We start from the raw sequence: 57,671 nt of genomic DNA, 5'->3' as shown, positions 1-57,671 counted from the left end.
CTTTCAGGGAAGGGAAGAACAGTGCATTTTTGTTGTTGAAAGAAACTTTAGGCATTATTTAGATATTTCGTATTACGGCCGGTGTGAATAGAAAATGATGAATTTAGTTCGTCACTTGATAAACACAGTTGGCATTTAATGTAATACTAGACAAAATATCCCAGTAAATAAAATATATTACCCTTTGAGAGCCCTATAGTATTGTTAAATATTTGTACCTCCGTCCACCAAAAAACCGGCGCCGGTCACATAGCTGCTTTCAGGACCCGCCAGGTAAGCCACCATAGCGGCCACATCGTCGCCTGTTCCGAATTCGGGCAGGGCCATAATGGAGCGCTCATAATCCGCGAAAGGGCCGTTGGCCGGGTTCATATCCGTATCGATGGGGCCGGGGTGCACTACGTTCACCGTGATGCCTTTTGGTCCGAGGTCCCGGGCCATTCCTTTGGTGAGCCCTACAAGCGCGCTTTTGCTCATGCCATACAGTGAACCGCCGGGGGTGGGCATCCTTTCCGCCTGGCAGCTGCCGATGTTGATGATGCGGCCACCTTTGCCCATATAAGCCAGTGCTGCCCGGGAGCCGGCAAATACGGCCCTGATGTTTACGGCTGTTATCAGATCGAAGTCCTCCAGGCTGAATTCCGTCACATCTTTATACATCCCGATGCCGGCGTTGTTCACGATAATATCCAGGCCGCCCAGCTCCTTCGCCGTACGGTCTACCGCCGCTATAACCGAATGAGGGTCAGCGCTGTCCGCCTTAATAGCCAGCGCTTTCACGCCCAGCGCTTCGATTTCTTTTGCCACGGTGGTTGCCTTTTCGGGGGAAGCGTTATAGGTGATGGCCACGTTTGCGCCTTCCCTGGCGAGCCTTTTTGCTATAGCCGCCCCAATGCCCCGGCTTCCGCCGGTTACGAGGGCTGTTTTATTTTGTAATGTTTTCATGGCTCAAAAGTAGATTAAAACTCCTAACTTTGCAGGTACAGCTAAAATTGTTAAGTACTAACAAAAAAGTAAGTATGCGTAAACAGGACTCTACAAACGCCCGCAACGAGACCGTGATCCTCCGGAACTGCGGGATGGCTTATGCCCTGGGGGTGATCGGCGGCCGCTGGAAGCCCGCGATCCTGTTCAACCTCCTGGAGGGCAGGATGCGGTACAACGAGCTGCGGAAGGCGATACCGGCGGTTTCCGAGCGGATGCTGGTAGCGCAATTGCGTGAGCTGGAGGAGCATGGGCTGGTGAAGCGTACCGTGTTCCCGGAGGTGCCGCCAAGGGTGGAATATGAGCTGACGGAGATGGGGCAGTCTACCGCCCCGATGCTGCAGTGTATTTCAGACTGGGGCAACATGCACCGGCAGAAGGATCAGGCAGTTATGGCGCAATAAAATCAGATATTTTTTTGGATTTGTGGTTGAATTATTTACCTTTGCCATCCCAAAAATGACCAATGCCGCGTTGGTCAAGCGGTTAAGACGCCTCCCTTTCACGGAGGAATGACGGGTTCGATTCCCGTACGCGGTACGAAGAAGCGAATAAATAAGCCCTAACAATCAGATTGTTAGGGCTTTGTCGTTTAATCTGCTAGGCGGTAATGCCGCGGGCTCCCTTCTTAATTTTCTTCTAGCCACCATCTCCATTATCCACTATGCAGTGTTGCAACTATTTTGAAACCAGCCTTTTCCTGATCCGGCTTAATGCTTCGGGCGTAACCCCAAGATAAGATGCCACGTAATACTGCGGTACTCTTTGAATCAACTCTTCCCTTTCTTTTATAAGATTCAAATACCGCTCTTCGGGCTTTTCTCCCATCAACTTGGCGTTTTTTTGGGTAACACGCAAAAACTGGGCTTCTGCAATGAGCCTGCCAATGCGTTCATACTCAGGAAACCTTTCATACAGCTTTTGCAGGCTGTTGAAATGAAGATGATACAATTCACAATCTTCCAAGGCTTCTATTCCATAATTAGCAGGACGGGACGTTAAAAAACTTTCATAATCTCCTGTAAATTGATGTTCAAAAAAGAACTCATAGACGGTCTTCTTCCCGTCAGACAAATCAAATACGATCACCGCCCCCTTCTCAATAAAGGAAACCCATTTGTTTACAGCACCCAAATCACTGATAATTTCCCCTTTCTTGTAAGACTTCACTACCAAAAGCTCGGTAAGAGGCTCCCACGCCCCGGCAGAAAGGTTGGGTAAAAACTGCAAAAAATACTGATGAATATTTTCAAACATAAACTTAGCCGGCTTCAATAGACTGTTTTTCCCAGGGCACTTTCTTTATTGATCCAAATCAATGAACAGGAAGATCCTGTCGTGGAAATTTGTCCAAAATAATTTCCTGAGATAAATATAGCGAATTATGGCAGCAAAATCAATCTATTATAAGGCCACTTTATTGACTGTGTTCCTCATTGCCTTTTTCAGCAATGTACAAGCCCAAACCCAAACTATAAACGGGAAATTAGTTGACGATGCCTCGTTCGCTCCTATCGGTGGTGCGACAATACAAATGGCAAATTACCCCGGGATAAATACGTTTTCGGATTCGCTTGGAAATTTCCGGCTTATGGGAGTTCCTTTAGGCAGGCAATCTATTATCATTACGTTTGCAGGATACGAACCCTTGTTCCTTTCTGATTTATTGATCACCGCAGGGAAAGAACTTCAACTTAATAATGTGGCTATGCGTGAAAAAATTAAGATGTTGGATGAAGTGGTCATTAGCGCTCCCAACAGGAAATCACCCAACAATGAAATGGCTGCTGTAAGCGCCCGCACGTTCAATATGGAAGAAACCAAAAGATATGCCGGTTCTTTTGGCGACCCTGCGCGGATGGCTATAAACTTTGCCGGAGTGGTATCTACCAATGACACAAGAAACGACATCATTATACGAGGCAATTCCCCAAATGCCATGCTATGGCAGCTTGAAGGTCTTAACATTCCCAATCCTAACCACTTCGGCGCGCTGAACAGTATGGGAGGTTCTGTAAGCATGCTGAACAACAATCTGATAGCCAAGTCTGATTTTATATCAGGTGCTTTCCCCGCCCAATACGGTAACGCTGTTGCGGGCGTCTTTGATTTACGGTTGCGGAATGGAAATAAAGACAAGCACGAATTTGTAGGACAAGTAGGTTTCAACGGATTTGAAGCCGGAGCAGAGGGGCCGATCGGGAAAGGTAAAAAAGCATCCTACCTCGTAAATGCCAGATATTCCACCCTTTCTGTATTCCGGCAGTTGGGGCTCAACTTTGGTACTGGCGGAGGGCAACCCGACTACTACGATGTAAATTATAAAGTAAACTCACCGGTCGGCGCAAAAGGAAACCTGAGTTTGTTCGGTATATGGGGCAGAAGTTCATTTGTGAGCCTGGGCAAAGATTATGATCCCGACGGACAGGCTTATGGAAATAGTTACTCCAATCGTTTTGCCGATTACGAAACCAACATTACAGGACTTAGTTACAAGCATCTGCTAAGCAATAAGACTACTGCGAAATTAACGGTCGGTTATAGCAGTACGAACGAATGGTTTGACAGGGATTCTATCAGTACGTTAAAACCCGATATCGCTACTCCTGACTGGCACTGGAAATTCTCCACGCAAAAATATTCCGCTGTCTTTCAGTTGAATCATAAGTTAAATGCAAGGCATAGCCTTATTGCAGGGGTTTCCAATGACTATACCGGCTTTTCCATACTCAACAAACGTATCTATGCCGGCGTACACGACCTGGTAATTGCTGACCGCCAACGCGGTTTGAACCTGCTGCAGAGCTACGCTCAATGGAAATACAGGATGAACGAGGTGTGGACATTTATCGCAGGGATGCACTACCAATATCTGGATATTTCCCAGAGCCAGAGCATAGAGCCAAGAATCGGGCTAAACGCTAAAATAAACAACAGGCATACTTTAGGCTTCGGTTTCGGAATGCACAGCCAAATGGACAATCTGCTAAATTACACGGTTGTAACATCCACTCCGTCCGGCAACCTGTATACAAATGAATCTTTAGGGTTTATAAGAAGCAACCATGCTGTGTTGTCGCACAACTGGAAATTAAACAATAATACAAGCCTGAAGACCGAACTTTACTACCAGTCGTTGTATGACCTGCCTGTGGAAAGTCATCCGTCTTCTTTTTCGACCGTCAATCTTGGAGCAGATGCTACTCCTACATTGCGGGACAGTCTTATCAATCAGGGCAAGGGAAGAAATTTCGGTGTAGAGCTTACGCTTGAAAGGAATTTTTCAAAAGGGCTTTATTACCTGCTTACCACGTCCCTGTTTGATTCCAAATACCAGGGAAGCGATGGGGCGTTACGAAATACGGCGTTTAATATGGGTTATGTAATCAATGCCCTTGCAGGCAAGGAATGGAAGTTCAGCAGGGAAAGATATTTCAGCATTTCAATGAAGATCTCTGCCGTCGGAGGTCGCTATCTTTCACCTGTGGACATTACAGCATCTATTGCAGACGGCGAAATACAGTTTATCGAAGAAGAGGCTTTTTCATTAAGGCAATCGGCTTATTTCCGCTCGGATGTAAAGCTATCCTACCGGAAGGAATACAGAAAATCGTCTTTAGAAATTTCGCTGGACCTGCAAAACGTTACCAATAACAATAATATTTTCAGACAGGATTGGAACGCCCGTACCGGACAAGTCGTAAACAATTACCAGCAGGGATTTTTCCCTGTACCGTTTGTAAGGTTTACTTTTTAATGAAATAGACCAGGATCGAAAAAGGTGTTCAAAGAATTTCCCGTACCCGGTACAGAAAAAGGTTGCTGAAAGGCAGCCTTTTTTTAAGTCAGCCTGTTGCAATGATAGTTTTACGTTCGCGCAAATTTCCCGTCACTGTTTCAAATAATGAAGGGCTATACATCCGGATTTGAAATGTATGGTATTGACCAGCTTTAAATCAAGTTTTTCCTGGAGACTTCCCGCGTCCAGCAATAATCTTCCCTTCCCCACGATCACCGGATGGACAACCAGGTTAAATTCATCGATAAGGCCTGCTGCAATCAGCTCCGGGAGCATGCTTACACTGTCCACCGAAATTTTTTTGCCGGGCTGCTGTTTCAGTTTCAAAAGTTCTGCCGCAGGGTTGCTACGGATAATCTGCGTATTTGTATGGTCTACATCACCGCTGTCCAATGATCGTGAAACAACAACGCGGTCAATAGCGCTAAACCTTTGGGCAAACCTGTTTTCAGCTGCTGTGCCGGATTGATTTTCCGCAACATCGCTCCAATAGGGAAACATGAGCTGGTACATGACACGGCCGAAAAAGAGCAGGTCGACGTCGTCCATCGTTCCTGTAAAATAATCCATAAGCTCTTCACTCGGATTACCGATAGTGTGATCGCAATAGCCGTCTATGCTAATGTTCAAGCCGAATGATACCGTTCTCATTTATTTGGTTTTGGGTTTTTTAAGCCTGTAAGCCAAAAATAAGCGAAGCGTCAAATATTCTGGGGGGTATTCCGTGACAAAAAAGGGGGCTTTAAGGCCAATGTTATTTCCTTTCCTTTCGGGAACCAGGCATGTGATTCTGAGGTTTTAAAACTAAAAGTGCTTTTATCAGCTTCAAAAACAACAAGGCGACCTCATCCACAACAGCAACTTTCCAGATTTAAACAGATTCATACTATTAATTGTTACTTAAACAACACCTGAAAGGGCTTGCACTGATGAATATAACAGCCTCAGGGACACAGGAGTCTGTAAAAAATGAAAATGATATGATAATAAAAACAGCTTTAGCGCCGGATCAGGCCGGCGCCATTGGCGTATTAACGCTGGCATTCGGCGTTGATCCGATGGCCCGCTGGTCCCTGCCGGACCCGGCAAAATATCTGGCGGCTTTCTCTTCGATAGCGAAGGCTTTCGGCGGAAGCGCGTTTGAGAAAGGAACGGCTTACATCGCCAATGGCTCCACCGGCGCTGCCCTGTGGTTGCCGCCCGGCGCCAAATCCGATGAAGAATCCTTAAAAAGGCTGTTCGACGAGAATACCGACGACGATATAAAAGCCGATATGCAGGTGATCTTTGAGCAAATGGAAAAATTTCATCCAACCGAACAGCACTGGTACTTGCCGATGATAGGCGTCGACCCCGCGCATCAGGGAGCGGGAATAGGTTCCGCACTGCTGGCTGAAGGGCTCAAGGCCGTTGACCGTGATGGATTGGTCGCATATCTCGAATCTTCCAATCCGAGAAATATTTCGCTATATCAGCGCCACGGTTTCGAGGTTATCGGCGAAATTCAATCCGGCAGCTCGCCCGTTTTACGGCCCATGTTGCGAAAAGCCCGGTGAACGCCGCAGTATTGATCATACTCCCCGGCTGCTTTTTGTCCTTATCACAATGGCCACTAAAGCAGAGAATAAGGCACCGGTGATCAAACCGCCAACCAGGCTCTGCATGATGAACGCCCCGATATTCAGCCGGGACTGCGCTTCTCCTGGAGGCATACCCTGATGTGTGACAGCAAAATCACGCATATTTTCAAAATAGTCCGGGGAAATAAGCCTGGTGGTGATGAGCTGGCTGATGGGGCTGAGCAAGACAATAAATAAGGTCAACAGCATCCCGCTTTTAAAGGCTTGTTTAAACGTAATCGTTCCCTGAAAGACTTTCAGTTTTTTTTCAAGTAATGCAAGCGCGTAGATCAATAATGACGGTACAAGGATAAACACCGAGACGAGCTGCTGATACTGGATGTGGCGCCCATGCAGTCCGCATAAGCGCTCCGAAAACATCCATAACAGGTACACCAGGAAGTGTATCCCCGTCCATTTGATCTCAATTTGATACTTTTTCATGCTTTATGATTTGTCCCGGAGTTTGATCCATTGCCTGATGATCGCCTGAAGGTCTTTCGCCTTAGCTTTCACTTCAACCATGTTTTTGAATCTGGCGTAGGCTTTGCCTTTGGGAGCGGGTTCGAGAACGGCGCCGGGCGTTAACCCTTCTGCCTGGTGAAAGATCAGTGTAGCCGCATCCTTCACACGCGGGCCGAATGTGGCAATGTCTCCCTTATAATAGAAGCTGGGACCGCCCCATTTCACCTCTTCTGTAATGTCAGGGTGTACTTTCATGATCGTATCCCGCAGTACCGCCATTTCATTTTTTAAAGGATGGTCCAATTTTGCCAGGAACTCATCCACTTTTTTTGAACTCATTTGTTTCTGGTTTTATAGTCTTCGCAATGGCCGGGCATTGCAATTCCCTTATGCCGTGCAAAGCCTCTTGCATGGCATCCTGCCGGCTTTGATGAAGCTAAATTCGCAACTTGCCGCCGGAAAAAAATTTACAAATGTCGAGAAACCGGAATTATTTTCCGCTGATGACACGGCTCAATTGGGTGGGAGTAATTCCAAGGTAGGAGGCTATGTGGTATTTTTTCAGCCGGGGCAGGATGTGTTCATGTGTCTTCAGGAAGTGCTGGTAACGGGTGGCTGCCGTGTCAGAACGAAATGCAATCTCCAGCGGTTCTTTTTCAACGACCCAATGCTTTTCCAGGTAATTGATATAAAATAAAGCCACATCCTGGCAGGTGTCCACCAGTTTGCGGAAAGCGCTGAAATCATACTCCAACACAATGGTGTCCTCAATAGCAGTAATAGCAAACATACTCGGCGTACCGGTCATAGTGGCGGTTACAGAGGCCGCAAGGCGGTTTTCCGGAAAGAAATATTTGATGATCATTTCACCTTCCGGCGGGAAATAGGACTGATAGGCCAGTCCTTTGCAGATAAAGGCAAATTTCCGCGGCACCTGGCCTTCCGCTACCAGCAGCTCGCCCTTCCCGTACATTTTTTCTCTCAGCAGTGCTGCCCAGGCCCGCTCGGAATCTGCCGAGATCGGGTAGTAGCTGCGGATCCGCTGGAAAAACTGTGCTTTGCTCATCGGGGAATAATTTACAGGCTAAGCTAATAATTGTTGTTTTCACTTACAGAAATAGTTCCGGCTAAGATAGCTTTTCAAAGCTATAATTCAGCCGGTCAGATCCGGTAGTTGATGCGATCACTATTCCGAAGCAGGCACCATTTCCCCCATTACTGAAGGGATTTGCCCCGTGAAATTGTCAGCGTTCCCCTTTTGTTGGTGGCAGGCAAAGTGACCTGAAGCACTCCACCCTCTAACCGCTCAAGCGCAACCGGTTTTCCATTGAACTGCGCCTGGTAGTCAAACGCCGGATCCATGACCGCCAGCAAGGCGCGCTTATGCGGAAGGGTCGCTTCATCAAAAGAAATATCCGCTTCATAAGAAGTATAGTCATCATTAAACGACTGCCCGTTGATCCATATCTCAAATCCCGGCGTTATGGTGCCGGTTTTATAATACGCCGCAAACCAGGCCAGCACGGGTGTGGACAAGCCCGAGAACTGGTGCCAGCCCGCGCCTCTGCCGGAGGCCGCCAGGAAGTGCTCAAATGTGTAATAAGAAGCATCCGTTTCCCTTTTATAAACGTCCAGGCCGGTGGACGCCACTTTATAGGCAAGGTCGCTCCTGTCCATGTCCAGCATGCTTTTCCAGATAAACCACTGGTGCGGCATCCATACGGCCCCGTTCCAGTAGCCGTCTGTGCGGTAGTAAGGAGCGGACTGGTCCACCACGGTAATTCCTGAAGGGCTCCACATATGTTTGGGGGAAAATACCCTGTCTGTCAGGATTTCCTGCTGGCTCGCCGTACACATCCCGGAAATAAGCGGGTAAGCGCCATCAAGGCCCATATTAAAGTTGACGCCGGATGCAGGGTCCTTATAAAAGCCCGTGGCGCGGCCGGCGCTGTCGTGCATCACATAGGAATAATACCCGCTCTTTTCATCCCAGGAATTTTTTTGCAGGGCGGCGGTAAACCGGCTGATATCCCTGTCGTACTCCCTGAGATCGGATGGCCTGTTGAGCGCACGGGCCGCCATTCTCAATATCTTGGCCACGCGGATAACATGCGCCGTGGTGACCACCGGCGTCACCTGCTTCCTCAAACCCTGGCTATGAACGCCTACCTGCGGCGGATAATCGTCCCACCCGCCGGAATTGTAAAAATAATCCCAGGTTTTCAGCAGGCCAGACGAGAGGACATTGGTGGAAGAGCTCCCGTAGCGGCCTGCCAGGAACTCATAATATTGTTTAAGCCTGGGGTAAAAATAACCGAGCAATTCCCTGGACTGCGTTTTATTCCACAGTTCAAGGAACGCATAAACCTGTACGGGCAACGGCGATCCGTGGTGAACGAAGGCAGACTGGCTGCCCGGCGGCGTTACGTAGGTATTGATACATTCCGCCGCCAGCGTTGGATTGATGGTGGTAAGGCCCAGTGCTATAAAGCCAAGGTCCCAGGTATATAAGCTGTTCCACCATTTGCCGGGCGTAAAATGCCTGATGAACTGGTTCTGTGTATAAACAGGATATACCACGTTTGAAAGCAATGTACTTTTCAGCATCTTATGGCTGAACAGGTATTTTTGCCCGGCCGCCAGTATGCCCTTTTCGCCCGGTACGGTATCTGCCAGCTGCGAAGCGAAATGTGTTTTTAACGGCGCGTTTTTTTTCAATGCGGCCAGCACGCCATCCCGTGTTCCGCAGGTAAGCAGCGCTGTACACGTTTGCGAGGAAAATGGCGCCAGTTCCACCGGTCTGATGAAAACATTCGCGTAGTCGCCTTTCATATTCCCGTTCAGCACCTTGGCCACATGGTTATGTGTTTGATCCCGGAAAAAAATATCCAGCTCATCATTTTTAATGCTGCGGATCTTGAAAGGTTCCCCATCCCATGTGATCCCGTAATACAACGGCGCATCCTGGTACTTCAGCAGCAGGGTGCGGGCCGGAAGATCCTCTTCAGTCACAGGCGTTTTATGCAAAGGCGCAGGAACGATCGTAAAAGGCTCGCCGGACAAGGTCGTGGTGATAATGAACCCGTTCAGCAGCACCTCTCCTCCTCCAAGCGAAGTAAAGGTCAGATCCCGGATGGTATTGCCTGCGGCTTCAAACGGAACATCCAGCACGGAAAGCGTGTCGCCCGGTTTGAAAATGATCTTTTGGTTGACCAGCCCGGAGAGCTGCACGGCAGACTCTTTTCCATCTTTCATTGTATAGATAAAACAAAGCCTGCCCTTTTTGACGGCCGGCGGCAATTTCACATCGTACACAATTTTATCGCCCGGCTGCCGGCCAAATTCCTTTCCAATGCCACGGCCGTTTATAAGCCGCGGGTCCCGCACTTCCCCTCTCATCCATCCGTCATACACAAGGTCTGTAGCGGGCTTTGAGACGGCAAACGAAATGGAACGGTAGTCCACCGCATTATACCATTGCGTGCCTTCGCCATATTGTAACCTCCGCGTCCCGTAGTTCTCGGGGTACTCAATAGATCCCACCAGGTTGAGGGAAAGGTTCTGCGGAAGGGCGGTATTGTTCACACAGTGCATGGATACCAATACGGACGACGTGTCCATCACTGTATACGTTACTTCCGCATACACCTGGTCTTTCCATTCCAGCTCATACCGGTAAGTAATGGAGCTGAGGTCATTTTTCACATTCCAGGGAAAATATAGAGATTCAAACCGTACGTTCGGCACCAGGAGCTTATTGCGGTAATAACCCGGCAGCACGGAAAAATCGAACCGCATACCGGATGTAACATCCGGGATGTGGGATATGCCCGCGTAACGTTTGGAATAAGGCCCCCAGGCCGGCAACCGAAGATCGTGGCTGCCATTCAGGCTTGAAGTATCAATGGGAAGTTTTACTTGTGCGGAACTGTAGGCAGCGGATAAGAATACGAGGCAGAAAGTAACCCCTGCTATTATTTTCATTACGGAAGCTTTATATGAAATGCCTGCCAACCCCGGTATTTCCCGGGAATTGACAGGCATTCTCTTTTTTAGTTGGAACCCTCGTTCTGGGTGATCTTCGACTTATTAATATCTATCTGGCTCTGCGGGATCGGGAACACCTGGTTCTGCGGGGTAACAGGATTTACCAGGTTGATCTGTGCGGATTTTCCATTGATCACGGTCATGGCGCGGTCGGTTCTTACAAGATCGTACCAGCGCAGGTTCTCAAAGGCAAACTCTACTCTCCTTTCATGTTCCATGGCCAGCCGGAATGCCGCCTGGGTGGGCACCTGTACAGCGGTGAGATCACCGAGCCCGGCGCGGTTCCGCACCTCGTTCAGGTAATTAAAGGCATCTCCATTGGCAACGTATCCTGCTTCGTTCAAACATTCGGCATACATCAGTATCACATCCGCATAACGGATAATGGGGATATTGTTCCCATTGTCATTGTTAATGGTCGGAACATCAAAATACTTTTTAACAAAGTTGCCAGGAATGGTAGCACCATTGGCATTCACATAGGAAGTAGCGATGGTTGCCGCTTTCCGCTGATCGTCCGGTTCGTAATCATTCACCAGGTCGTCCGTAGGCACATTATTGCCGCCGCCGCCAAACTGGATAACGGCATTCCCGGAGTTTTGCGGTGCAAATGAATTGGGCCAGGGATTGCCCTGTCCTATCCCGCCGGATTTGTACTGCACATCAAAGATGGCTTCTTTGTTGTTCTTGCTGTTGACCTTGAAGAAATCTGCGTATACAGGCACCAGCGCATACTGGTTCAGGTCGATCACTGCCTTCAGCTGAACGGCCGCCGGGGCAAATTTTTTCTGCATCATCAATACGCGGCCAAGCATGGCTTTTGCCGCGCCCTGTGTGGCACGCCCAACATCTGCGCCGGTATAGGAAACAGGCAGCGCCGCCGCGGCTTCTGTAAGGTCAGCTTCTATTTGCGCATACACTTCCGTTTTGGCATTCCTGCCGTATTCATACCCTTCATCCGGGTTGATGATCTCCTTTAATACCAGCGGAACGTCTCCAAATGTGCGCACAAGGTTAAAATAGAAGAGCGCGCGCAGGAACTTGGCTTCCCCGATGTACCGGGCCTTCGTCGCATCGCTCATCGCAATAGGGTCTATGCGGCCGAGGATGGCGTTGCACCGGGAAATAGCCGAGTAGCTGTTGCTCCAGCGGCTATTGATGAACGGGTTGGTGGTACGGATATAGAAGCGGTCAAATTCATCCTGGTCCGTTACGGAACCGGAAGCTACCGGCATGGAGTTATCAGACCTGATCTCTCCAAAAATGTAGCTGTCAACGCCATAAGTCCCCCCTGATCTGAGCGAATTATAAGCGCCGTTCACGGCGTTCCTGAAATCTTCCTCCGTCTGGTAGAAATTATCGGTAGTGATGTTGGATATGGGCTTCAGGTCTATAAAACCTTTGCCGCAGGAAGACAGCAAAAGCGTCACTAGAGCTGCTTTGTATATAAAGTGATGATTGAATTTCATGAGATGTCGATTTTGTAGTTTAACCTGAGCATTAGAAACCGATGTTGATGCCAAAAGTGACTGTTCTTGCCAGCGGGTAGCTGCCGTAATCAACACCACCTGTAAGCGCCCCTTCGTAATTACTTACTTCAGGGTTGAAATTCAGGTAATCGCTCCAGGTATACAGGTTCTGTGCGGAAGCGTATATCCGTACCTGTTGCAGTTTAAGACGGTTGATAACAGACTTCGGCAGTTTATAGCCCAGGCTGACGTTCTGGATGCGCAGGTAGGAGCCGTCTTCCACCCAGCGGGAAGAAACGGCATTGTTGTTACCGGTTGTGCGCGCATTGGCTCTCGGCACTTTGCCATTACCGGGATTTTCCGGGGAACGCCAGCGGTCCAGCGCGACGCTCAGGTTGTTACCTCCGCCTTCCAGGTTATCAAAAAAGCGGCGGCTCAGGTTCAGTATCTGCCCCCCCTGCGTGCCTTGTATGGCAATGCTGAGATCGATGTTTTTATAAGTGAAAGTATTGTTCAGGCCGTAGATGAAATCAGGCTGGTTATTACCAATGATCGTCCTGTCATTTGCATCAATTTTTCCATCCTTGTTCACATCCTCATATTTTATGTCGCCCGGCCGGGTAGTGTTATCATGCGGATTGGTATGCAGGTCCGCTTCATCTTTGAATATGCCCAGTTGTTTGTACCCGAAAAAGCTGCCGATAGGATGGCCTATCATCGTAATATTTGTTTCACCAACACCGCTGCCGTTCCGGAGGGGATCGCCGGTAGGCCCCAGCGCCAGCACCTTGTTCCTGTTGAAAGACAGGTTGGCGCTTGTATTCCAGGTGAAAGCGCCGGTAAGGTTATAACTGTTCACACCAAACTCGAAGCCTTTGTTGCTCATCCTGCCGATATTCTTGAAGGCGGAGCCAAACCCGGTGAGCGTGGGCACATTTACAGAAAGCAACAGGTCTTTGGTGATACGGTCGTAATAGTCGACAGTAAGGGATATCCTGTTTTTCAACAGCCCGATATCCACACCAAGATCCAGCTGCTGGTTGCGTTCCCAGCTCAGGCCGGGATTGCCGAGCGAGCTGGAGGCAAGCCCGGTAACCACGTTGTTGTAAAAGCTATAGTTACTGGTGCCTACGCCTGCCGCGTAGGGGTAAAAGTTACTGCTGGGGAACGAATTATTGCCGGAAAGGCCGTAGCTCACGCGCAGCTTCAATTCCGACAGCACGGGGAGCTTTTGCATGAAGGGTTCTTCCGTTACCCTCCATCCTGCGGAAGCAGCCGGGAAATTGCCGAACCTGTTATCCGGTCCGAACGCAGAAGAACCATCACGGCGAACCGATACTTTTAACAGGTATTTGCCTTTATAGTTATAATCTATCCTGGCAAAATAGGAGACCGTAGCATTCTCTGATTCAAAAGAAGTCGCGAGCGTTGGCTGCCCGGCGGCATTGAGCGTTTGCACAATGTCGTTGGCAAAGGTGCCGCCGGCGCCTTCGGATGACTGGTATTGAAGTTTATTGGATTCCGTACCGACCAGCACTTCAAGATTGTGCGCATCATTGAAGGATACATTATAGGTCAGCACCTGGTTCACCAGCCAGCTGACCCCCTGCTCTGAAAAAGTGTTCCCTGTTGCGGCAGTAGGCGGCAATTGCTGGTTAAGCGGCATCTTGGAGGTAGTATAAATATTCCTCCTGTTCTGGTAAATATTGGCATTACCGGAAACCCTGTATTTCAGGTTCGGAAGGAATGCGTATTGCGCGTATACGTTAGACAGCAGGTTGGTTTCATTAAGCTCCCTGTTGTACTCCGTGATATTGGCAACAGGGTTGGTAATGCCCGGCAGGTTGTAGGGAGCCGCCAGCTCCGCCATCGAAGAATAGCTGCCGTTTGCCCTGTAAATAGGGGCCATCGGCATGGTATTGAGCGCGGCATTGATAATGCCGTTATCTGCCCAGTGCCCATCCGACCTTACTTCCTGTGTTACTTTGTAAGATGGGTTGATGTTAACCCCGATACTCAGCTTTGGTGTAGGTTTAAAATCCACGTTGGCCCGCAGGGTATAACGGTCCAAAGCTGATTTTTCGATGATGCCATCCTGCGTAAGGTAGCCTGCGCTCACGGAATATTGCACATTGTCTGTACCGCCTCCGACAGAGAACTGGTAGTTTTGGATAGGGGCTGTACGGAAAATAAGGTCCTGGTAATTGTGGTCCGGAAGTGCGGCCACTTTTGCCGGGTCATCGAAGTTCAGCCATTCATAAAGATCTCCGCGGGGGTACCGGTAGCGCAGGAAATTGGAAGGCCTTGCGCTGTTGGGATCTGATATCTGTGCGCCGGGCACATTGTCCAGGTAGGCGTTATTGGCCGCATCTTTGGAAAACTCCGCATATTCCTGTGAGCTTAGCACATCCAGCTTTTTGGTCACCTGCTGAAAACCGGCGTACACATTCAGGTTCATCCGTGTTCTGCCGGGACGGCCTTTTTTCGTTGTCACGAAGATCACCCCATTGGAGCCGCGGGAACCATAAATGGCTGCGGAAGAAGCGTCTTTCAGCACATCTATCTTGTCAATTTCCTCGGCATCCAGCAATCCGAATACGGAGGCTGAAACAATGTTGCCGTCTACGACTATCAACGGGCTTGTTCCCGCCGAGATAGAACCAAAGCCCCGCACCTTGATGGCAGGCGTTCTGCCGGGGCTTCCGGAATTCTGCTGCACCACCACGCCGGCTATCTTACCCTGCAGCGCGGTAGCTACGTTAGACACTGGCATATCGCCGATCTCCTGCATCGGCACTGAAGAAATGGCGCCGGTAACATCCCGTTTCTTTTGCGTGCCGTATCCTACCACCACCACATCGTTGAGGTTGCTGGAAACCGCGGTCATTATCACATTGAGCGTAGTTCTGCCCGCCAGCGCCTGTTGCTGCGGCGCAAACCCGATATAACTGAACACTAAGGTATCGTTGGCAGACGGGACATTCAGCGTATAACGCCCGTCTACATCGGTAGCGGTGCCTATTGAGGTTCCTTTTACGTTGATGCTGACGCCAGGCAGGGGCTGGCTTTTATCGTCCGTTACCACCCCGCTCACAGCCACCTGGTTCGGCGCTTCCCAGCTTCTTTCCGATGAAATAACGATCAGGTTATTCCCCATGTCTCGGTACCGCAGGCCGGAATTCTCCAGTAACTTATTCAACGCATCGGAAACCTTTGCATCCTTCACGGAGAAATCTATTTTTTTGGACAGCCCGGTGAGGTCGTAATTATACAGGAACCTGATTTTAGCCTTTTTCTCGATCACATTCAGGATCGTGCGCAGCTCGGCCTGTTCAAAGCTGGCAGTTATGGTTTGGCCGAATACTTTCGCTGCATTGACCTGGGAAGCGGTTAAAAAAATAATTAACATGGAAAGCTTCATACATAGTAGGAATTTAAGCAGACGTGGCGTCATAACCCCCGCAACAGGGGGTACGTTTTTTTTCATAACTTTGGATTTACGGTTTAAAAAGAAAGAAACCAGTTGATTTTGCCGATCCCAGGTTTCTGGAACATTAGACTCATCGGGGAATGTTTCCGCATTTCCCGATTTTTTTTGCTGTTACTTGTAGATGTTTACCTCATTATCGTTGATTTTAAATGCAAAAGGCAGCGACAGCCGCAGGGCCGCCAATACTTCAGTGATACTTTCGTTCTCAAACTTTGCGTGGAACCTGTACCTGGCTATCGTTGAATCATTAATAACTATTTTTACATTATACCACCTTTCCATTTCGGTGGCGATCTCCCGGAAGTCCTCCCCGTCAAATACAAGCTTATTGTAGACCCACGCCGTTTCTACCATAGCGGTATCCGCGGCGTTCCTTTTAAGGGGTTTTACGATCATCTCATGCGGAACAGCGGAAACGTTTTCCGGCGCCCTGTATACCACTACCTTTTCGTGCGGGCGGAGCAATACAGTTTCCTGGCGGCTCCCGCCGGTCTTAGACACCAGCACCGATCCCCTGATCAGGGTGGCCTCCGTTCTGCCGTCTTCCGGGTAACACTTCACGTTAAAAGCGGTACCCAATACCCTCACATCAATGTCGCGGGTATGCACCACAAAAGGACGTCCGGCATTTTTAGCCACGTCAAAATAGGCCTCCCCTTCCAGTTCCACTTCCCGGAGGGAATCCGTAAAACTGGCAGGGTAGCTGATACGGCTACCCGAGTTAAGCCATACGGTGCTGCCGTCTGGAAGCAATAACCTGGACTTGGCGCCGGGTTTGGCGATGGTCTCGATACGGGATGTTTCGGCTATGCCGGACTGGCTGCGGAACTGTTTTACGTACAACCAGGAGAAAAAGATCAGCCCCGCAAAAACGGCGGCTACGGCAAGGAGGGTTCTTATATAGTGCGGCCGGCTTTTATATACCGGTTCGGATACGGGCCCGGCCTCAGGCTCCTGCGCTTCGCCGGCCGCCGCATCCAGTATATGGCGGAAATGCGCTTCGGAGTCCGCGTCTTCGTCGATAACGGAAACGGGAGCAGTCCAGTAATCTGCCAGGAGAGAATGAAAATAGGCATCCTCCGGGTACTCCTTCAAAAGGGTATCCAGTTCCTTTATTTCTTCCGGAGATGCTTCCCCGGATAGTTTTCTGGCAATTAACTGCGCGATCCTTTCTTTATGCATTGAACCTTGGTTAATGATAAAGACAGGGAAATGGAGAGATGACCTTAAAACATTCAGAATTATTTTTTGACCGGCCGTTTGGGGAAAGCGGTAAAATGGGCCTGTACTTTTTCGGAGATTCGTTTTACGGCAATGACCATCTGGGCATCTACCGTGTTGACGGTGAGGTTCAGTATCTCGGCCACATCCTTGTACCGGAGGCCGTCTTCACGCACCAGCTTAAAGATCATCTTGCACCTGGGTGGCAGGGATTCTACCGCGGATGTGATCTTTTCCTGCAATTCTGCGCTTATCATTCTTTCGTCCGGCGCCTGGTCGCGGCTCAGCGCTATATCGAAGTGATTAAATGGTTCGGTGATCTGCCGGTGGGCTTTGGAAGAAAGATAGTTCAGGGAGCTGTTCTTTACCGCCACGTAGAGGTAAACCCGGATATTGGCTATGGACGACGCTTTTTCCTTTTGTTTCCACAACTTGATAAATACGTCATCTACTATTTCGGCGGCGGCTTCTTTTATTTTTACAATGGAATAGGCGAACTGCCTCAGCCGGGGGCTATAATACTGGAACAACCGGCGGAATGCCTGCTCATCACCATCCACGATGCGCTGAAGCTCTGCAAGCGGATCTTCACTTATATGGTGTGAATTATTTCGCAATCGATTGTTATAATTTTGATTGATAAACGTAAAATCCCCATGTTCCGCGGAATCCCGGGAACACAACGGTCAAAGTTAGGTTTAGCGTAACTGGCAGTTTTATTGAATCTCAAAGTACACTTTTTTTTAAAAACGGGAACAGTCAAATATTCCGGGCACACCTCGACCAAAACGCGCCGTCAGCCATAACATCTTCCTGAAAAATTCCCCTGCACAGCGCCTATACCGGATTTTTTTCGAATACACTTTGAAATGCAAAGTGTTTTTACTTAACTTTGTATTGCAAAGTACTTTATTTATCAATGCGAGTAAACAGACACTATGAACCTGAAAATATTTTCTGCGCTGTTATTGACCCTGGCGATGTGCACCGCAGGCTATGCACAAACGTTTGACAAAGCTAAGCTGGACCGGTATTTCGACCGGCTCGCCGAAAAAAATAAGGCGATGGGCACGCTCGTCATTTCCAGGGATGGCCACGTGATCTACACCCGGTCCGTCGGCTACGGCCAGATCAGCGAAAGCGGAAAGAAGCCGCTGACGGCTGAAAGCAGGTACCGGATCGCTTCGGTCACCAAGATGTATACAGTGGTAATGATCCTTCAGCTGGTCGAGGAAGGGAAATTAAAGCTCACTGATACCCTCAGTCGATTCTTCCCCCAGATCGACAACGCCGGCAAAATCACTATCGCGCACATCCTCGCACACCGCAGCGGTATCCATGATGCGCTCCTGGATGCGAACATGCGCCCCCGGAAAACAGATCCAATAACGACAGATGAACTGGTTGCCATCATCGCCAAGGGCAAGTCCGACTTTGAGCCGGGCACCAGGCATGCCTACAGCAATTCGAGCTACACCCTTTTAGGCCTTATTGCCGAAAAATTAAGCGGCAAGCCTTATGCGGAAGCCCTCCGCGACAGGATCACTTCCAGGCTCGGGCTCCACGATACATACGTTGCCACCGGGAACATCGATGTGAGCAAAAATGAAAGCCTTACTTACAGGTATACCGGCGGCTGGAAACAGCAGCCTGAAACACATCCCAGTATCCTTTTCGGTGCCGGCTCGATCATTTCAACGCCAAACGACATGGCCCGGTTCATCCATGCGCTGTTTGACCTGAAGCTGGTCTCGAAAGAGCACCTGGACCTCATGAAAACGATAAAGGACGGCGATGGCCTGGGCATGGAGCCTTTCCTGTTCGCCGGCAGAACCTTCTACGGGCACACCGGCGGAGGCGATAACTATGGCGCCTGGCTGGCTTATATGCCGGAAGAAAGGCTGGCGGTCGCTTACGCTTCGAATGCAAAGGTTTACCCGGTGGGAGATATTATGAAAAACATCACGGACATTTACTACAACAAACCGTTCGAGATCCCCAGCTTCGAGCCGATCGCCGTCAGCACAGCAACGCTGGACCAATATACCGGCGTTTATTCAACCACCGGCGCTCCCGTCAAATTTACGTTCACCAGGAATGGTACAACACTTTATATTCAGCCGCCCGGGGAATCTCCGGCACCGCTTGAAGCGACAGCACAGGATAAATTCAAGATAGAAGGCGTCAACGGGGTATCTTTTGAATTCGACGCAGCAAAAAAACAGATGATCATGAAACGGCCCGGCATGGAAAGGATTTTCACCAAAGAGAACTAACACGCTACATAAAAACCAAAAACATTATGACAAACGAACACACACCGACCCGTCCCCTCCACCCCGTCTCCCTTACCAAACGCATGCTGCTGGGAGCCGCCATTGCGCTTGTTCTCATCACCATTTTCCTCATCGGCGCCGGGGAAGGCGATCCTTCCTGGCCCAGGTTCTGGATGGTGCGCCCGCTGATCATCGTACCCCTCGCCGGCGCAGCAGGCGGCGCATGCTTCTACTTCCTGGATCACCTGCGCCACCATGGCGGCTGGAGAGCTGTATTGGGCGTCGTTCTTGGCGTGATCATCTATATCATCGGGCTGTGGCTGGGTACTGTGCTGGGGCTGGACGGCACCTGGTGGGACTGACATAACACTAAGATACAACGCATCTTATGGTTGTTTACGGCTGTTCTACTACTTAAGGGTTACCGGTGCGGACGGATGGTAATTTATCTTTGGATACATTACTACCTGTGAAACCTATACCGTCAGGAAACCTGATCATCGTAAACAACAGCGAATATGCCTACATTTACCGACACCGAACTGCAAAAGAGATTCTGCGAAGGGTTTACATTCTTTCCTTTCAAGTCCCTGGAACAGCACGACACGCTGATCTATAAATGTTATGCCGGGAAAGACGACCTGAAAAAGCTGCTGGAATGGCATAGCAAAGAACATGATTCCAGCCACTACATCATCAAGATCGCCAACAAGCTCAGGAATACGGACATTCCTACGGCTGCCCGGCTGATGGAAATATTACGGGAGGCCCCCGGGAAAGATATTGCGGGAAGCACCGGCAAATATCAAAGCCTGCTTACTTCCTACTATAACGATACGCTGCAGCCGCTTGCAGCAAAGCTGTCCGACAAATACCACAGCTCCGGCATCGACAATATCGAACAAATGCAGGACGCCATCAGGATGTTCATGCAGAGCGCGGAAACGTTGCAAACTTCCCTGAATGGCCGCGCAAGCAAAAAACACGGGCTGCTGAGCGACAAGGAATATCTTTCAAAGGCCGCCAACGCCATGGAGCTGTTCAGGTCGCTTCAGAAAAGGAACATTGCTTTGCTGGACGCCTGGAAAAACCGGCAGTTGATCCACAACAGCTACCGGGCAATGAATTAACAAAACACCTGCAATAAAATAAGCCGCCGGCAGAATCCTGCCAGGCGGCTTATTTTTTTTAGCGGATCAAAAACACCTGCCGCGTATTGCTGTATCTTTTAAAATGTAGGCTCTTCGATACGATAGGAGCTCTTCTGCAAAAATTTCCTGCCAAAAGGATCGGTTGCCCGCACCTCTATTTGATGCGTGCCCACGCCAAGGTTCTCCGGCAACCGCATCTTCCATAAATGCAGGCTGTTCGCATAGGTGGTCGGCCTCCGGCCGCGGAACAGGGAATCTGAATCGTCCCATTTATACAGCTCGCTGATAAACGCGGGATCTCCTTCTTCCGAATACGTCATGCGTTTCCAGTCGCCGTTGTCTATACGGCATTCCAGCTCGCTGCCTTTGTGGCCCATGAAAAAATTGGCGTAGATAAATCCCTGTCCGTCCCACCAGATGTTGGACATCACCTTCCGGTGATACAGCCCGATCTGGTAATCCGCCGGCTTCCCCGCTACTTTATAATCCGCCGTGTACTGGTTGCCTGTAACATTCAGGTACACATATCCACGGGGCGTGCCGTCGCTCATTACGGATTCCATCACGCCCTGGGCATTCACCCTGCCGGAATACCAGTTGCCGCAGGTGGCGCCCACGTTGAACTCATGAAAACGCGCTGCCCCGTTCCAGCCCTCTTCTTTCCCGTAAAAATGCTGCCGCTGGTTGTGGGAGTGTGCAGACAGGGCCAGCACATGCGGATAATGCTGCAGCAGATCGAACAGCTTGTTACGGTCTTCTTTACGGAAAGAATTTTCATTGACGATATACATAGAGCAGTGGAAAGCGAGCACCACCAGCTTGCCGGTATCCACCAGCCTCAGGTCGTTTTTGATGAACTCCAGCTGCTTCCCGGTAAAGCCGGCCCACAACCCGCGCCGGTGGCCGCGGGGATCAGGGAATAAATTATCGTCGAGGATAATGAAATGTGCATTGCCGTAATTGTAGGAATACGTGTTGGGTCCGAAATTCGCTTCAAAGGTCTCATCCGCCAGGGAATCGACCGGCGCGTCGTTATTCATGTCGTGGTTGCCTTCCACGTTGTACCAGGGAATACCGATCTTCGCCACGGCTTTACTGTAGGGCTTATGATATCCCAGGTCCTTCCCCGCCAGGTCTCCCAGCGAAATACCGAATGCAACGTCTTTCACACCGGCCACTTCCGATACGATACCTTTATCAAAATAACCCAGTTCGCGGTCATCATATATCTGCGGATCACCGAATACCAATGCCCTGAAGTTATTGGATTCCTGCTGCGGCCTCAGCGCAAAATCGATGGAGGCCGGAAGCGGACCCGTGGGGGCGGAACCGGGATACTCAAACTTCGGAGAACCTTTCGGCTTATGGATGTAATAATGCTTAGGCTGGTTGTCCGCATTCAGCGGCACGGCGTAACCCGAAGGTTTGATCACGAAAATGATTGCGTCGTCGCTTACCGGCAGCTCGTACCGGCCTTTGTTGTCTGTAGTCACCACTTCGCGGCCGTTGCTGACGGCCACGCCCTGCATCCCTTTTTCCTTCGCGTCCTTTTTCCCGTTTGCGTTGGCGTCCAGGTAAACGCAGCCCCTGGCCGTTTGCTGGGCGGCTGCTTCGCTGATACCAAATGGCAGCAATAGCAATAATGTATATGCGATCTTTCTCATGATATTGTTCCGATGATGTTAAATTTTATTTCGTGTAACCGGGATTCTGAGGATATAATGCCTGGTTATTCATGGTCTCTATCTGCCCCTGCGGCACAGGATACAAATACTGGTACGGCTCGATGGTGATCGGCGTAAGCCCCGAGGTCTTCAGCGCGTCGATCGCGGTGGCCGTTCTCACCAGGTCGAACCAGCGGTGAAGCTCCAGCGGAAGCTCCAGCCTCCGCTCCTGCAGTACTGCCGCCCGGAAGCTTGCCTGGCTGGCCAGTTGAGCCGGGGTGAAAGGGGTGGCTCCTGAGCGGGTACGTACCATATTGAGGTATTTGAAGGCATCGCCATTGGGATCTCCGTTATAGGAAACCTCGTTCAATGCTTCCGCGTACATCAGCAATACATCGGCATAACGCAGGATAACAAAGTCGTTGCCCATGTTCTGGTTGGTGGGGTCGTAGGTGTCGTAGTACTTTTTCACCAGGAAAGTGGTGGCATTCAGCTGCGCTGTATTTAACAGGTCGCGGCGGGCATCGCTGCTTTCATAAGCGTTCAGTAATGCAGGGTCAAGAACGGGGTTGCCGAAGAACAACCCGTGCCCCTGCCCCAGGATGGTTTTATCATAGCGGATGGCAAAAATGATCTCTTCATTCATTTTATTGCTGGCGTTGAACACATCCGCCACCCTGGCCTGCAGCTGGTAACCATAAGGATTGCCCTGCGGGGGCACCAGCGCTTTTAACATGTTCACTGCTTCGCTGTATTTTTTTTCTGCCAGGTAAACCTTGGCCAGGAGGGCTTTCGCAGCTCCTGCCGTTGCCCTGCCTATATCTGTGTTCTTTGCATACGCCGCCGGCAAAAGGCCAGCGGCGGCGGTAAGGTCGGCTTCTATGGCAGCGTATACATCCGCCACGGGGCTCCTCCCGATATTCTTGGATTCTTCGGTGGTCACCACGGATAAGATCAAAGGCGCAGCTCCCCATAAACGCACCACCTGGAAATAATGCAGGGCACGCAGGAAACGAAGCTCGCCTTCATACTGGTTCTTCAAAGCAGGGTCCGTCACCACATCAAGATGCGGCAGCACATTATTGCAGCGGGAGATCGCCCCGTACAAAGCCAGGTAAGCGTCGCCCACCACGCCGTTATCCGCCAGCGCCAGGAAACGGTCGATGTTATAGTTCATACCGGCATTGGCGCCAGGGTTCTGATCTTCGATATTGTCTGAACGCACTTCCATCAGGTAAATAAAATGCCCTGTATACATAGATCCGGACCGTAAAGCGGAATAGGCGGCGGTTACGGCATTGGTCACATCGGCCGTCGTTTTATAGAAATTATTGGCAGTAGCCTGGGAAGGCGGCGTAAGTGAAAGAAAACTATCGCAGGACGGCAGCGCGAAGGTGATGCAAACCGCCATCAACATCATAATTCTGTTCATAGTATACATCTTTTTATAATCTTAAATTGAGACCAAACACGTAGGATTTGCTTAAGGGATAACTTCCGTAATCGATACCGGGCGTCAGCGGATCGGTAGACTGGCTGATCTCCGGGTTATACGCATCGTATCTGGTAAACATGAACGGGTTGCTGGCCGATACGTACACCCGGACCTTTGAAAATCCTGATTTGCGCACGAGCCTGTCCGGCAGGCTATATCCCAGTGTGATATCCCTGATCCTTAAATAGGAACCGTCTTTGATGGAATAGGTGGAAATGGTGGCATTCAGCCCGCGCTGGCTGCGGTTGGCTCTGGCCACCCAGCCGTTGCCGGGATTTTCTTCTGAATGGAACCTGTTCAGCGCGTCGGTGGTATTGTTGACAAAGCTCTCCAGGCTGTTAATGTACCTGGAGTTGATATTGGCGATCTCGTTCCCGTAGATGCCCTGCAGCGCCACGCTCAGGTCGAACGTTTTATACTGAAGCTGGCTGGAGAAACCGTAGGTGAACGCGGGCATATAGTTGCCGGTTATAGCCCGGTCGTTGCTTCCGTCGATCTTTCCATCGCCGTTCTGGTCCACGAATCTGAAGTCGCCCACTTTGGCGCCTGCCACTTTGGGAATAGCGGGATCATTCAATTCCTTCTCGCTTTTATAGATGCCGTCGTGCACGAGGGTATAATAATTGCCGATGGGTTTCCCGATCTCGGTAATAAAATAGATCACTCCGTTGGCCTGCGTAATGATGGAATTGGCACCGCCAAGGTCCAGCACTTTATTCCGGTTAAAAGAAATATTGCCGCTGTTGGTCAGGCGGAACTGCCCGATGGTATTGTCGCCGAAGACCGAGATCTCAATGCCCTTGTTATTCACTTTCCCGATGTTCATCAGGTTGGTCTTGTACCCTGAGCTCTGAGGTACCGGCACATCCAGCAGCAGATCGCTGGTGTTATTGTTATATGCGTCGATCGTGATGTGCAGCCGCTCCTTGAAGAAACCGACGTCCAGACCGACGTTAAATGCGGAGGTCTTTTCCCAGCCCAGTTGGTCGTTGCCGGGGGTGGACTGGAACAGGCCGGAATACAGGCTGGTAGCGCCCTGGTCGCCGAATACGTAATTGGAAGAAGATAGCAGCGACTGGTACTGGTAGTTGCCGATCTGGAAGTTACCCGTCAGGCCATAGCTGCCTCTCAATTTCAGCGAGCTGATCAGCTGCTGATTCAGCATAAATGCCTCCCGGTCTATATTCCAGCCGAAGGAAGCAGAGGGGAAATAACCATACCGCGAATCGGCGCCGAAACGCGAAGACCCGTCAGCGCGTAACGCCACAGAAACCAGGTATTTATCTTTAAAGCCGTATTGCACGCGGGTTAATGCGGACAACAAGGCCCATTGCTCGGTTCTTCCGCCGAAACTTTTAATGGCGGTAGCGCCGTTCAGCGTTTTAACGAGGTCGTTGGCATAACCGGTTCCCTGCACCTGGGTGTTGGACCTGGTTTCTTTCTGTGCGCTCACCGCGGCGATAGCTTTGATGGAATGGTCGCCGATCAGCTTGTTGTAGGACAGCGTGTTCTCCACCATCCAGTTCACGAAATCGCTGTTCCAGTAAGTGCCTGTCGGGTTGGAAGTGGGAGAAGAAGGGGAAACAGTGGGCAAGGTGGAAGGCCGGTATGCGCTCCTGCTGGAATTGTCCATATTGATGCCGAAGGACAGCTTATTGGACAGCTCCGGCGTAAAATCGTACTGCGCAAAAACGTTTCCCAGCAGCTTGTTGTTCCCGGTAATATCTGTTTTCAGGTTAGCCAGCGCCACCGGGTTGATGGTTTGGGAGCCTGCGTACCGAAAATTGTACTGCCCGTAATTATACGACCCGTCTTCGTTGTATACCGGGAAAAAAGGTGCGGCCGTCAACGCGATGGGCACAATAAATTCGTCTGAGGCGAACCTGCCTTCAGAAGGCTGGAACTGGTACCGTTCGTGGGTATAATTGATGCTGGCGCCTAATTTGAGCCGCTGGTAAGAAGCGTCCAGGTTCACACGGCCGCCGTATCTTTTAAAGCCGGATTGGATCACGACGCCCTGCTGGTCCAGGTAATTCCCGGAAATATAATACCGCACATTGGGCGAGCCGCCTGTTACGGACACAGTATGGCTTTGCATCGGCGCATTCCTGAAAATGGCGTCCTGCCAGTCGGTGTTGGTAAGGCCGGGTTCGCCGTTGAGATACGGAAATATCTGGGGCGGCAGCAAATAAGCCTGCCCGCCGCTGTTGTCTCCGCCCAGCTTGGCCAGCCTGGTGGCGTTATCGTCGCTGATGCTGCCCTGGATATTTTTGTCTGCCAGCAGGTCCAGGTAGGAGTTGTTATGCGCGTCGTAGATCAGCTTTGAATATTCATAGGCATCCAGCATGGGGATCTTTTTTGCCACCTGCTGTACTGCATAATATCCGTCGTAGCTCACCACCGGTTTATCCCTCTTTCCTCTTTTCGTAGTGATGATGATAACGCCGTTAGAGCCCCGCGATCCATAAATGGCCGCGGCGGAAGCGTCTTTCAGCACATCCACGCTTTCGATATCGTTTACGTTGATCGCATCCAGCGGGTTTACTTTCATGCCCACGCCGTTTGCATTATTGTTGTCGCCGAAATCGGAAAGCGGCAAACCATCCACCACGTACAAAGGCGCTGAACCGGCGGTGATGGTCGATTTTCCCCGGATGGCGATGGTGATGCCCGCGCCGGGCGAGCCGCTGGGCTGCATTACCTGCACACCGGCCATTTTGCCGGTCATTGCTTTATCCAGGCCCGTTGCCGGGAAATTATTGATATCGGAACTTTTAAGCGAGCTGATCGCGGTGGTAACGTCTTTCCTGTTCCGCGTTCCGTAACCCACTACCACCACGTCGTTCAGCAGGCTGCTTTCAGGTTCGAGGGTGATGTTGATGGCAGCGCTGCTTCCGATCAACCGCTCTGTTCTTTTGTAGCCGAGATAGGAGAATACCAGCGTCTGCCCGGTTTCCGCGGTGATAGTAAATGAACCGTCAGGCCGGGAAGAGGTTACCTGCCTGCTTTCCTTCACCATCACGGTAACGCCAGGCATGGCCTCTCCTTTTTCATTGACGATCTTTCCCGAGATGGCGGATTGCCTGGCTGCTTCGATGGTTACAGGCTGCTTTTTGCCTGTATTTTTTGCAAGGTCGATAATAATATTTTCTCCCATTTGTTTAAAGCTGAAGCCGCGCGGGGTAAGCAGCGCATGCAGCACATTTTCCAGGCTGGCCTGGTCTGCTTTGAACCGGGCGATCTTTTGCTGCCGTACCATTTCGCTTTGATAGATAAAATGAAAGGCGCTCAGCTTCTCAATGCGCGAAAGAACCACGTCCAGCGAAGTATTTTTTTCATCCAGGCTGATCTTTGTATCTCTCATGCCTTGCCCGTGGCCGCTTTTGGCCAGCAGCGCAAATGCCCCGGTAAACGTCAGCAGAAAAACAATTGTGCAGATCCTCATAATGGTAAAAAAATGTAGGCGAAGCCTGGTAGCAGGTAAAGGGCGCTGATGGCAATACAATACCCTCTCTCTTTTGGAAAGAAAATGCATATATTTACGTTGGATTTTAATGATGAAATGCTACATGTTAAAGTCCTTTCAAACCGTTTTGTCTCTCACCACAGAACGGTTTTTTTTGTGTCCGGCTGTTCCGTTCGCAAACGCACCGCTGATACCCGCGCAGGCGGCGCCGCCTGCCGGAAACCCGCTGTACATCTGTCCCGGCATGTGTCTCCTGTCTTTCTGTATTGATTATTTATAAAAAAGTAACCGTCTTCGTTTGATGGTCCAGCCGGTATTCAACATGGCTGGCCTCTTTCATCAGCTTCAGCAGCTCAGCCAGGCTGATGGTATTGGCAAAGCTGGCTGTAAAGCGGACGTCTTTCAGCCGTTGGTTCTTAAAAACAAACCGGTAACCGTACCAACGCTGAAGATGTATGGATATATCCGACATAGGCATGTCTGTAAACACCAGCTTCCGCTCTTTCCAGGCCACATCCTTTGTAGCGTCCACCCCCGCCACAATGCTTTTCCCGATATCATTCCGGTATTCCATTTTCCTGTCTGCCACCAGGTTTCCCAGCACATGCGAAGCATCGCTCACCTGCACTTCGCCCTCCAGTACGGTAATGGTATTGAGCGCCGCATCCGGGTAAGCTGACACGGCAAAAGCGGTGCCCAGCACGCGTGTGTTCAGCTTGCCGGAGTGGATGATAAAAGGTTTGTTCACTTCCTGCGCAACGTCAAAAAAAGCTTCGCCTTCGAGGTATACTTCTCTTGCCTGTTCATTAAAACCCGCCGGCAGCCTGATGCTGCTGCCCGCGTTCAGCCATACGGACGACCCGTCAGGAAGCTCCCACCGCTTTACTTCGCCAATGCCTGTTGACAGCACGGTGTATTCTCCGGCAGAGCGGGAACGTTTTAAATACATCCCCGTCAGCACCGATACACACAACAACACACAGGCTGCCGCCGCCCAGGCAGAGATCCGTATGATCCGCCCCCGGCGCGGTTTTCCTGGTGCGCTGACCTGCTCATTCACCGCCAGCTTTTCCTGTATAGCTTTCAGGGAACGGTCAGCCGAGTTTTTCACCTGCTGCGCATCCCCGTTATAAAATGCCGGCTGCTCCTGCCCGGAAGATGCATACCATTGCTCCACCTGCGCTTTTTCTTCTTCCGAACACTGCCCGGAAAGGTATTTCTCAATGAGTTTGATTAATTGTTTTTCATCCATCCTACTATCTATATTGCATGCGCCGGTGCTTACCGCCATACTCCTGCGGGAATAATCCATCATTTCACATAACGGTAATGTTTTCTTAACAAACACTTGATTTCGTCTTAATTTCCCCCTTCCTAATTTTGATCCGGCCAAATACCTTATTCCTTTGCTTTCTTCACTTACAGACCAGGAATTGCTTGAACAGATTGCTCTTAGAAGTGAAGCTGCGTTGACCGTTTTGCATTACCGGTACTACGCGCTTTTGTGCGCAGCCGCATTTAAACGGGTGCCCGATGAATCTATCGTGGAGGAAATGGTGCAGGATGTACTGATCAATTTCTGGGAGAAGGCCCCTTCCCTGGACCGTTATGGGAATGTGCAGGCATATTTGTTCGCCACGCTGAGAAATAAAGTGCTGCATGAAATGAGATCGCGGATGATCATGGCCAAACACGCCACCACCCTGCATGAAGAGCAACAGGAAATATTCAGGCACGACGCGGTGGAGCTGCTGCAGGCCAAAGAGCTGGAACAAAAGCTGCATACTATTATAGACGACCTCTCCCCGCAATGCAAAGAGGCCTTTACATTAAGCCGTTTCGAGCAGCTTTCTTACAAATCCATTGCCCAGCGGATGAATATTTCCGTCAACACCGTTGAAAAACATATCGGCAAAGCGTTGAACATACTGAGGGAGAAGCTGGGCGAGCACGTGGTTTGATTGCCCAGGTGAAAAAGCAAGCCTGAACCCATAAGTTCCGCGGGCTTTCTTATCTTTAAACCTACCATTCAACCGGGAAGCCTGTATGCTGAAACTCACCCTCCATGAGCACACCAAGGGGCTCATCAGTATCATATTCGTCATGCTCATCTGGGGCAGCTCCTTCACCGTTACCAAACTGGTGGTTACCGAAGTGCCGCCCTTTGTGTTCGCCGGCATCCGCAATCTTATTGCCTGCGCGGCCCTTCTCCCTTTTTATCTCATGCGGCGGCGGAAGGTGAAACAGCCGCTCCCTTATGGAAAGCTTGTGCTGATGGGCCTGGCAGGCACCACCCTGTATTATTTCGTATTCAATACGGGCATGAAGCTGGTATCCGCTTCCACCGGGGCGCTCATAGAAGGACTGGTGCCCGTGGCTATTGCTATTCCGGCCGCCATTTTTCTGAAAGAGCATCTCAGCAAAAAAACCATCGCGGGGATCATATTATCCGTTATAGGGGTGATACTGGTGGGATTTATCGGCAATGCGCAAAAATCGCAGAACGCGCTGCTGGGCAGCTTCCTGATAGTAGGCGCCGTGGTGTTGTGGAGCGCTTACACGCTACTGTCAAGGAGTGTGAAGGATTCGGATACGGTATTGGTGACAACGGTGAGCACATTCATCGGCACCGCCTTGTCGCTGCCGTTGCCGGCTTACGAGATCATCACCAACGGTATGCCTGATATTTCCTGGAGGGCCTGGGCGGGGATGGCCTATCTCGGCGTATTCGCTTCAGCCGTGGCCTATTCGCTTTATAACCAGGCGCTGGAGAACCTGCCTGCCGCGCAGGTGGGCAACTTCCTGAACCTGAACCCTGTTATCGGCGCATTGATCGCATTTATATTCCTGAAAGATTCGCTGACCGCGCTGCAACTTTCAGGCGGCGTGCTGGTGCTGGCGGGCATCTGGCTCAGCAGCAACCGCTCCAAAGCTACCTGACCCTCAGCACCCACACACTGTCCAGCTCTTTCGCCCTCGTGGCGCGGTTCACGAACTTGCCGTCCAGCCGGGTAACGCGGTAGCTGGGGAACACGGCTTCTGTTTTATAACGGATCCCTTGCTCATCCAGCGAAGCAAGACCTTCCCGGCCGGTGTACACCAGCCCCTGCGCACTGTCGCTGCGCACAACGGGTGCATCGCTATAAAATTCGAAAGAATAAGAATTGATCTTGTAGAACTGTACGGTTTCGCCCGGGAATTTTTTATTCTTCCACACCGCCGTTTCCGATCCGCCCTGGTATTTTACCAGCGCCGGGTAAAAGAACACGTTCAGGAAAACCGCCACGCACACGCTTGCCAGCACGCTCACCCGCACCACATCCTCCGGCTTCTTCAACAGCCACCACACCACGAATGCGGCCGCGCTCAGCACCATGTACACCCACCAGTACGGCGGCTGGAACAGCACGGTTATGGCCGCCAGCAACACCACGACGATCACCGATATCACCCGCTGCGTAATGAACACCTTCTTCTCCCCCGCCAGCCCGTACAGCCACGCGGCCAGCAGGATGCTGAAATACGGGAATAAGATATTCAGGTAATGCGGCAGCTGGAACCTTGAAAGGGAAAACACCAGCAGGGTAAGCATTCCCGCGCCCAGCGTAATCCATTCGGCGCCCTGTCGCAGCCTCCGGAAGCGCTGGAAAATGGCGGCGTATAACAAAAGGCTCCATGGCAGTAAAGCCCAGAGCAGCGTATGCAAAAAGAAAAACGGATCGCCTTTGCCTTTGATCGGCCCTGTGTTGAAGAACCGCCCGAACTGGCTATCCCAGAGAAAGAACCGGATGCCGGAAACGTTCTGCCGGTCGAACACGGTTTTTTCAGGATGCGCGTCGAACTGGAGCCAGAGGCACCAAAGCTCCGGCAGTATAAACACGGCGCACAGCACGAGGTACAGGTACCACCGCCATTGCAACAACTGTTTCCAGTCCTTTTGCAGGGCCCAGTGGAACAGCATCCCGCCACCGATGGGGATCAGCACGAAGGGGCCTTTGGTCATCATGGCCAGCCCCGTGAAAAAGGCCGCCGGTACAATATTCCACACATTTCCGCCTGCCTTCGCCAGGTACCAGGACGCGCCGATCAGGAAGCAGGTGAGGTAAGGTTCGGCCCTCACATCGTTGCTGCTGATAATGGCATGCAAAGCGGTCAGATAGACCAGCGCGGCTATCTGTGCAGCGCCTTCACCATAAAAATGACGGGCAAAAAGAAAGGTGAACCGCGCTCCCAGCAACCAGCAAAGGAAAGCCGGCAGCTTGTAAGCAAACGTGCTGACGCCGAATATCTTGAAACTGAGCGCGCTGATCCAGAAAGGAAGATGCGGTTTGTCCAGCCAGTCTTTCCCGTCCGCAAAAAGGTTCACCCAGTCGCCGCGCCAAACGATCTGTTTGGCGATACCCGCATACAGGGCCGCATCCGGCTCCATGAGCGTGGTAAAAAGGCCCGGGATAAGGGAGATAACGATGACGGCTACACACTGCCAGAACCTGGCTGTTGCAGGATAGGTTTGCATAATGGATCTAAGTTACTGCATCCAGGCGACGATTGTGCCTGATGAGCCGGATACCTGAATGGTTCCACCAGATGAAGAGTTTTGAAATGAGCCAGCCCACCAGGAAGCCGTAAATGGCGCCCCCCGCAATGTCCAGCGGGTAATGTTTGCCGACGTATACCTGCGCGTAGCCTATCAGCAGGGCCCATACCCACACCCACCACCACCTGCGGATGCCGATGGAGCGGAGGCTGAGGAACCAGAAAGTGGCCAGCGCAAAATGGTTGGAAGCATGAGAGGAAGGAAAGCCGTAACGCCCGCCGCATTCGATCAGGTTACGCAAATGGGGCTGCAGGTCTTCGTTGAAGCAGGGCCGCAGCCGCTGGAACATCGGCTTTAAAATACTGGCGCTGCCGTAGTCCGCAATGGCAAAGGTGATCAGCGTACATGCCAGGAATATCACCGCTTTGCTGGGGCGGTATTTAATAATGTAGATCAATACAAAAAGATACAAAGGCACCCAGGTAAGCGCGTTGCGCATCAGTAACATCAACGCATCCAGGAATTCATGCGAACCTGCCTGGTGGATACTGATGAACAGCGCCTCATCAATTTGCTGCATCCATTCTTTCCAATTCATGTTCGAAATTTCTTGAAAGTATGTTTCCTAATTGTTATGGGAGTATGATGAAATCGTTGCTTTTGGCGGCGGTTCTTCCATAAATTTGAGCAGATATTGGTCTTGCGGTTCAATTCATCATGTAACTGAACCGGACAACTATTGTACCAAAACCGAACAGTTATGATTTTTACTTAATGCGTAATACCCTAAAACAAACCCATGCGCGACTCTGGCATTTTCTTGGCAGCCTCCGGCGGTATGATTAAGAACTACCTCAAGATCGCCTGGAGAAATCTCCTGAAGAACAAAATGTTCTCGCTGATCAATATCGCGGGGCTGTCCATCGGTATGGCTGTTGCCCTGCTGATCGGCCTGTGGATTTGGGATGAAGTGACTTACAGCCGCCAGCATGAGAACTACGACCGTATTGTGCAGGTCATGCAGCACCAAACCTTTAATGGGCAAACAAACACACAAACCGCCGTGCCCTATCTCATCGGGGATAAGCTCAGGGAAGAATACGGCGGCGACTTCAAATACGTGGTGATGGCTGGCTGGACGTACGGGCATGTGCTGGCCTACAACGGGAAATCTCTCCTCAAAACGGGGAATCATTTCGAGCCGGCTTTCCCGGAAATGCTTTCTCTTAAAATGCTCAAAGGTTCCCGCGACGGCCTGAAGGACGCTAATTCCATCCTGCTTTCCGCCAGCACCGCCAAGGCCATATTCGGCGATGCGGACCCGATAGATAAGATCATGCGGCTGGACGACCAGTCGGACGTGAAGGTGACGGGCGTGTACGAAGACCTTCCTTACAACTCTGCGTTCCGTGAACTGGAATTTATGGCGCCCTGGCAGCTATACATCAATACTTCGCCCTGGATCGGGGAAATGGAGAACCCCTGGCGCTCCAACTTCACGCAAACGTATGCCCAGCTGGCCGACAATGCCGATCTGGCCGTTGTTTCGGCCAGGATAAAAGACGTCAGGCTGCGGAACGTGCGGCCGGAACAAAAGATCCATAAGCCGGTAGTGTTCCTGCACCCCATGAGCAAATGGCATCTTTACTCCGACTGGAAAGACGGGAAAAATACCGGCGGAAGGATACAGTTCGTGTGGCTCTTTGGTATCACCGGTGTGTTTGTGCTGTTGCTGGCCTGCATCAATTTTATGAACCTGAGCACCGCGCGTTCCGAAAAACGCGCGAAGGAAGTAGGTATCCGCAAAGCCATCGGTTCCATCCGCGGGCAGCTGGTAACGCAGTTCTTCAGCGAATCGCTGCTGCTGGCGGCGATCGGGTTTGTACTGTCCTTATTGCTGGCTCAGGCCAGCCTTTCCGTATTCAACGATGTGGCGGACAAAAAGGTCAGCCTGCCTTTGCTGAACCCGGTATTCTGGATGCTCGGCCTCGGCTTCACCTTTATTACAGGGTTGCTGGCCGGCAGTTATCCCGCTTTGTATCTTTCTTCCTTCCAGCCTATAAAAGTCCTGAAAGGCACTTTCCGCGCGGGCCGTTTTTCCGCGATGCCGCGCAAAGTGCTGGTGGTATTGCAATTCAGCGTATCGGTGATACTGATCATTGGCACCATCGTCGTGTTCCGGCAGATCCATTATGCGCAGAACCGGCCTATCGCTTACGAGCGCGAAGGACTGCTGGAAGTTCCCATGACCACACTGAGCATGCTGGATAAGTTGGACCTGATCAGCGCCGACCTGATCAATTCGGGCGCGGTAACCGCCGTAGGAATGTCTAACAGCGGCCCGACCGCCATCAATGCGGTCAACAACGGTTTCACCTGGAAAAACATGCCGCCTGACGCGCAGGGCAATTTTGCGCAGGTAGATGTTTCGCATGATTTCGGGAAAGCGGTGAAGTGGCAGATCATTGCCGGTCGTGATTTTTCCCGCGACTTTTCAACCGATTCGTCTGCCATGATCCTCAATGAATCCGCGGTTAAATTCATGGGCTTGAAAAACCCTGTCGGGGAGATCATCAGGAAAGATGGCGAAACCTATACCGTGATAGGCGTCGTGAAAGATATGGTGATGCAGTCTCCATACGAACCCGTGTTCAGAACCATTTTCACGCTCGACCCAAAGAATACCGGCGTCATTAACCTGAGGCTTAATCCGTCCAGATCTCCGGCTGAATCCCTTGCAAAGATCGAGGCCGTGTTCAAAAAATACAATCCGGGCTCCCCGTTCGAGTACAAGTTCGTGGATGATCTCTACGCCACAAAATTCGACAATGAACGGCGCATCGGCAGGCTGTCCAGCTACTTCGCCGTGCTGGCGATCTTCATCAGCTGCCTGGGCCTCTTCGGCATGGCGTCTTTTATGGCGGAGCAAAGGGTGAAAGAGATCGGGGTGCGCAAGGTACTGGGCGCCTCGGTGTTCGCTTTATGGCGCCTGATGTCTAAAGACTTCGTCATGCTGATCATTATCGCACTGGTGATAGCCGTGCCGCTGGCTTATTATTTCATGCAAAAATGGCTGCTGCGTTACGACTACCACACCGAGATCTCGGGCTGGGTGATTGGCGCTACCTGCCTCGGCGCTTTGGCTATCACTTTGCTCACAGTCAGCATCCAAAGCATCAGGGCCGCAAGGATGAACCCGGTTAAAAGCCTGCGCTCCGAATAAAAGATTCTTTCAAATTTGATAACAGGGCTGTTCCGCAGGGAACAGCTCTTTTTTTGCTAATTTCGCGGCATGAAAGCTATATCCGCTGTTTTGTTTTTCCTCAGCCATCACCCAGGCTGGTCGTTTCCCATTCTCGCCATCCTCTTCATTTCCATCGGCCTTCTCCGCAAGAAAGTGTGGTACGTTATCCCGGCTTTCCTCGTACCGATGGCCAATATTTTCTGCGCGCACATGCTCAACGCCTGGTTCCTGAACGCTTACGGCGTACTGAGCACCGCCGTGATCACGCATGAGGAGCAGACCAATTCAACGCTCAACGACAATTATATCTGGGACTATGATGCCCTGGTCAAAACGCAGGACGGGAAAGATGTGATAACGGGATTCTCCACCATGTCCGCCGCCATTTACCCCATCCGCAACACGATACTCATACCGCCCATGGGCGAGCCCTTTATGGTGAAGTTCATTCCCGGTTATGAAAAAAATTTCGTGATCCTCAGCGACGAATCGCTGTATGGAAAAATGCGGGCGATCTATGAAAGAAAGGAGCCTGTGGAAAAAGCGCGGAGGATGTTTGAAGCCAGTCCGGCTAACGAGGAATTTAAACAGGCATACCTGAAAGCGATGCAAACGTTCGTTGAAGACCCGGCGAATGCGCCGGACAGCTCGGGCATTCAATACTACAAGGCAATGCTTTCCGGCATGCAGTGATTACTTCGCGCGGATGTTCTCCGCGGCTTTGGCTACGGTCTCTTCTATCCGTTTCTGCCGCGTTTCCGGCCTTTTGGCCAGCGCTATCCATTCAAAAATGGTCCGTTTGGTGGAGGGAGGGAATGCTTCGAAATGTTTCAGGGCGGTTTTGTTTTTGGAGAATAATTTCTTCAGATCGTCCGGCATTACTTTATTCTGCGCATCCACGAGGTTGTCCCAGGTGCCGGATTCCTTCGCCAGGTCTATCATTTCCTGCCCTTTTTTTGTCATCAGCCCTTTTTTGATCATCTTGTCCACGCGTGTGCGGTTGGAATTGCTCCAGTTGCTCTTTGGCTTGCGCGGCGTGAACATGATGTAGCGCGAGGCTTCATCGCGGCGGTTTGCCCAGCCGTCTATCCAGCCGTAGCACAGCGCGTGCTCAACGGCTTCTTCATAAGGCAAACCTTCCACCCCGCTGTCTTTGCGGTAGAATATAACATGAACGGCACTTTCTTTATCGCCGTGCTTGCTGAGCCAGTTGCGCCATTCTTTTGCGTTCCTGGGGTGAAATGTGGGCTTGCCTTTGAACGTTTCCATGTTACATCCGGTTTACGACAAAAGTAAAACAGGGGTTTGACAACCGTATGTCAGGAGTCAGGAAGCAGATTCCCGGAGAATTTTCAACAGCTCCGGCGACAGCGACCCAAAGATGGACACGCCCGCGGCACCGTTCCCGATGGCCAGCCTGATGCCTTCCCTGATATCCGCTTCGTTGCCTTTAAAATCCGGCAGGAAAAGCCCGGCATACAGCGGGAACCGGCCGTTCAGCGCTTTCACGCCTTCGTTCACCGCATCGCCGATCCATTGCACGCCTTCGCTGTAAAACCCATGGTAGATCATCGGGCAAACGGCGTCCAGCGGCCAGTTCACCCAGTCCTGCCGCACAATGCGCTTTGCTATCTCAGGCGTGGGGAAGACCGCCGCGGTAATGGGCTTTTTATGATTGCGCGCCACGCCGGCCATATTGCTGACGATCTGCGTGATACTGTCGTAACGGAACTTGCGCCAGGAAGGACTTTGATCCGGATGCTGCATCTCCAGCGGATCTGTTCCATATTGCTGCTGGTATTTCCCGCGGCAGGATTTGCAGTAACAGAAATCATATTCCGGCAGCTCGCGGCTCTGGTCTATGCCATATTTCGCCCAGAGGTTCACCGGCAGTATCACGTCCACGAAACGGATATAATCCAGGTGAAGGCCGTCTACATAGTCTTTGGATAATATCTGTTCCGCCTGCGCCTTCAGGTAATCCGCCACGCCCGGCTTGTTGGGGCAGAGGAAGCGGTAATAATCCACGTAAGGCGGCTTGTCCGCGCAGGATTCGCCTTTCCTGTTCTCGGAAAAGTATTGAGGATGTTTGGCCACCAGCTCCTTATCCGGCCGGTTCATCGTCCAGAACCAGCGGTGGGCGGCTACCCCGGCATCTTTGGCGGCTTTGAAATGCAGCTCGCTGTCTTCCTCAAAATAGATCACACCAATGCCGGCTTCCCTGTAAGACGTATACCGTTGCTTCAGTTCCGCAGCCGTGTCTTTATGATTGGGATTGATCCATACGCGGTGCCGTACTTTGGCCGGGGCTGCCGGTTTCAGCACATCCGCGGCTTTGGAGGCGATGCCGGGCTCGATCATGGCGAGGCTTCCCAGCCCCAGCGATTTGATGAAATTCCTTTTATTCATGTCGGGACGTGATTTTTCCTTCCTGGTTGATGATTGTTTCAAAGCCCGCATCCTTCACCGAGGCGGTGAACTGCAGGGAGGTCGCTTCTATGACAGGGACCAGCGGCAGGTCCGTTAAACCCAGTGTGGCAGCGTCTTTCGCGTACTGCCTGTTTTGGCGGCGGTATTGCTGCTGGCGGTGGTATATTTCCCACAGCATGTTCCGTGCCGCAACGGTAGCGGGCTCCCGGAAGGGCACCGGCGTTGGCGAAGCGCTGAATTGCAGGTAACCCCATCTTTCCGGCGCATGCATGTTGATGATGCCCTGCGGAGACCATACCCAGTTATACTCAGGCGTACGGGGCTTTTTGATGTATTGGCCGTTGCTGATGTCCGCCTGCCACTGCACCCTGGAAAAGTTGATGCGCCACAGGCCGCCGTCTTCCGGCACGATGCGCGAACGGTAAGCGCCAAGCGCTTTAAAAGGGATGGCCATTTCCACGGTCCAGGACTGGTCTTTATCACCGGGTTTGTTAAGCGTGCCGTTCACCTGCACTGCCGTGCGGAGGCCTTTCGTGTCCCAGTTCATGATTGCGCCGCCGCCGTTGCGGTAAGGCTTTGGCATGAAGAGGTCCATCACCGTGTTCAGCGCGTTGATCTCAATTTCATAATACTGGTGCGTATCGCCGTCCGGATCGATGAATACTTCGAAATCGTTATCCTGGAAAATAATGGTATCGTGCTGGCGGAGGGTAGCCCAGGCGTCGGGTTCGGTAAGCTCCGCGAAGATGTAAAGGTGCTGGCTGTTCCACAGCATTTTGATGCGTGTGCGGTGAAGGGGCGCGGGTTTGCTGTTGCCTTCGATGTCCGTGAAGTCTTCAGACCAGGGGGCTTTGTTCCAGGCGCTTTCGCCGGGCCTGCCGTCTATGCGGATGGAGTCCTTTGTCTGGTAGCAGATGTAGTGGCGGGGAGTTTCTTTGAAGGCCCCGAAGTTGACGGAAAAAGTCTGTCCTGCCGCCATGGGAACACCTGCCAGCAAAAGCGCCAGCACCAGGCCGGAATGGATCATGAATAACCTGAAAACACGCATGGCTTAAATATAATCAATCGGCGTTTTTTACAGCTGTTATTCTGGATAAGCGGGGCGGTGAAGGGCGACGAATTTATTTCTTCCCCCGCTGCTTCAGCTGCGCGAAATAAAGCGACCCCGGCTGCAGCCCTTCCTCATTCTGCTCTTCCCAAATACCATCCGGACGGCCTTTCAGACGGCCTTCCACTTTATTGCCTTTCAAGCCGATGCTATAATTTTTCCCGGACGCCCATGGGTTCTGGATAGCAGCGCTTTTTACCGTGCAGTTCCAAACCACCTGCGTAACGCCCGCCCAGCCATGGCCGCTACCCCAGTTGCCGCGGTCCTGTACATTGATCTCGCCATCCGTCACGATGTTGTCGTACAAAGTGCCGCTGGCCCAGCGGTGATGCGGGCCTATATCCGCGTGCGTGCGTTTGGCGGTGCAGTTCACGAACACGTTCGGGCCACAGGTAAGGGCGCCTGTAACATAGTCGTGGCGGCCGTCTGTGGCATGGCAGTCCATGAACAGGTTCAGCTGGCCGTCGTTGTTGAAAGAATAACGGCGGCTGCCGGTGATGACGGATTTATGTTCGAAACAGTTGCTGTTCACAACAGTGATATTTTTCGCGCTGCGGTTCAGGTTCACGCAGCTGTAGCCGAAGTAACGGGCCGTAACACCTTTCACCCAGCAATGCTCTGCCCGCTCTATGGCAATGGCATCCCAGCCATGGTTCTCCGCGGTATCGGATGCAAACACGGATTCGCAGGTAAGGTTTTCAACGCCGCATTCCGCAATGCGGCCTTCGAACGTGTATTTGTACAAAGCCCCGCCTCCATACTTCGCTTCCATCGCCATCACAACAGGGTTGTCCAGGAATACTTTTTTGCCTTCCACCCTGGTAACCGTTCTTTCGTAACGCAGATCATACGAAGCAGGCTCCCATTGTTTGGTGCCGTTGCGGGCCTCTATCTGGTCCATTTTGATGTCTGTGATCCATTGGGCGGTGCCGGGCCTGAAGAGAATCACTTTGTCTCCCGCTTTGAACTTCCCCGCATCCGCCACTTCAACGCCAAACGCGCCTACCGGCACATACGCATCAGTAATGGCAGTGCGCGTGCCAGGCACTTCGGAAATCTCTCCTTTACCGGCGATCCTGATCAGTGAAATTTTCCTGCTGGCGGTCGCTATCAATTTCGCGCCCTCTTCGCCGCGCAGCACGATGCCGCCGGTGTTGATGCGGAGGTTGTCCGGGATCTTGTATGTGCCTTTTTTGAGCAGCACCGCGCCACGGAACCCGTTGCGGTCGGGCGTTCTCTGCGCCACTTCGTCTATGGCCGCCTGGATCAGGTCCTGGTCGTTGTCTGTACCGGAAGGCGATACTTCTTTCACGACCGGCAACACCGGCAACGGCTTATTGCCGTAATGGTACCCTACCCTGCTGAAGTCGGGGATGATATCTCCTTTTTCATCGGGGATGTATTGCAACACTCCTCCTTTTACTTTAATGAATTTGCTTTCCCAGTCTTTCGCACGGGGCGCAAAAAAGGTAAAGGCTGCCGCGCCGATCATCATCACCGGCACAATGGCATTTCTGGCTATTTTTTTCATAACATGGATTGCTTCTGGTTATTGCTGCATCGTCCGCAGGAAGTGATAATGCCTGCTTTAAAGCTTCGAAATATAATCATTTTCCCAAATCGGCCGCAGCGCATTTTATCCGGGTGAAAATAAAGTCATGCTATGTTAAATTACTATGCTTCAAACAAAAAAAGGCTGGCCTTTTTACGGCCAGCCCAATATGATCCTGTAGAACGTGTGCTTAGTAATTCGGGTTCTGCACCAATTTCCTGTTGATGTCTATTTCCTTCTGGGGAACAGGCCAAACGTAGTGAATGCTCGCGTCAAAGAGGCGGTTTTCCACCAGCTGGTGGCCCGCGGTGAAGGTCACCTTACCGTTCGTGGCGTCCACTTTGCCCTGCCTCGCGCCGTACACGGCTCCTTTGCGCACCTGGTCGCCGGTCTTCCAGCGTTTGATGTCGTACCAGCGCAGGCCTTCCAGCGCCAGTTCCACCCTTCTCTCCCTGCGCACCAGCGTTCTCATGGAAGCCTGTGTATTGTATGCCAGGCGGTCCGTTGCAGGCATACCGGCGCGTAACCTCACTTTATCGATGGCCTCGTACACGCTGTTGTCTATCACCCCGCTCTCGATCTTCGCTTCGGCGTACATCAGCAGCACGTCCGCATAACGGATCAGGATCATGTTCAGGCCGGTGTTCCACATGTCCGTATAGTCGGAGAGGTTAGCAATGAATTTTTTCGGCAGGTAGCCGGTCTTGGAATTGTTGTCTCCCAGCATAAAGTCGCTGGAAGCCGGATCGATCGGGTTATAATATTTACCGTCGTACAGCATGCCGGGGTAAATGATACTGGCTGAAAGGCGCGGGTCGCGGTTGGTATACGGGTCGTTCGCGTTATAGCCTGATGCAGGATCGGTGATGAGCTTGCCGTTCTTCATTTCATAGGCGTCCACCAAAGCCTGGGTAGGATCAATGGAGCTCCAGCCGCCTGAAGAAGAGGTAGGCATGATGCCGATGTTGCCGTTGGCATAGTCGTTCTCTTTGTACTGCATGTCCAGGATCACTTCCACGTTATTTTCGTTCTGGATGCGGAACAGGTCCTGGTAGCCGGGGAACAGGCTATAGCCCAGGCCCATCACTTTCTCGCAGTCCGCAATACAGCCGGCGTAGTTGCCCATGTACAGCTGCAGCCTTGCACGCAGGGCATAAGCGGCGCCGCGCGTGATGCGGCCGATGTCGGAACCGGAATAGGACGGCTCCAGCTGCGGCGCAATGGTGGCCAGCTCGTCGAGGATGTATTTCTGTACTTCTGCGACGGGCGTACGGGTAACGGCGTTGGCCTCGGCAGTGGTGAGGGTTTTGAGCACCAGCGGAACGTCTCCGTACAGCTGCGTGAGCGTGTAGTACTGGTACGCTCTCAGGAAGCGGGCCTCAGCCTTGAAGCGGGTTTTAAGCGCTTCGTCCATCGGCGTTTTGTCCACGTTCTCCAGGAACCAGTTGCATTTCTGGATGGTCTTGAAGTTCCAGCGGTTGGTCACATTCCCGTCTGACGGAGTGAGCGAACCGTTGCCGATGTTCATATACCCTTCCCAGAGGAACTGGCTGTAAGCATTGTCTGACGCGCAATCCATGTAGAGGACGTTGTAGCTGTCTTCCCAGTCGCGGTAACACCCGTTGAGAGCGGCGCGGGCGTCTGCTTCGGAGGTCCAGAGGGATTCGTTGCTGTAAGCGTCTTCCGGGATGCGGTCCAGGAAGTCTTTGTTACATGCGGTGAGTAGCGTGCCTGATATGGCTATGAGATATAATAATTTCCTTTTCATCCGTTAAAGTTTATCTTTTTAATTGCCGGGTGGAACCTCGCATTAGCATGCCCGGTTTCATCCGTTAAAGTTTCTCTTTGCTGCATGCAGCCTTAAAAAGTTACGTTTAAGCCAACGGTGTTCACTTTCACCTGCGGGTAATAATAGATGCTGCTGGTGGAAGGCGCTTCCGGGTCTATCCAGTCGTACAGGCCGCTGAAGGTGAGGATGTTCTGGCCGCTGTAGAATACGCGGGCCTTTTTGATCCCGATCCTGTCCAGCAGGCTTTGCGGTATGGTGTAACCTACCTGGAGATTTTTCAGGCGGAGGTACGATGCGTCTTTTACCCAGAAGGAAGAAGGCATGCTGGACGGGTCGTTCTGCTGCTGGGTAGACAGTACCCTGGGCAACGGCGCTGAAGTGTTGCTTTCGCTCCAGGTGTTCAGCATGGCGGAAGTAGGCTTGCCGGAGCTTGCGCTGATCTGTCCTATCTTGCCGGCGTCGATGTAAGTCTTCACGCCGGACGCGCCCTGGAAGAACACCATCACGTCTATGCTTTTCCATGAACCGCCGAGGTTCAGGCCGTAAGTCACTTTCGGGTAATAATTGCCGAGATACTGTTTGTCTTTGGTATCGATCACTTTATCCCCGTTCAGGTCTTTATACTTCAGGTCGCCGGGCTGTGTGTTGGCGGATTGTTTGGCGTGGGCGGCAATTTCTTCTTTGGACTGGAAGATGCCTTCAGCCACATATCCCCACAGCGCATTGATGGGCAGGCCCTCTTGTTTGATCGTGTAGCCTGAAGGGCCGCCTGATACGTATTCCGTGATCTCGTTGTTGATGAAGGAGGCATTGGCGGTGGCGTTCCAGGAGAAATCGCCTTTGCTGTCAGTGTAGCCTGCGGTAAATTCCCATCCTTTGTTCTCCACTTTACCCGCGTTCTGCGTAGGCGCATTGAGGCCGTAAGCCGCGCCGATGGGCAGTTCTATCAGGATGCCGCGGGTGTTCTTTTTGAACCAGTCCGCCGTGAGCGTAAACTTCCCGCCGAGGAAAGATGCGTCGATACCCACATTGGTCTCAGCCGTGGTTTCCCACATCACCAGGGGGTTCGCCCCGTTCACAGGCGCAATGCCGTTGCCGATGATCGCGTTCGATCCGCCGAACACATAGTTCTGCCCTGCGTTAAAGGTCGGCAGGTACGGGTAATACGGATAGGTCGGGTAATCTGCATTGTCGGAGAGTATCTGGTTGCCCAGCTCGCCCCAGGAAGCCCTGAGCTTCAGGGCGGACACTACGTCTTTAACGGGCGTGAAGAAGTTCTCCCGGTCTATGTTCCAGCCTGCGGAGAAAGACGGGAAATTGCTCCAGCGGTTATCCGGTGCAAACCTGGAAGAACCGTCGCGGCGGATGTTCGCTTCAAAAAGATATTTCCCGTCGAAGTCGTAGTTGATGCGGCCGAAGAAGGAACGCAGCGCCGATTCGTAGGCATAACCTTCTGCGCGCTGACCGTCCGCGGAACCAAGATTGATCTGACCCAGCTGGTTATTCAGCAGGCTTTTACGGAAACCTTCGTTGAAGGTATATTTCGTGTATTCCTGGAAATAACCGGCCATGGCCTTCAGGTTATGTTTGCCGAAGGAATGGCTGTAGTCCAGCAGGTGCTGGAAAGTAACGACGTTGTTGGTGGTATTGCCGTCGGTAACGGAATTGGGGCCCTGGTAAAAGGTCTTTTCACCTGCGGCGTTGTAATACTGGATGTCTGCAACAAACGACTTGGTAGTGCCCGTACGCATCACGTAAGCCATGGAGGGTTTGAAGTGCAGCCCTTTCAGTATCTCCCAGTCTGCGCCTACATTACCCAGCAGGTCCGCATAATTCTCATGGCCGTAGCTGGGCGATTCGAGCCATGCTGCGGGGTTGCCGTCGCCGATGCTGCCGTAGTGCCCGTTGGCGTATTTATAAGGAACAATGGGCGAAATGCGGTTGAACTGTCGGATGATCTGCGTAAAGTCCGGCACGCCGGGATAGCTGGCCTGCGGCTCTTTTGTAATGGAATAAGTGTAAGCCAGGTTGCCGAATACTTTCAGCCGGTCGGTCAGGTTCTGGCTGATGTTGAAACGGGTCGTGTAACGTTTGGCGTTCGTTTCTTTCATGATGCCATTCTGGTCGTACATACCGAGGGAGAAAGAGTACTGGCTTTTATCGGAGCCGCCGCTTACGCCCAGGTAATAGTTCTGCTGGATGCCGTTGCCTTTGTAGGCGATGTCCAGCCAGTCTGTATTCGGGTAGTTGAAAGGATCGGAGCCGTCGCGGAATTTGCTGATCTGCTCATCGGTGTAACGAACGGGCTTGCCTTCATTTTTCAGCGCCTGGTTGTAGAGTGTGGCGGCCTGCCATGAAGGAAGGAAATCGGGCAGCGCGGTGGCGTTCTGCTTGCCCACATAGGTGTTGAACACGATCTGCGGGGCGCCTTTTTTTCCTTTTTTGGTGGTGATGAGGATCACGCCGTTGGCCGCGCGTGAGCCGTAAATGGCTGCTGACGCGGCGTCTTTCAGTACGGAAATGGTCTCAATATCGTCTGGGTTCACATTGTTCATGGATGAAATTACGCCGTCTACCATCACCATGGCGTTGGCGTTGTTGAGGGTGCCGATGCCCCTTACGCGGATAGTGCCTGCGTCTTTACCGGGCTGGCCGCTGTTGGCCGCGGTCACTGCCACGCCGGCCATGGTGCCCTGCAAGGCGTTAGACACGCTGGTCACCGGCCTGTTTTCCAGCTGTTTGGAATTGACGGTAGCCACGGAACCGGTGAGGTTCACTTTTTTCTGTACGCCGTAACCCACTACCACCACCTGTTCCAGGTCGCTTTGTTTGGGTTCGAGCACTACGGAAATTTCTTCCTGGGTTACCGGCACTTCTTTGGACTGGAAACCGAGCAGCGAGATCACCAGCACGGCGCCGCTTTCCGCTTCGATCTGGAAAGCGCCGTCAGCATCGGTGAGCACCCCTTTCTGTGTACCCTTGATCACCACCGTGGCAGCGATCAGGGGTGCGCCGCTAATGTCCTTCACCGTGCCTTTCACCTTGAGGGGCGGTTTGGCGGCGGCTTCGGTGACCATGGCAATGGCGCCGGACACGGCTTTTTCTTTCACGATCACCATGTCGTCCATCAGCGTGTAGATGAGCGGCTGGTTGCGGAAGCAGATGTCCAGCACCTCGCGGATGTTGGTGTTCTTTACGGAAAGCGTGACCGGCGTTGATTTCGCCAGCTGCTTCGCAGTGTAAACGAACGTGTATCCTGTTTGTTTTTTGATCGCGCGGAATACTTTGTCTAACGGAGCATTCTTTTCAGATAACGTGACAGTCTGGCTGATAGTTTTTGCGCTTACGCACATACAAACAGATAAGAGTAGTACAGCGGTGAGTTTCATAACCCGCAATTTTTTGTTAATTCCCTTCGGGAGGGAGGCACAAAGGAGCTTTAAATGCATAGATTTGCATAGTTTGAGTGAACCAATAAAACTGTGTTTCGATAAGGGGATAATTGGATAAGCTCGGACGTTTTCAGCGCCCTGCGGACCAGGCAGGGCGCGTTTTATTCCGATCTTACCGGACCTTCTTTTATTTCAGTATCATTATTTTTTTTCCTTCGATCTTAAACTTCACCTTCCCTGTCAATTCCAGTGCTTTCAGCACATCCGATATTTTTTTGTTGCGCGGCACGTCCACGAAAAACAGGTCGTCGATATCTTCCACCGCCTGCACTTCCACGTCGTACCAGCGGCTCAGCTGGCGCATAACCGTTTCGATGGGGGCGCCTTCGAATACGAAACGCCCGTTCTTCCAGGCCATTGTTTCCGCTATATTCACGTTGGCATCTACTGTCATTGTACCGCCCCGCGCCACTTTCGCCTGCTGGCCGGGACTGATCACGCGGCTGCTGCCGCCCGCGTTCACCTTTACGCTGCCTTCCAGCAGGGTGGTGCGCACTATCTTATCATCGCCGTAAGCATTCACGTTGAAATGTGTGCCCAGCACTTCCAGCTTCACATCGTTCACCTGCACCAGGAAGGATTTGCGTTTGTCTTTCGCTACTTCCAGGTACACCTCCCCTGTGATCTGCACATTCCGTTCGCTGCCCGTAAAAGCGGTGGGATAAGTGATGGACGATGCGGCGTTCAACCAGGCTTTTGTACCATCCGGCAGGGTGAGCTGGTATTCTCCACCCCTGGGCGTGCTCATGGTATTGTAAAGCGTTTCCCCTGCCGTTTCGCCGTTTGCATTGTATACGATCTGCCCGCCGGCCTGCTTGCTGATGCTGGTGCCGCCCTGTTGCGCCAGGATGCCGTTCGCAGCGCTGTCCAGCACGATCTGCTGCCCGTTGGAAAGGGTGAGCACGGCTTTGGTACTGCCGGGCGGCACGTCGTTGGTGATGGCGGCCGTTACGGTTTCCTGCTTTGAGCCGGAGTTGTACCAGTAATACATACCGGCGCCGGCCACGAGCAGGATGGCGGCCGCTGCAGCAAAACGTTTCAGGAAGCGGAACCGTGCCGGCACGGCATTACCGGCGGCGGCCTCCCCCGCGTTGGCGTACAGGTTGCCGATAATGCGGTCCAGGGCAGGATCCGCCTGTTCCTTCAGCGCTGCATCGGGTTCGTAACGCTCCCAGGCTTCTTCCAGTTCTTTCTTCAACACGTCATCCCCTTCCGCCTGGTTTACCCATGCAGCCAGCTCTTCCTTTTCCGTAACGGTAATGGAACCTTCAAAAAAGCGCGTAACGAGATATTGGACCCTGGCGTCAGACATATGGTTGAATGTTTTTTCAATAACGGGATGGCTTGCCCCTGTAATCCAATAAGACAACCGGGAAAACAAACAGGCATAGTCCGGGTGAAAAAAAATATTCCGTCATTGCCGGGGAGCTGGCGCAAGCCTGAGCGCGGGCCGACTTTTGCCGGTGCAGTACGCGGCTATTATAGCCAAATGCCAGAAATATTGTGAAGAATAAGGCGTTTTAGAGGTATGTTATGGAGTCAGGTGTCTATCAGGGCACAAGTCGGCTCACGCGCAACCGCCAGCGCCTCAGACTTGCGCCAGCTTACGGTGAACGTTGTCTTATCAGTTACTAAAAAAAGGTAATAGCAGGAGCAGGTACATGGTATCCAATGAGTTGGGATACTGGTGCATATGTTTGCGCAGGGTGCGCAGCGCCTGGATCATATGGTTTTTAACCGTGCCGGTGGTGATGTGCAGCCGTTTGGCAATTTCTTCGTGTTTGATGCCTTCTTCGCGGCTGAGCAGGAAGACCATCTTTTGCTGGGGCGGCAATTGCTGGATGGCGTTGTGAAGGCGTTCCTGCGTTTCTTTCAGCGCCAGGTGGCCCTGCGGGGTGAAGGTTGCATTGGCCGGGGCTTCCGCCAGTTGTTTGAGGATGACCACTTCGCGGGCCATGCGTTTAAAACCGTTCAGGGCCTGGTTCTGCGCCATGCGGAACACGTAGCTGCTGAAGCGTTCCACTTGCAGAAGCAGTTCCCGGTCTTTCCACAACTTTTCAAAAATATCCTGTACCACATCTTCCGCTGAAGCATGAGAGCCGGTAAGCCTGAAAACAAAACCGTACAATTTATATTTATATCCGTGGAAAAGCCTGGTAAATGCCAATTCGTTTCCACCTGCCGCAAGCTGCAGCAACTCCTTCTCTGATTGCATATCCGTAGACAATGGAATAAATGCTGTTGGTCTGCAACAAATTTATCAAGAAAAAGCATTTACACCCACTTTTTTTGACACACATATAAACCGATGATGCTATGATCCTGGTTCTACATATGTTTCATACCGGCGAAAAAGGTAGAAGAACAGGCCCGCAGAAACCGGCAGCATAGCTGCCACCGCCAGCCAGGCATAACCTCCCAGCATCATGAACAGCACCACGAAACAGGTCAGCAGCACATACCGCATATGTATTTCCGCGTTCATCTTCGGGAAAAAAAGCAGGCAGCGGAAAAGCAGCAGCATGGAAACCGCCAGCGCAAAACAGGTGAGCAGCGCGGGATACGGGGTTTTGTTCGCCGCCATGATCACCATTTCGGGGAGGAAGAGGATGATGTAAATGCCCGCCAGGCGCAGGTAATGCCGCCCCAGCGGCTGCGGCAGCTGGCGCAGGAAGGCGAGATAAGTATCGTCGAAGCTGCGGTGCTGCATCATCAGCTGCCCATGCGTGATCACGCAGAGCATAACGCCCAGCAGCACTCCCCTGATGTCGAATCCGCCGGTTTGTTGCAGCAGGTAGAACGTAAGCCATAAAAGCCCCGCGCAGGCCAGCTTTACGCCCAGGATGCGGCGCGGGTAATTGGTGAGCAGCTCGTAGATAAAATAAAGCACCGGCGGTTTGGTGAAACGCCGGTTCAGCCAGCGCTGCAAATGCCCGGTGAAAAAAGTGACGTCCGGCCGGAGGAGCTTGCGCTCGTACACCAGCAGCGGCCAGGCCAGCATCAGGAGATTAAACACAACGATCAGCAGCGATGAAAGGAAGAACTGGTGCAGGATGCCCAGCACTACCGCAACGCCGGAATATACCAGCACCGGCAGGTAAATGCCTGCATGGATCAGCAGCCACAGGCGCAGGCGCGCCGGTTTTTCCAGGCTCCCCAAGGTTGGATAAAGGAATTCGAATCCCTGCGTCTGCAATATTTTCAGCACAAAACCCGCGCATTTCAACGCGTACAATGCCCACAACACCAGCACTACCGCCAGGAAGCGCGCGCCGCCCAGGAAACCGAGCATCAGCGAACGGTGATAGCTCACAAGGCTGCCGCCATCCACCACGCCGAACAGGAGATAAAAAAGCACGAGGAAAAAAAGCGTGTTCTGGATGTAGAACCGCTGCACGAAGATCTTCTGCAATATCCCCGCTACCGCTCTCATAACAGTTTTATGGTTTTATCCGCCACCCGCAAAGTGCCGCTCACCGGCAGCTCCGCCTGGTCCAGCGGCTGGTGGGAAGTGATGCAGAAGGTGACGCCTTTCGCGTGGTATATCCTTACCAGGTCATACAGCACGGCCAGCGCCTGCGCATCGATCGTGATCAGCGGTTCATCGAGCAATACCAGTGCCGGATCGCCGGTAAAGGCCAGCAGCAGCGATAATTTCTTCAGCATCCCGCTGGAGTAGGTACTTACCGCGTTATGCATGTAAACGTTCACACCTAAACGCTCACCCAGCTGCCGGATATACTCCCGGCCGCCGCCTTTCGTGCCAAGGTACAGCTCCAGCAGGTCGCGGCCTGTGAGGAAGGAAGGATACAAAGGCTCTGCTTCGGCATAATTGATCATCCGCCGGAACTGCACGGGCTGGCTGCGGCTGCTCACATTCCCCCGCAGGGTGATCTCTCCTTTGAAAGGTATGAGCCCGGCCATTACTTTCATGCAGGTGGTTTTACCCGCGCCGTTCTCCCCCTGCATCCAGTAAATGCCGGGCGGCAGCTCCAGCCGCGGGATATCCAGTACCGGGAAGTCCTGGTAACTTTTCTGTACATTATGCAGCGTAATGATCTCAGGCATTCCGGTCATTTTTTTAAAACATCCCACGACGGTTTCCAATCGCTCCTGGGTTCATAATATGCCCAAAGATAGGCGCTCACTTTGCGGATCAGCTGAACGGCTTCGTTGTCTTCTTCCCAGCGCTGGTCCTTGATCCCTTTTGTACCCACGTAAAAAACATAATCACCATGCGGCGCGTTCACCAGCGCCAGCTCAGAGCGCGATTCGTTCACCGAGCCCGTTTTGGCCGCTACCTGTACATACGGCGGTACTTCCGAAATGGCCTGGTTGTCGTAATATCCTTTCGTCATCAGCCGGTACATCTTTTCGCTGGCGCTTTTGCTGATTACTTCTCCCTTCCGGATCTTCAGCAGCAGCAGGCTCATTTCGCGCGGGGTGGTCTGCCCCCAGCCGAACACTTTCCGGTTCTCCTCGCGTCCCGGCGTGCGGGAATTCACCCGCGTATCTTTTAATCCATATTGTTCCAGCAATGCATTCACCGCCGCGCCGCCGCCGGCCAGCGACTGGTTCCAGAGCGAAGTGGTATTGTCGCTGTACGCCATCATGAGCGCGGCCAGCACGCTCACCTCGGTTTCGGAGCTGTCTTTGAAGAACTGCATCAGCCCCGATCCGCCGTACTTCGCGGAATCGCGGTACACCAGCGGCTGGTTCCATTTCAGTTCCCCTTTATCGATCTTGCTGAACAGACCCACCAGTAACGGCACTTTCACGATGCTGGCGGTAGGGAAAATAGTGTCCGCGTTCACAGCGGCATAACGCCCGCTGGGCACATGCAGCACATACACGCCGGCAGTACCTTTGAATTCGCCCACCATGGCGGCGAGCGCTTCCTCCAGCTTGCGGTCGGGCCTGCGCTCCTGGGAATATAACGCGCACGGGAGTATTAAAATAAATAACAGGCTGATGATCTTCTTCATGAGCAGGGATTTGTACATACCCTCAAAATAGAAAAAGATTCAGAGAAAAGACAGGATATGGCGGGCAATGGCGAGGTACGAGGCCAGGTCGCTGGGTTTGGCGATATAATCCTTTGCGCCCAGTTCCAGGCAGATAGAACGGAAAACGGGAGAATTGGAGGTGCTCCAGATGATCTTGGGAATATTTTTGAGCCGTTCGTCCGGCTCCAGCAGCTGCATGATCTCCGCACCGTTCAGTTCGGGAAGATTGTAATCCAATACGATCAGCGACGGCAAACCTTCATCCGGCTGCTTTTCCAGCCAGGTCATAAATGTTCTGCCATTAGGCATGCAAACAAGTTGCATGTGCGGGGCTACCTCCCGGAAGGCAAATTGCAACATCTCCTGATCGTCCTGGTCGTCTTCGGCAAGAACGATGAATTTAGTTGCGTGGCCTGGAAATTGCATATATGCAAATGTTGAATATGGTTGACGCACAAATTTAACACTTGTTTCGACATTGCGAAACCCGTATATGCATTGCTAATAAAATAATATCGACCTATACGCGCTAATTCCTTTACAATGAACACACGGAAAAAAACCGGGGAGCCCGCCGCGCCCAAAACCCGAAGTGTGGAGAAAATTCCTCAACCTACTTCTGCAAACGGTCACGAAACATTAGATCCAAGCCAGCTTCTCCAGGTCTTAACAGAGGTCAGGAATGGGAATTTCGCGGTCCGCATGCCGGCGGATAAAACCGGGCTCAACGGCAAGATCTGCGACCTGATGAACGAGATCATCTTCCTGAACGAAACCTTGGTAGATGAGCTGCACGTGGCGCGCAACACTATCGGCAAGCAGGGCAAGCTGAACCACCGGGTGATGATGCCCCGCACCGCCAGGGGCTCCTGGCATAACGCCGTGGGCTCCATCAATACCCTTATCTCCGACCTGGTGCACCCCACCATCGAAATAGCGCATGTGATCAGCTCCGTGGCCAAAGGCGACCTTTCCAGGGAGATGGCCCTGCAGATAGAAGGCAGTCTTCTCCAGGGCGAGTTCGCCCGCATTGCCACCGAAGTGAACGGCATGGTGAAGCAGCTCAACGCCTTTTCCATGGAAGTAACCCGCGTGGCGCGCGAAGTGGGCTCAGAAGGAAAGCTCGGCGGCCAGGCCAAAGTAAAAGATGTGGCCGGCGTTTGGAAAGACCTCACCGATTCCGTGAACCTCATGGCCGGTAACCTCACCGCACAGGTGCGCAACATCGCGGATGTGACCACCGCCGTGGCCAAAGGCGACCTGTCCAAAAAGATCACCGTGGACGTGCAGGGGGAGATCCTCGAACTGAAAGACACCATCAACACCATGGTGGACCAGCTCAACTCCTTCTCTTCCGAAGTAACGCGCGTGGCACGTGAAGTGGGTACAGACGGAAAGCTCGGCGGCCAGGCCGAAGTAAAAGGCGTGGCCGGCACCTGGAAAGACCTTACCGATTCCGTGAACCAGATGGCCTCCAACCTTACCGGCCAGGTGCGCAACATCGCCGAAGTGACCACCGCTGTGGCGCGTGGCGACCTCTCCCGTAAAATCACCGTAGACGTAAAAGGAGAGATCCTCGAACTGAAAAATACCATCAATACCATGGTGGACCAGCTCAATTCCTTCTCCTCCGAAGTAACGCGCGTGGCGCGTGAAGTAGGTTCAGAAGGAAAGCTCGGCGGCCAGGCTACCGTAAAAGGCGTGGGCGGCGTGTGGAAAGACCTGACCGAATCCGTGAACCAGATGGCGGGCAACCTCACCGCACAGGTGCGCAACATCGCCGAAGTGACCACCGCCGTGGCTAATGGCGACCTTTCCAAAAAGATCACCGTAGATGTGGCAGGCGAGATCGCCGAGCTGAAAAAGACTATCAATACCATGGTGGACCAGCTCAACTCCTTCGCCTCCGAAGTAACCCGCGTGGCGCTGGAAGTGGGTACAGAAGGAAAGCTCGGCGGCCAGGCTAAAGTGCAGGGCGTGGGCGGCACCTGGAAAGACCTTACCGATTCCGTGAACCAGATGGGATCCAACCTTACCGCGCAGGTGCGCAACATCGCCGAAGTGACCACCGCCGTGGCTAACGGCGACCTGTCCAAAAAGATCACCGTGGACGTGGCGGGCGAGATCGCCGAGCTGAAAAAGACCATCAACACCATGGTGGACCAGCTCAACTCCTTCGCCTCCGAAGTAACCCGCGTGGCGCTGGAAGTGGGTACAGAAGGAAAGCTCGGCGGCCAGGCCAAAGTGCAGGGCGTGGGCGGCACCTGGAAAGACCTTACCGATTCCGTGAACCAGATGGGATCCAATCTTACCGCGCAGGTGCGCAACATCGCCGAAGTGACCACCGCCGTGGCCAAAGGCGACCTGTCGCGCAAGATTACGGTGGACGTAAAAGGAGAGATCCTCGAACTGAAAAATACCATCAACACCATGGTGGACCAGCTCAACTCCTTCGGCTCCGAAGTGTTCAGGGTGGCGCGGGAAGTGGGCTCAGAAGGAAAGCTCGGCGGCCAGGCCAGCGTGCCCGGCGTGGAAGGCCTCTGGAAAGACCTTACCGATTCCGTAAACATCATGGCCTCCAACCTTACCTCGCAGGTGCGCAACATCGCCGAGGTGACCACCGCTGTGGCCAACGGCGACCTGTCCAGGAAAATTGAAGTGGACGTGGCCGGGGAGATACTTGAATTGAAGAATACCATCAACACCATGGTGGAGCAGCTGCGCGCATTCGCTTCTGAAGTGACCCGTGTGGCGCGCGAAGTAGGTACCGAAGGGAAGCTCGGCGGCCAGGCGAACGTGCCCGGCGTAGGCGGCACCTGGAAAGACCTTACCGATTCCGTGAACATGATGGCCGGCAACCTCACCGCGCAGGTGCGTAACATTGCGGACGTAGCCATTGCCGTGGCCAACGGGGATATGAGCCGGAAGATCACCGTGGACGTGCGCGGCGAGATCCTCCAGCTGAAAGAGACGCTCAACACCATGGTGGACCAGCTGCGCGCATTCGCCTCCGAAGTGACCCGCGTGGCGCGTGAAGTAGGTACAGACGGCAAGCTCGGCGGCCAGGCCTTTGTGCCGGGCGTAGCCGGTACCTGGAAAGACCTGACCGATTCCGTGAACAACATGACCGGCAACCTCACCTCCCAGGTGCGCAACATCGCTGAAGTAACCAAGGCCGTGGCCTCCGGCGACCTTTCCAAAAAAGTGACCATCGACGTAAAGGGCGAGATCTTCGACCTCAAAAATACCATCAACACCATGGTGGACCAGCTCAACTCCTTTGCTTACGAAGTAACGCGCGTGGCGCGTGAAGTGGGCACGGAAGGTAAGCTGGGCGGCCAGGCGGAAGTGCAGGGCGTGGCCGGCACCTGGAAAGACCTTACCGACTCCGTGAACATGATGGCCTCCAACCTCACCAACCAGGTGCGCGGCATCGCCAAAGTGGTAACCGCCGTGGCAACCGGCAACCTCAAACAGAAACTTTCCATCGTTTCCCGCGGCGAGGTGGCGCAGCTTACGGAAACCATCAACGAAATGATCGATACCCTGGCCGTGTTTGCGGACCAGGTGACTACCGTGGCCCGCGAAGTGGGCGTAGAAGGCAGGCTGGGCGGGCAATCCAGCGTACCGGGCGCATCCGGCATATGGAAGAACCTCACGGAAAACGTGAACCAGCTGGCCGAGAACCTCACCACGCAGGTGCGCGCCATTTCCGCGGTGGCCTCCGCCGTAACCAAGGGCGACCTCACACAGATGATCCGCGTGGAAGCGAAAGGCGAAGTGGAACAGCTGAAAGACACCATCAACCAGATGATCGCCAACCTGAAAGAAACCACGCAGCTAAACCAGGAACAGGACTGGCTCAAATCCAACCTCGCTACCTTCACGCAGATGCTGCAGGGCCAGAAGGATCTGCATACCGTAACCAACCGCATCCTGACGGAGCTGGCCCGCGTGGTGAATGTGCAGAAAGGCATGTTCTACGTACTGAAGCAGGACGAAAACGCGGCGCTGCCCACGCTCAAGCTGCATGCCTCCTATGCCTGCGGCGAAGAATCGCACACCACGCGCGAATTCGCGCTGGGCCAGGGCCTGGTAGGCCAATGTGCGCTGGACAAAGAGCGCATCCTGCTCACCAATGTGCCGGGAGACTACATCAAAATAAGCTCCGGCCTCGGCGCCGCGCCGCCGCTGAACCTGATCGTGCTGCCCGTGCTCTTCGAATCGCAGACCAAAGCCGTGATAGAGCTTGCTTCATTCGATACCTTCAGCGAAACCCACCTGGACTTCCTGAGCCAGCTCACCGAATCCATCGGCATCGTACTGAACACGATCGAGGCCAGCTCCCGCACGGAAGGCCTGCTGGCACAGTCGCAGTCGCTGGCAGACGAGCTGCGTAAAGCGAACGAAGAACTGCAGGACAAAGCGCACCTGCTCGTGAAACAGAAGAACGAAGTGGAAGAGAAGAACAAGGAAGTGGAAGAAGCCCGCAAATCGCTCGAAGAAAAAGCCGCGCAGCTGCAGCTCACCTCCAAATACAAATCCGAGTTCCTCGCCAACATGAGCCACGAGCTGCGCACCCCGCTCAACTCCCTGCTGATACTCGCGCAGCAGCTCTACGAAAACAGCGACGGCAACCTGAACGACAAGCAGGTGCGTTACGCCAAAACCATCCACAGCTGCGGCGACGACCTCATCCAGCTGATCAACGACATCCTGGACCTTTCAAAGATCGAGTCCGGCTACATTTCCACCGACTTCATCAAAGTGCGTTTCCAGGAAGTGATCACTTTTGTGGAAACCACCTTCAAACATATTTCCGAAAGCAAGAACCTGCGCTTCAGCATCGAGCTGGACGAGAGGCTGCCGCAGATGCTGGAAACCGACGTGCAGCGCCTGAACCAGATATTGAAGAACCTCTTGTCCAACGCTTTCAAATTCACCGAAAAAGGCGAAGTAAAGCTGCGGGTGTACATGGCGGACCACAACTGGAAGATCCCCAACGACAGCCTCGAAACCGCGGGGCAGGTGGTGGCCTTCGAGATACGCGATACCGGCATCGGTATTTCGAAAGATAAACAGAACATCATCTTCGAAGCCTTCCAGCAGGCGGAAGGCTCCACCAGCCGCAAATACGGCGGCACCGGCCTCGGCCTTTCCATCAGCCGCGGGCTGGCGGACCTCCTGGGAGGTTCCATCGAACTGGTCAGCGAAACCGGCATGGGCAGCACTTTCACGCTCTTCCTGCCATTGCTCAACAGCCAGACCATCGTGCGCAGGGAAAAGCCGCGCAACCCGGCCTTCCATACCTTCGAGGCGAGCGTGAAACCCACCGAGACCATAGACCTGGAAGGCCTCAACGAGATCATTAACGAAATAGGCGACGACCGCAACAACATTGCCGACGGAGATAAAGTGGTGCTGATCATCGAAGATGATGTGCGCTTCGCGAAGATCATGCAGGAAAAAGCGCATGAAATGGGCCTCAAAGCAGTAGTGGCGGTCAGCTTCGGCGAAGTGTTCGATCTCACCAACAAATACAACCCCATTGCCGTAACCCTGGACGTGAAGCTGCCCGACGCCAGCGGCTGGCGCATCCTGGACCTCTTCAAGAACGATTTGAACCTGCGGCACATCCCCATCCACCTCATTTCCGGCGAAGAGAACCGCCTGCTGGCCATGCAGCGGGGCGCGCGCAGCTTCAACCTCAAACCGCTCAAAGCCGAAGCGCTCACCGTGCTCTTCCAGAAAGTGCTGGAGCAGCATGAGCAGAAAAAGAAACGTGTGCTGGTAGTGGAAGACAACCAGCCGGATGCTTCGCAGATCGCCAGGATACTGGAAAACGGCGAACTGATATACCTCGATTTCGTGGAAGACGGCCAGCGCGCCCTGGAAAGGCTGAGCACCAACACCTACGACTGCATCATTGCCGATTACATGCTGCCCGATGTGGAAGGTTCCGATCTATTTGCCAATATACAGGCCTCCAACCGGCAAAATACCACGCCGCTTATCGTGTATTCAGCCAAAGATTTCACCTCCGCGGAAAAATCGAAGCTGAAACAATATGCCAACAAGATCCTGCTGAAAGACGTGAACTCGCTGGACCTGCTGCTGGAAGAAACTATCCTGCAGCTGCACATCAACCACCATACGCTGCCGGAAGAAAAGCGGAAGCTGATAGAAGACCTCCGCTCGCAGAAAGATGTGCTAAGCAGTAAGAATGTGCTGGTGGTAGACGATGATGTGCGCAACCTCTTTGCCCTCACCACGGCATTCGAGAAGTACCACATCAATACCATCACGGCTGAAAGCGGCCAGGAAGCCATGAACATACTCGGTGAAAAAGATCATATAGACATTGTGCTGATGGATATCATGATGCCGGAAATGGACGGCTACGAAACCATGCAGAAGATCAGGCGGGAACATAAGAACAACGCATTGCCCATCATAGCCGTTACGGCGAAGGCCATGAAGGGAGACAGGGAAAAATGCCTGGAAGCGGGCGCTTCTGATTATATTACGAAGCCGCTGAAAATAGACCAGTTGTTATCGCTCATGCGGGTTTGGCTTTACAGATAAAAAAAAATTTAGCCCGGTCATGAACAAAGCTGTTAAAATATTGATCGTAGACGACCGGCAGGACAACCTCCTGTCTATCGAGACCATCCTCGAAAAGGAGAACTATTCCATCGTAAAAGCGTCCTCCGGCAGGGCCGCGCTGAAGGCGCTGCTGCAGGATACCGATTTCTCGCTCATCCTCATGGACGTGCAGATGCCGGACATGAACGGTTTTGAGACCGCTTCGCTGATTTACCAGCGCGAAAGGCTCAAGAATATTCCCATCATTTTCATTACCGCGCACAGCCATGAAGAAGAAGCCATTTACAAGGGCTACAACGTTGGCGCGGTGGACTTCATCCATAAACCCCTGAATCCGCAGCTGCTGCGCATCAAAGTGGGATTGTTCGTAGAACTGTACCAGAAAACGCATTCCCTGCAGGAACAGGAAAAAAGCCTGCTGCAGGCCAACGCACTGCTGCAAAAGGAAATACAGGAAAGGGAAGCCTCCGAAATGAAAGTGCTGGAACTGAACCGCCAGCTGCACCGCAGCAATATCCACCTTAAAAAAGTGAACGAGGAGCTGGACCGCTTTGCCTACGTGGCTTCGCACGACCTGCAGGAGCCGCTGCGGAAGATCAGGGTGTTCACAGACCTCATCAGCACGAAAAAAGACAGCGCGCAGGATGTGGACCGCTACATCTCCAAAATAGGCGATGCCGCCGCACGCATGCAGCAGCTGGTAGACGACCTGCTGCGCTTCTCCCGCCACTCCGCCCAGGGCCGCGACTACGTAACGGCGGACCTGAACGAGATCGTAAAAGAAGCCGTATCGGAACTGGA

General features: G+C 52.5%; 42 protein-coding genes and 1 tRNA gene (2 of these 43 cut by a window edge). 13 read left to right on the top strand and 30 right to left on the bottom strand.

Translation table 11 applies throughout. From position 1 onward, the window contains the following. A protein-coding gene (locus tag ACTJIK_RS23370; protein WP_440649961.1) for a fatty acid desaturase family protein crosses the window boundary here: on the bottom strand, nt 1-55 show its start. 1,040 nt of this gene lie to the left of the window's left edge; the window shows 55 of its 1,095 coding nt (coding positions 1-55); it begins with the start codon at nt 53-55; its stop codon lies beyond the left edge, outside the window. Between the two features lie 149 nt (nt 56-204). Next, complete coding sequence (locus ACTJIK_RS23365) at nt 205-945, bottom strand: SDR family NAD(P)-dependent oxidoreductase (protein WP_440649960.1); 741 nt, start codon at nt 943-945, stop codon at nt 205-207. 74 nt (nt 946-1,019) lie between these two features. Here ACTJIK_RS23365 and ACTJIK_RS23360 point away from each other — a divergent pair, with 74 nt between their 5' ends. Next, nucleotides 1,020-1,388, top strand: a complete 369-nt coding sequence (locus ACTJIK_RS23360; protein WP_440649959.1) for a winged helix-turn-helix transcriptional regulator — start codon at nt 1,020-1,022, stop codon at nt 1,386-1,388. Nucleotides 1,389-1,452: 64 nt separating this feature from the next. Beyond that, nucleotides 1,453-1,524, top strand: a tRNA-Glu gene (locus ACTJIK_RS23355). A gap of 138 nt (nt 1,525-1,662) precedes the next feature. Here ACTJIK_RS23355 and ACTJIK_RS23350 read toward each other — a convergent pair. Next, nucleotides 1,663-2,259, bottom strand: coding sequence for a Crp/Fnr family transcriptional regulator (locus tag ACTJIK_RS23350; protein WP_440649958.1), 597 nt, complete (start codon nt 2,257-2,259; stop codon nt 1,663-1,665). Nucleotides 2,260-2,368: 109 nt separating this feature from the next. Here ACTJIK_RS23350 and ACTJIK_RS23345 point away from each other — a divergent pair, with 109 nt between their 5' ends. Continuing rightward, complete coding sequence (locus ACTJIK_RS23345; RefSeq protein ID WP_440649957.1) at nt 2,369-4,741, top strand: TonB-dependent receptor; 2,373 nt, start codon at nt 2,369-2,371, stop codon at nt 4,739-4,741. A 132-nt stretch (nt 4,742-4,873) separates the two neighbouring features. Here ACTJIK_RS23345 and ACTJIK_RS23340 read toward each other — a convergent pair whose 3' ends face one another. Then, the gene (locus ACTJIK_RS23340; protein ID WP_440649956.1) at nt 4,874-5,434 is read right to left on the bottom strand and encodes a dihydrofolate reductase family protein; all 561 of its coding nucleotides are present in this window, start codon (nt 5,432-5,434) and stop codon (nt 4,874-4,876) included. Nucleotides 5,435-5,763: 329 nt separating this feature from the next. Here ACTJIK_RS23340 and ACTJIK_RS23335 point away from each other — a divergent pair, with 329 nt between their 5' ends. After that, a complete protein-coding gene (locus tag ACTJIK_RS23335) occupies nt 5,764-6,339 on the top strand; it encodes a GNAT family N-acetyltransferase (protein WP_440649955.1) in 576 nt (191 codons plus the stop codon). Between the two features lie 15 nt (nt 6,340-6,354). On the opposite strand, the gene ACTJIK_RS23330 is transcribed toward ACTJIK_RS23335, so the two are convergent. The 8 genes from ACTJIK_RS23330 to ACTJIK_RS23295 all read right to left on the bottom strand — a co-directional run bounded on the left by ACTJIK_RS23330 (nt 6,355) and on the right by ACTJIK_RS23295 (nt 17,711). Next, nucleotides 6,355-6,846 carry a DUF4199 domain-containing protein gene (locus ACTJIK_RS23330; RefSeq protein ID WP_440649954.1) on the bottom strand — a complete coding sequence of 164 codons (492 nt, stop codon included), beginning with the start codon at nt 6,844-6,846 and terminating at the stop codon, nt 6,355-6,357. Between the two features lie 3 nt (nt 6,847-6,849). After that, nucleotides 6,850-7,206 (bottom strand): DUF1801 domain-containing protein, encoded by a 357-nt coding sequence (locus ACTJIK_RS23325; RefSeq protein ID WP_440649953.1) that lies wholly within the window; start codon nt 7,204-7,206, stop codon nt 6,850-6,852. A gap of 151 nt (nt 7,207-7,357) precedes the next feature. Further along, nucleotides 7,358-7,933 carry a Crp/Fnr family transcriptional regulator gene (locus ACTJIK_RS23320; protein WP_440649952.1) on the bottom strand — a complete coding sequence of 192 codons (576 nt, stop codon included), beginning with the start codon at nt 7,931-7,933 and terminating at the stop codon, nt 7,358-7,360. 149 nt (nt 7,934-8,082) lie between these two features. Then, nucleotides 8,083-10,851, bottom strand: coding sequence for an MGH1-like glycoside hydrolase domain-containing protein (locus ACTJIK_RS23315; protein WP_440649951.1), 2,769 nt, complete (start codon nt 10,849-10,851; stop codon nt 8,083-8,085). A 68-nt stretch (nt 10,852-10,919) separates the two neighbouring features. After that, nucleotides 10,920-12,383, bottom strand: a complete 1,464-nt coding sequence (locus tag ACTJIK_RS23310) for a RagB/SusD family nutrient uptake outer membrane protein (RefSeq protein WP_440649950.1) — start codon at nt 12,381-12,383, stop codon at nt 10,920-10,922. Nucleotides 12,384-12,414: 31 nt separating this feature from the next. After that, a complete protein-coding gene (locus tag ACTJIK_RS23305) occupies nt 12,415-15,804 on the bottom strand; it encodes a TonB-dependent receptor (RefSeq protein WP_440649949.1) in 3,390 nt (1,129 codons plus the stop codon). A gap of 180 nt (nt 15,805-15,984) precedes the next feature. Next, nucleotides 15,985-17,055: a FecR family protein gene (locus tag ACTJIK_RS23300; protein WP_440649948.1), complete on the bottom strand. Its 1,071-nt coding sequence runs from the start codon at nt 17,053-17,055 to the stop codon at nt 15,985-15,987. A 59-nt stretch (nt 17,056-17,114) separates the two neighbouring features. Further along, a complete protein-coding gene (locus ACTJIK_RS23295; RefSeq protein ID WP_440649947.1) occupies nt 17,115-17,711 on the bottom strand; it encodes an RNA polymerase sigma-70 factor in 597 nt (198 codons plus the stop codon). A 321-nt stretch (nt 17,712-18,032) separates the two neighbouring features. On the opposite strand from ACTJIK_RS23295, the gene ACTJIK_RS23290 reads away from it, so the two are divergent. The 3 genes from ACTJIK_RS23290 to ACTJIK_RS23280 all read left to right on the top strand — a co-directional run bounded on the left by ACTJIK_RS23290 (nt 18,033) and on the right by ACTJIK_RS23280 (nt 20,500). Then, nucleotides 18,033-19,370, top strand: coding sequence for a serine hydrolase domain-containing protein (locus tag ACTJIK_RS23290; RefSeq protein WP_440649946.1), 1,338 nt, complete (start codon nt 18,033-18,035; stop codon nt 19,368-19,370). A 26-nt stretch (nt 19,371-19,396) separates the two neighbouring features. Further along, a complete protein-coding gene (locus tag ACTJIK_RS23285) occupies nt 19,397-19,732 on the top strand; it encodes a hypothetical protein (protein WP_440649945.1) in 336 nt (111 codons plus the stop codon). Between the two features lie 156 nt (nt 19,733-19,888). Beyond that, a complete protein-coding gene (locus ACTJIK_RS23280; protein ID WP_440649944.1) occupies nt 19,889-20,500 on the top strand; it encodes a hypothetical protein in 612 nt (203 codons plus the stop codon). Nucleotides 20,501-20,598: 98 nt separating this feature from the next. On the opposite strand, the gene ACTJIK_RS23275 is transcribed toward ACTJIK_RS23280, so the two are convergent. The 4 genes from ACTJIK_RS23275 to ACTJIK_RS23260 form a co-directional block, all read right to left on the bottom strand. Then, the gene (locus ACTJIK_RS23275) at nt 20,599-22,185 is read right to left on the bottom strand and encodes a calcineurin-like phosphoesterase C-terminal domain-containing protein (RefSeq protein ID WP_440649943.1); all 1,587 of its coding nucleotides are present in this window, start codon (nt 22,183-22,185) and stop codon (nt 20,599-20,601) included. A gap of 25 nt (nt 22,186-22,210) precedes the next feature. Beyond that, nucleotides 22,211-23,617 carry a RagB/SusD family nutrient uptake outer membrane protein gene (locus ACTJIK_RS23270; protein ID WP_440649942.1) on the bottom strand — a complete coding sequence of 469 codons (1,407 nt, stop codon included), beginning with the start codon at nt 23,615-23,617 and terminating at the stop codon, nt 22,211-22,213. A 13-nt stretch (nt 23,618-23,630) separates the two neighbouring features. Continuing rightward, complete coding sequence (locus ACTJIK_RS23265) at nt 23,631-27,125, bottom strand: SusC/RagA family TonB-linked outer membrane protein (protein WP_440649941.1); 3,495 nt, start codon at nt 27,123-27,125, stop codon at nt 23,631-23,633. Between the two features lie 295 nt (nt 27,126-27,420). Next, nucleotides 27,421-28,461, bottom strand: a complete 1,041-nt coding sequence (locus ACTJIK_RS23260; protein WP_440649940.1) for a FecR family protein — start codon at nt 28,459-28,461, stop codon at nt 27,421-27,423. A gap of 91 nt (nt 28,462-28,552) precedes the next feature. Between ACTJIK_RS23260 and ACTJIK_RS23255 the strand changes: the two genes are divergently transcribed. Beyond that, entirely contained in the window at nt 28,553-29,107 is a 555-nt protein-coding gene (locus tag ACTJIK_RS23255) for an RNA polymerase sigma-70 factor (protein WP_440649939.1), read from the top strand. An 85-nt stretch (nt 29,108-29,192) separates the two neighbouring features. Continuing rightward, nucleotides 29,193-30,086, top strand: coding sequence for a DMT family transporter (locus tag ACTJIK_RS23250; RefSeq protein ID WP_440649938.1), 894 nt, complete (start codon nt 29,193-29,195; stop codon nt 30,084-30,086). Here the strand turns inward: ACTJIK_RS23250 and ACTJIK_RS23245 are convergent. Then, on the bottom strand, nt 30,079-31,662 hold the full coding sequence (locus tag ACTJIK_RS23245) for an ArnT family glycosyltransferase (RefSeq protein WP_440649937.1): 1,584 nt from the start codon (nt 31,660-31,662) through the stop codon (nt 30,079-30,081). The two genes, ACTJIK_RS23250 and ACTJIK_RS23245, sit on opposite strands and share 8 nt — an antisense overlap. Before the next feature lie 7 nt (nt 31,663-31,669). After that, nucleotides 31,670-32,281 (bottom strand): phosphatase PAP2 family protein, encoded by a 612-nt coding sequence (locus ACTJIK_RS23240; RefSeq protein ID WP_440649936.1) that lies wholly within the window; start codon nt 32,279-32,281, stop codon nt 31,670-31,672. Between the two features lie 240 nt (nt 32,282-32,521). Between ACTJIK_RS23240 and ACTJIK_RS23235 the strand changes: the two genes are divergently transcribed. Both ACTJIK_RS23235 and ACTJIK_RS23230 read left to right on the top strand, forming a co-directional pair. Further along, complete coding sequence (locus ACTJIK_RS23235; RefSeq protein ID WP_440649935.1) at nt 32,522-34,906, top strand: ABC transporter permease; 2,385 nt, start codon at nt 32,522-32,524, stop codon at nt 34,904-34,906. Nucleotides 34,907-34,975: 69 nt separating this feature from the next. Continuing rightward, nucleotides 34,976-35,620 (top strand): hypothetical protein, encoded by a 645-nt coding sequence (locus ACTJIK_RS23230; RefSeq protein ID WP_440649934.1) that lies wholly within the window; start codon nt 34,976-34,978, stop codon nt 35,618-35,620. On the opposite strand, the gene ACTJIK_RS23225 is transcribed toward ACTJIK_RS23230, so the two are convergent. The 12 genes from ACTJIK_RS23225 to ACTJIK_RS23170 all read right to left on the bottom strand — a co-directional run bounded on the left by ACTJIK_RS23225 (nt 35,621) and on the right by ACTJIK_RS23170 (nt 50,690). Continuing rightward, entirely contained in the window at nt 35,621-36,196 is a 576-nt protein-coding gene (locus ACTJIK_RS23225; protein WP_440649933.1) for a YdeI/OmpD-associated family protein, read from the bottom strand. Between the two features lie 57 nt (nt 36,197-36,253). Further along, entirely contained in the window at nt 36,254-37,336 is a 1,083-nt protein-coding gene (locus ACTJIK_RS23220; RefSeq protein WP_440649932.1) for a family 10 glycosylhydrolase, read from the bottom strand. Further along, nucleotides 37,329-38,405, bottom strand: coding sequence for a carbohydrate-binding family 9-like protein (locus ACTJIK_RS23215; protein ID WP_440649931.1), 1,077 nt, complete (start codon nt 38,403-38,405; stop codon nt 37,329-37,331). The genes ACTJIK_RS23220 and ACTJIK_RS23215 overlap by 8 nt, the downstream gene beginning before the upstream one ends. Before the next feature lie 73 nt (nt 38,406-38,478). Then, nucleotides 38,479-39,996 (bottom strand): hypothetical protein, encoded by a 1,518-nt coding sequence (locus ACTJIK_RS23210; RefSeq protein ID WP_440649930.1) that lies wholly within the window; start codon nt 39,994-39,996, stop codon nt 38,479-38,481. Between the two features lie 211 nt (nt 39,997-40,207). Next, complete coding sequence (locus ACTJIK_RS23205) at nt 40,208-41,785, bottom strand: RagB/SusD family nutrient uptake outer membrane protein (RefSeq protein WP_440649929.1); 1,578 nt, start codon at nt 41,783-41,785, stop codon at nt 40,208-40,210. A 92-nt stretch (nt 41,786-41,877) separates the two neighbouring features. After that, complete coding sequence (locus ACTJIK_RS23200; protein ID WP_440649928.1) at nt 41,878-45,195, bottom strand: TonB-dependent receptor; 3,318 nt, start codon at nt 45,193-45,195, stop codon at nt 41,878-41,880. 190 nt (nt 45,196-45,385) lie between these two features. Beyond that, entirely contained in the window at nt 45,386-46,570 is a 1,185-nt protein-coding gene (locus tag ACTJIK_RS23195) for a FecR family protein (RefSeq protein WP_440649927.1), read from the bottom strand. A 312-nt stretch (nt 46,571-46,882) separates the two neighbouring features. Continuing rightward, nucleotides 46,883-47,473, bottom strand: a complete 591-nt coding sequence (locus ACTJIK_RS23190; protein WP_440649926.1) for an RNA polymerase sigma factor — start codon at nt 47,471-47,473, stop codon at nt 46,883-46,885. Nucleotides 47,474-47,572: 99 nt separating this feature from the next. Beyond that, the gene (locus tag ACTJIK_RS23185) at nt 47,573-48,691 is read right to left on the bottom strand and encodes a hypothetical protein (RefSeq protein ID WP_440649925.1); all 1,119 of its coding nucleotides are present in this window, start codon (nt 48,689-48,691) and stop codon (nt 47,573-47,575) included. After that, the gene (locus ACTJIK_RS23180; protein ID WP_440649924.1) at nt 48,688-49,326 is read right to left on the bottom strand and encodes an ABC transporter ATP-binding protein; all 639 of its coding nucleotides are present in this window, start codon (nt 49,324-49,326) and stop codon (nt 48,688-48,690) included. Before ACTJIK_RS23180 ends, ACTJIK_RS23185 begins: the two co-directional genes overlap by 4 nt. 5 nt (nt 49,327-49,331) lie before the next feature. Then, nucleotides 49,332-50,243, bottom strand: a complete 912-nt coding sequence (locus ACTJIK_RS23175; protein ID WP_440649923.1) for a serine hydrolase — start codon at nt 50,241-50,243, stop codon at nt 49,332-49,334. 39 nt (nt 50,244-50,282) lie between these two features. Next, nucleotides 50,283-50,690 (bottom strand): response regulator, encoded by a 408-nt coding sequence (locus ACTJIK_RS23170; protein WP_440649922.1) that lies wholly within the window; start codon nt 50,688-50,690, stop codon nt 50,283-50,285. 117 nt (nt 50,691-50,807) lie between these two features. Here ACTJIK_RS23170 and ACTJIK_RS23165 point away from each other — a divergent pair, with 117 nt between their 5' ends. Further along, nucleotides 50,808-56,849, top strand: coding sequence for a HAMP domain-containing protein (locus ACTJIK_RS23165; RefSeq protein WP_440649921.1), 6,042 nt, complete (start codon nt 50,808-50,810; stop codon nt 56,847-56,849). A 19-nt stretch (nt 56,850-56,868) separates the two neighbouring features. Then, a protein-coding gene (locus tag ACTJIK_RS23160) for a sensor histidine kinase (RefSeq protein ID WP_440649920.1) crosses the window boundary here: on the top strand, nt 56,869-57,671 show its 5' portion. It continues 418 nt past the right edge of the window; the window shows 803 of its 1,221 coding nt (coding positions 1-803); it begins with the start codon at nt 56,869-56,871; its stop codon lies off the right edge, out of view.

This window comes from Chitinophaga sp. 22620 (genome assembly GCF_052044405.1).
In the GTDB taxonomy this organism is placed as follows: Bacteria; Bacteroidota; Bacteroidia; order Chitinophagales; family Chitinophagaceae; genus Chitinophaga.
Note: the sequence above shows the minus strand (reverse complement) of the source record. Positions and strands in the feature narration are given on the sequence as shown.

Bases quoted from the DNA above. Each gene is read 5' to 3' on its own strand.
- ACTJIK_RS23365 (WP_440649960.1), bottom strand. From the start codon at position 945: ATGAAAACATTACAAAATAAAACAGCCCTCGTAACCGGCGGAAGCCGG.
- ACTJIK_RS23360 (WP_440649959.1), top strand. From the start codon at position 1,020: ATGCGTAAACAGGACTCTACAAACGCCCGCAACGAGACCGTGATCCTC.
- ACTJIK_RS23345 (WP_440649957.1), top strand. From the start codon at position 2,369: ATGGCAGCAAAATCAATCTATTATAAGGCCACTTTATTGACTGTGTTC.
- ACTJIK_RS23340 (WP_440649956.1), bottom strand. From the start codon at position 5,434: ATGAGAACGGTATCATTCGGCTTGAACATTAGCATAGACGGCTATTGC.
- ACTJIK_RS23335 (WP_440649955.1), top strand. From the start codon at position 5,764: ATGATAATAAAAACAGCTTTAGCGCCGGATCAGGCCGGCGCCATTGGC.
- ACTJIK_RS23330 (WP_440649954.1), bottom strand. From the start codon at position 6,846: ATGAAAAAGTATCAAATTGAGATCAAATGGACGGGGATACACTTCCTG.
- ACTJIK_RS23325 (WP_440649953.1), bottom strand. From the start codon at position 7,206: ATGAGTTCAAAAAAAGTGGATGAGTTCCTGGCAAAATTGGACCATCCT.
- ACTJIK_RS23320 (WP_440649952.1), bottom strand. From the start codon at position 7,933: ATGAGCAAAGCACAGTTTTTCCAGCGGATCCGCAGCTACTACCCGATC.
- ACTJIK_RS23315 (WP_440649951.1), bottom strand. From the start codon at position 10,851: ATGAAAATAATAGCAGGGGTTACTTTCTGCCTCGTATTCTTATCCGCT.
- ACTJIK_RS23310 (WP_440649950.1), bottom strand. From the start codon at position 12,383: ATGAAATTCAATCATCACTTTATATACAAAGCAGCTCTAGTGACGCTT.
- ACTJIK_RS23305 (WP_440649949.1), bottom strand. From the start codon at position 15,804: ATGAAGCTTTCCATGTTAATTATTTTTTTAACCGCTTCCCAGGTCAAT.
- ACTJIK_RS23300 (WP_440649948.1), bottom strand. From the start codon at position 17,055: ATGCATAAAGAAAGGATCGCGCAGTTAATTGCCAGAAAACTATCCGGG.
- ACTJIK_RS23290 (WP_440649946.1), top strand. From the start codon at position 18,033: ATGAACCTGAAAATATTTTCTGCGCTGTTATTGACCCTGGCGATGTGC.
- ACTJIK_RS23285 (WP_440649945.1), top strand. From the start codon at position 19,397: ATGACAAACGAACACACACCGACCCGTCCCCTCCACCCCGTCTCCCTT.
- ACTJIK_RS23280 (WP_440649944.1), top strand. From the start codon at position 19,889: ATGCCTACATTTACCGACACCGAACTGCAAAAGAGATTCTGCGAAGGG.
- ACTJIK_RS23275 (WP_440649943.1), bottom strand. From the start codon at position 22,185: ATGAGAAAGATCGCATATACATTATTGCTATTGCTGCCATTTGGTATC.
- ACTJIK_RS23270 (WP_440649942.1), bottom strand. From the start codon at position 23,617: ATGAACAGAATTATGATGTTGATGGCGGTTTGCATCACCTTCGCGCTG.
- ACTJIK_RS23265 (WP_440649941.1), bottom strand. From the start codon at position 27,125: ATGAGGATCTGCACAATTGTTTTTCTGCTGACGTTTACCGGGGCATTT.
- ACTJIK_RS23260 (WP_440649940.1), bottom strand. From the start codon at position 28,461: ATGATGGATTATTCCCGCAGGAGTATGGCGGTAAGCACCGGCGCATGC.
- ACTJIK_RS23250 (WP_440649938.1), top strand. From the start codon at position 29,193: ATGCTGAAACTCACCCTCCATGAGCACACCAAGGGGCTCATCAGTATC.
- ACTJIK_RS23245 (WP_440649937.1), bottom strand. From the start codon at position 31,662: ATGCAAACCTATCCTGCAACAGCCAGGTTCTGGCAGTGTGTAGCCGTC.
- ACTJIK_RS23240 (WP_440649936.1), bottom strand. From the start codon at position 32,281: ATGAATTGGAAAGAATGGATGCAGCAAATTGATGAGGCGCTGTTCATC.
- ACTJIK_RS23235 (WP_440649935.1), top strand. From the start codon at position 32,522: ATGATTAAGAACTACCTCAAGATCGCCTGGAGAAATCTCCTGAAGAAC.
- ACTJIK_RS23230 (WP_440649934.1), top strand. From the start codon at position 34,976: ATGAAAGCTATATCCGCTGTTTTGTTTTTCCTCAGCCATCACCCAGGC.
- ACTJIK_RS23225 (WP_440649933.1), bottom strand. From the start codon at position 36,196: ATGGAAACGTTCAAAGGCAAGCCCACATTTCACCCCAGGAACGCAAAA.
- ACTJIK_RS23220 (WP_440649932.1), bottom strand. From the start codon at position 37,336: ATGAATAAAAGGAATTTCATCAAATCGCTGGGGCTGGGAAGCCTCGCC.
- ACTJIK_RS23215 (WP_440649931.1), bottom strand. From the start codon at position 38,405: ATGCGTGTTTTCAGGTTATTCATGATCCATTCCGGCCTGGTGCTGGCG.
- ACTJIK_RS23210 (WP_440649930.1), bottom strand. From the start codon at position 39,996: ATGAAAAAAATAGCCAGAAATGCCATTGTGCCGGTGATGATGATCGGC.
- ACTJIK_RS23205 (WP_440649929.1), bottom strand. From the start codon at position 41,785: ATGAAAAGGAAATTATTATATCTCATAGCCATATCAGGCACGCTACTC.
- ACTJIK_RS23200 (WP_440649928.1), bottom strand. From the start codon at position 45,195: ATGAAACTCACCGCTGTACTACTCTTATCTGTTTGTATGTGCGTAAGC.
- ACTJIK_RS23195 (WP_440649927.1), bottom strand. From the start codon at position 46,570: ATGTCTGACGCCAGGGTCCAATATCTCGTTACGCGCTTTTTTGAAGGT.
- ACTJIK_RS23190 (WP_440649926.1), bottom strand. From the start codon at position 47,473: ATGCAATCAGAGAAGGAGTTGCTGCAGCTTGCGGCAGGTGGAAACGAA.
- ACTJIK_RS23185 (WP_440649925.1), bottom strand. From the start codon at position 48,691: ATGAGAGCGGTAGCGGGGATATTGCAGAAGATCTTCGTGCAGCGGTTC.
- ACTJIK_RS23180 (WP_440649924.1), bottom strand. From the start codon at position 49,326: ATGCCTGAGATCATTACGCTGCATAATGTACAGAAAAGTTACCAGGAC.
- ACTJIK_RS23175 (WP_440649923.1), bottom strand. From the start codon at position 50,243: ATGAAGAAGATCATCAGCCTGTTATTTATTTTAATACTCCCGTGCGCG.
- ACTJIK_RS23170 (WP_440649922.1), bottom strand. From the start codon at position 50,690: ATGCAATTTCCAGGCCACGCAACTAAATTCATCGTTCTTGCCGAAGAC.
- ACTJIK_RS23165 (WP_440649921.1), top strand. From the start codon at position 50,808: ATGAACACACGGAAAAAAACCGGGGAGCCCGCCGCGCCCAAAACCCGA.